Source organism: Jannaschia sp. R86511 (assembly GCF_042466345.1).
GTDB lineage: Bacteria > Actinomycetota > Actinomycetes > Actinomycetales > JBBAYJ01 > Aquipuribacter.
On sequence record NZ_JAXHCD010000001.1, the window covers coordinates 3,948,260 to 4,005,930 of the forward strand.

Sequence of the window (57,671 nt, forward strand, 5' to 3'; positions counted from 1 at the left end):
CCCCTACGAACGTCCGTGACTCGCGCGCCGTCCGTCGGGCCGCCCCCGTCCTCGCCGGGCTGCTGGTCGTCCTGGCCGCAGCCGGGTGCGGGGCCGCGGCCGACGCGTCCCCGGCCTCCACCGGGTCCTCCCCCGGGGCCGCCGCGACGACCAGCGCCCAGGGGCAGGTCCTGCCCGTCGACGTCAACCCGATCGACACCACCACGACCGGTACGGGACTGGTCGTCGACTCCGTCCTCGTGGAGAACAACGTGGACCCGGTGACCGGAGCCGCCGCGGACGACCACCTCCAGGTGTCCCTGAGCAACTCGGGCCAGACCCCCCTTGCCGGTGTCGAGCTGTTCTACACGGTGACCGACACGGTGGACGGCACGGCGGAGAGCTACTACGCCGCCCTGCCGTCCGACCTCACCGTCGACCCGGGCCAGGCCACCGTCGTCGACGTGGACACCACCGGGGCTGCCGGGCACGTCCCGGCCAACGCCTACGGCCTGTACTACACCTCGCCCAACGCGATGGACGTCGAGGTGATGGTGTCGGCGACGGGGGTCGCACCCCAGAGCCTGACGGTGACCAAGGACGCCGGGGGCGCCGAGACGGCCGACTGAGCGGAGCGGTCCGTGCCCGGTCACCCCTACTCGGGCCGGGCACGGCCCGTGCCCGGCGCGCCCTACCCTCGACCATGACGAGTGGCGAGGGTCCCGTGGTCCTCCTGGTCGAGGACGACCCCGGGATCGGGCCGAGCCTGGTGCGGGCCCTGGCCGGGCAGGGGTACCGCCCCCGCCTGTGCACGACCGGCGCCGACGCCCTGGCCCACCCGCTCACCGACGTCGACCTCGTCCTGCTCGACCTGGGCCTGCCCGACATGGACGGCCTGGACGTGTGCGCGGTCATCGGGCGCCGCGCCCCGACGCTGCCCGTGATCGTCCTGACGGCCCGAGGCACCGAGACCGACGTCGTGGTCGGACTCGACGCCGGTGCGGTCGACTACCTGGTGAAGCCCTTCGGCCTCGCGGAGCTCCTGGCCCGCGTCCGGGTCCACACGCGGGCCTCTGCCCACCGCGGCGGGCCCGACGCCGGTGAGACGGACGCCGGTGAGACGGGCGACGCCGACCTCGGGGACGTCAGGGTGGGGGACGTCACCGTCCAGGCCGCTGCGCGGCGCGTGTTCGTGGCCGGCTCGGAGGTGGCGCTCCGCGCCAAGGAGTTCGACCTCCTCCTGCTCCTCATCCGCAACGCCGGTCGGGTGGTGACCCGGCCGGTCGCCATGGCCGAGGTGTGGGACCAGAACTGGGTCGGCTCCACCAAGACCCTCGACGTCCACGTCGCCGCCCTGCGCCAGCGACTGGGCGGTGGTGGCGCGCACGACAGCCCCATCACCACGGTGCGAGGCGTCGGGTACCGCTTCGAGCAGCCGTCACCACCCGGCCCATGAGGCGTCGGCTGCTCGTCACCATGCTGCTGGTCGCCGTCCTCGCCGTGACCGGCTTCGGGGTCCCCCTGGCCGTGGCCACCCAGGCGTTCTACCGCGACGAGGCGCTGCTGGTCCTGTTTGCCGAGGCCTCCCGGGCCGCGGTCGCCGTGCCGGGCACGTTCCAGCGCGACGGGGACCTCCCCGAGCTCCCCCGCGCCGGCGACGGGGTGGAGCTCGGCCTGTACACGCGCGACGGTCGCCTGCTGACGGGAGCCGGGCCGGCCACCGCCGACGCCCCGGTCCTGGCCGTCCTCACGGGCGCCGCGGACCAGCAGGACCGGAACCAGCTGGTCGTCGTGGTCCCCGTGAGCCAGGAGGAGACCGTCGTCGGGGCGGTCCGGGCCGGCCTGCCGCAGAGCCACGTCTCCGCGCGGACCCACCGGGCCTGGGCGGCCATGGCGGCCCTCGCCGGCGTGGTCCTCGCCCTCTGCGGGGTCCTCGCGACGAGGCGCAGCCGTCGCCTCACCGCTCCGCTGTCCTCGCTGCGCGACGACGCCTCGATCATCGGCTCCGGAGGGCAGGTGGCCCCCCGGCCCACCAGCGGCATGCCGGAGATCGACGTCGTCCACGGCGCCCTCGTCGACGCCTCCGCCCGGCTGAACCGCAGCATCGCCCGGGAACGTGGCTTCAGCGCCGACGTCGCGCACCAGCTCCGCACCCCGCTGGCCTCCCTGCGCATCCGGCTGGAGACCGAGCAGCTCGGCCCGGGAGCCCGCCACGAGCCACTGATCGAGGAGTGCCTGCAGGACGTCACCCGTCTGCAGGAGACCATCACGGACCTGGTCGAGCTGGCCCGCGACGAACAGCCCCGTCGCGGACGGCTCCACCTGGCAGAGGTCCTTGCGGACCTGGACCGCCGCTGGCAGCCCCGCGCGGATGTCGTCCACCGCACCCTCCGCACAGCCGTGGCGCCCCTGCCGGACGTCGCCGGGAGCCAGGCCGCCGTGAGACAGATCCTCGACGTCCTCGTCGACAACGCCCTCAAGCACGGCGAGGGGGATGTCGTCGTGTCGGTCGAGGCGGTGGGCCGAGGCGCCGTGGTCACCGTGCAGGACCACGGGACCCTGACCATCGACCCGGAGGTGGCCTTCACGCGGCGACACCCCTCCGCGACAGGCGCCGGGATCGGTCTGGCCCTCGCGCGCCGGCTGGCCGAGGCGGAGGGGATGCACCTGTCCGTCTCCGGGACGGGCCCGTCCCCCTCGTTCCGTCTCAGCATCGGAGGCGACCCGCCCTCCTGACTGCACCGCCGGGCACACGCCCGCACGGTGGACTCCTCCACCACCCGGGGGGCCACTCATCGTCGTCTCATGATCGGTCCCCCACAGTCGTCGATGACCGGGGCACCCGACCCCGCACCCCCGAGGAGTCGACATGACCAACAGCCCATCGAGCGCCCCCGCTCCGGACGACGTCTGGGTGAGCGTCCTGCGCCGCACCGGTGTCGCCGCCGGCGCCGCCCTGGCCCTTGCCATCGCCTGGATCCACGTCATTGACCAGGGCGGCCTGCTGGGCCTGAAGGACCCGGCCTACCTCGGCTGGGGCTTCCGGGCCCTGGAGGTCACCGCGGTCGTCTGCGCCGTGCTCCTGCTCACCGGGCGCCACCGCGTCGGCTGGCTCCTCGCCGCCGGGGTCGCCGCCGGACCGCTGCTCGGCATCATCGTCAGCCGCAGCGTCGGCCTGCCGAACGCGACCGAGGACATCGGCAACTGGGGCGAGACCATCGGGGTCGCGTCGATGGTCGTCGAGGCCGCCCTCCTGATCGTCGCCGCCGCCGCCCTCCTCACGTCCTCGCGGTCGTCGGTGGGCCGCGAGGCTCGCGTGAGCACCCGCTCCTCCTCCGCCCCCGAGGCGGTGTCCGCGTGAGCGCCGTCACCGCACCCCGCAGCGACGTCCTGCGCGTGATGCTGAACAAGGTGCCCGAGGTGACGGTCGCCTTCTGGGTGATCAAGGTCCTCGCGACGACCGTCGGGGAGACCGCCGCGGACTTCCTCGCCGTCACCCTCGGCCTCGGCCTCACCGTAACCACCCTGATCATGAGCGTCCTGACCGTGGGCGTGCTCGTCGCGCAGTTCCGGGCCCGCCGGTACCGCCCTGGCCTGTACTGGGTCGCGGTGGTCCTGATCAGCATCGTCGGGACCCTGATCACCGACGGCCTCGTGGACGGCCTCGGCGTCAGCCTGTGGGTCACCACCGTCGGCTTCGCGCTGGCCCTGGCCGCGACGTTCACCACCTGGTGGGCGGTGGAGCGGACCCTGTCCATCCACACCATCCACACCACCCGCCGTGAGGCCTTCTACTGGGCCGCCATCCTGTTCACCTTCGCCCTCGGCACCGCCGCCGGCGACTTGCTCTCCGAGGGCCTGGCCCTCGGCTACGCCGTCGCCCTGGGCGTGTTCGCCGCGGCCATCGCCGTCATCGCCCTGGCCTACAACCGGAAGCTGCTGGCCGCGATCCCCGCGTTCTGGGCCGCCTACGTCCTGACCCGCCCCCTCGGCGCCTCCATCGGCGACCTGCTGTCCCAGGCTCCCGCCGACGGCGGGCTCGGCCTCGGCACGGTCGCCACCAGCGGGGTGTTCCTGCTCGTCATCCTCGCCCTGGTCACCTACCTCACCCGGCAGCAGTCCCGCCAGGCGGCGGTGAGCGCCCCCTGACCCGACCACCCGACGCGCACCCGGTCGCGGCCCGACGAGGGCCTCGGCCGGGTGCTTGCGCGTCACGTCCTACGGTCGCGACCACCGCCGTCCTCCCGTGGGCCTTCTCAGTTCATGGTTCAGCGGGGCGGCGCGCGGGTGCCCGGGTAGAGGTCTGGGCTTCCCGCGGACGAGGGTTCTCGCGCTGCCCCATCCAGGAAGACCGCAGCCTCACCCGGCTGCAGACACGACACGCTCAGGGCGGTGCGATGGTGTGCTGTGCAGTCGTGGTGGGACTTGACCTGGCCCGTGCTGACGACCGCGCTGGGGGGCCTGCTGCTGCTGTGGCTGGTTCTGCTGGTCGTGCTGTGGAAGGCGACACCGGATCAGACCGGGCTCCGTGATGCTCTGCGGCTGCTGCCGGACGTCATCCGTCTGGTCAGAGGCCTGGCCGGTGACCGGTCGCTTACTCGTGGCGTGCGCGTGAGGCTGCTTCTCCTGCTGGCCTACCTTGCGTCCCCCATCGATCTGGTCCCGGACCTCGTCCCGGTCCTGGGGTACGCCGACGACGCGATCGCGGTCGTGCTGGTACTGCGTTCCGTCGTGCGCTCAGCCGGCCCTGAGGCGCTGGAACGCCACTGGCCGGGGACCCCGGACGGCTTGGCCGCGGTGCGGCATCTGGTGGGGATCTGAGGGAGGGCCGACCGAAGGCTGCCCGCCGGCCGCGAGACGGGCAGTCACGGCACCACACCCTCGGTTGCGAAGAGCCCGTCATGTCCCGGCAGGACGAGGATCGTCCTCATGGTGCGGTGGGCACGCGGAGGCAGCTGGTTCAGCGGGTGCTGACGGTCGGGTCGCGCTGGTAGATCGCGTACCCGTCGACGTCGGCCACCCGTACGTACCTCGCGTCCAGCGCCGCGGTCCCCGCGGTCGCGTCGACGCCCCAGGTCTCGAGGTCCCCGCCCGGGACGACCACCCAGTCCGGGGCCCGGTCGCCGGCCAGGAGCGCGGCGAGAGCGTGCAGGCGGGGGTCGTGGACCCGGACCGGGAGGCTCCAGATGTCGGGGTAGGGGCTGGCCAGCCCGGCGGCCTGGAGGATGTCGGGCTGCCCGTAGGCGATGACGGCGTCGTCACCCGCCTCGGTGTGGGAGCCGAGCCAGGCGACGACCGGGGCCGCCTCCCGCGCGGGGCCGGGGTGCCCGAGGGTCCAGCCCAGGGCGACCACGCAGGCGACGGCGCCCCAGGCCAGGACGGGGACGGCAGTGACTCGTCGGCCGGACCCGGGCGTTCTCCGCCCGACCTCCAGGACCGCGACCGACAGCACGAGCCCGGGGACCAGCACGAGGAGGTAGTGCAGCCAGTAGGAGCCGCCGGCGAGGACGACGAACAGCTCCCACAGCAGCAGGGCCGCCGCCGGCGCCCGCACGTCGATCGCCCCGTCGACCACCGGCCGCCGCAGGTGACGGACGAGCAGGGCGATGACGAGCGGGGCGCCGCTGACGACGAGGGCCAGCAGCAGGAGCCGCAGCCGGTGGGGGACAGCCGGGGACGCCGAGCGGCCGATCACCCGCGAGGCGTCGAGCCGGAAGGTCACCACCGCGTCCCACAGCGCCGCGGGCCCCGTCCCGAGCGTCGCGGCGACGCCGACCACGAGCGCGCCCACCGCGGCCGCGCCCACCAGAGCCACGAGCAGGTCCCTGGCCCGCATCCGGTCGCGGCCCGACCTGCGCCAGGTGCTGACGAGCAGGACCCCGAGGACCACGAAGACGTCCCACTCGTTCTGCTTGACGAGCACGGCCGCCGCCCCGATCCCGCCCGCACCCAGCAGGGCCGTCGTCCGCGCCGGGCCGGGCGCCCGACGCAGGGCGAGCAGCAGCAGCGCGACCCCGGCCAGGACCAGCGGCATCGCCACCACCTCGCCGTCGACCTCGGCACCGCCGAACAGCGGGGTGGACACGAAGACCGCCGCCGTGAGCGCGCACAGGCCCGCGACCCTCGCCCGCGACGCACCGGGGCTCGCGAGGGCCCCGACGGCTGCCGCGCCGAGGACGGCGGCGGCCACCGCCACCAGACCCAACGACCGCAGGGCCACCGCCCCGCCCAGCCGGTCGGCCAGGGCGAAGAACCCGATCAGCAGCGGGGGACGGTCCACCCAGTAGTCGCCGTACAACGAGCGTCCCGGGCCCCACTGCGACCCGAGCAGCAGGAAGCCGCCCTCGTCCGGGCTCAGCGGCGCGCCGAGCAGCGGCAGCCGGAGCACGACCACGAGGCAGGTGAGCCCCACGACCACCAGGACGGCCACGAGCGCGGACCCGGTCGACCGGCGGGCCGCCGTCCCGGGGGTGAGGAGAAGGCTGGCTCGACCCCCTGTCACGGTGTCGGGGACGACCGCACGGGCAGCCGGACCTGCACCCGGCCACCGCCGAGCGGGGAGTCGTTGTCGGCGATCGCCGTCCCCCCGTGGCTCCGGGCCACCGCCTGGACGATGGCCAGCCCCAGCCCGCTGCCGCTGCCCCCGCGTGAGCGGGCGGGCTGGGCGAAGCGCTCGAAGGCGTGGGGCAGGAACTCCGTCGGGAAACCCGGGCCGTCGTCCGCCACCTCCAGGAGCAGACCCTGCTCGCCCACCGCGTTGCCCGCCGCAGCGGCCCCGGCCACGGTGACGCTCACGTCGGCCCGGGTCGCCCCGGCCATGGCCGCGTTTCGCAGCAGGTTGGACACCGCACGAGCGAGCGCGACCGGGTCGGCGAGCACCGTGACCACCCCGCGCGTCACCGGCGGCTCGGTCCTGCTCACCTGTCCCCGGGCTCCGTCATCGCCGTCCGCGACCACCCGGACGGTCAGCCCACCGGTGCCGGCGGCTGCCTCGCGCAGGTGCACGGCGAGGTCGGCCAGGGTGAGCAGCTCCGGTCGGTGGGCGCTGCCGTCGTCGAGACGGGCCAGGACCAGCAGGTCCTCGGCCGTGCGGCTGAGCCGCTCGACCGCGCCCAGCGCGTGGATCATGCCCTGGCGCGCCAGGGCCGGGTCGGGCTCGTCGGCGGCGAGCTCCAGCTCCCCCCGCAGGACGGTCAACGGGGTCCTCAGCTCGTGGGAGGCGTCGTCGACGAAGGCCCGCTCCCGGGCGACGCCGGCCTCCACGCGCGCCAGGAGGTCGTTGAAGGTCTGCGCCAACCGACCGACCTCGTCGACCGTGCCCGGCAACGGGAGGCGGTCGGGCCCGGGACGGGCCCCGATCCGTGCCGCCGCGGCCGTCATCGCCGACACAGGTCGCAGCACCGCCCCCACCAGGTACCACGCACCCACCGAGCTGAGCAGCACCACCACCGCGGACGTCACCGCCAGGACGTCGGCCACCCGCACCGTCAAGGCCTCCAGGACGGCCAGCCTCGACCCCACCACGGCCACCACCGTGCCCTGGCCGTCGGGCCCGTCGACCGTCAGGGGGACAGCCAGCACACGGATCTCCCCACCCAGGGTGGCGAGGTCGACCTCCGTCCGCAGCCCTTCCGGCGGGACCGATGCCACCTGCGCCGCCGTGAGCAGCGGGATCTCCAGCGGCCCCTGGACGACCTGCCCGTCCGCGCCGAGCACCTGGGTCAGCGGGTCGACACCCGCCTCACCGGCGCCTACGTCGGCCACGAAGTCGGCGGAGCGCTGCCGCAGCCCGTCGTCGACCGCGGCGTCCAGCAGCCGAGGGATCACCAGGACGAGACAGGCGTAGGCGAGGGCGGCGAGCAGGAAGACCATCAAGGTCACCAGCAGGGTCATCCGGCCGCGCAGACCTAGGTTCACGGTGCCCCCATGCACTGCGCCACCATGTTCACGGTGCCACCATGACGCCCTCGGCGTCAGCCCGGCCACCGCCGCTCGGAGCACTCGGCTCAGGGGGAGGTCCGGGCGGTGCGTGCTCGCGAGCGCGAAGGCCGGTCCAGCGCCAGCCCGTGAGGACGAGCGACAGCCACATCGCCGCCAGGAGCCACGCCCCCAGGACGTCGGTGAGCCAGTGGACGCCGAGGTAGAGGCGGCTGAAGCCGATGAGCAGCACGAGACCGGCACAGACCGCGACCCAGGTCACGCGCCACCGCCACGTCACGACCGAGCGCGCAAGCAGCACCCCGACGAGCCCGAGCAGGGCGAGGGAGTTCAGGGAGTGGCCCGAGGGGAACGCGTACCCCGCCTGGTCGACGACCGCGAGGTCCAGCGGCGGCCGGCTCCGCCCGACCACGTACTTGCCGGCCGACGTGATGGCGACGGACCCGGCCGCCGTGACCGCCCCGAGGGCGAGCGGCGCCCAGCTCCGTGTCCGGACGGCGAGGGTGCCCACCGCGGCGCCGGCGAGCAGCGGCAGGCCGACGGGCCCGCCCAGCCAGGTGACCGCTTCCATGAACAGGGAGAACTCGTCGTCCCGGCGTGCGGCCAGCCACGCGAGGACCGGTCGGTCCACGGTGGTCACCCCGTCGCCGTCGAGCACGTTGTCCAGCAGGTGCGCGAAGGCCACCGCCAGGGCCGAGACCCCCGCGACGGTCACCATGACCACCGCGGCGAAGGCCGGCACGTCACCGGCTCGCACCGACAGCCTCCATACCCGTGCCCGGAGCGGCCGGACGAGGGCCGCGCCTCCCGTCGCGGAACTGAGGCGACCGGTCAGCTCCGTCCACCACCGGGGGTGCCGGATGACCCATCGGGTGAGCAGCGCACCGGCGACGAGCAGCACCACCAGCAGCAGGGCAGCCCCGCTGGCCCGCCCCAGCAGCGCGAGGACCCGCGGGAACTGGTTGCCGGCCAGGTAGCCGAGCGTGACGATCACCACCGCCCAGACGGCCCCGCCGAGCGCGTTCCACAGCAGGAACCGGCGGTACGGCATGCCCGTCATGCCGGCCACGGCCGGCACGAGCGCGCGTAGCACCCCCACCCACCGGCCCAGCAGGACGGCCATCCCGCCCCGGTCCGTCACGAACCCCTCCGCCCGCTGCCACCGGGCGGTCCCGATCAACCGACCGAGGCGGCTCTGACGCGCGCCCGGGCCCAGACGTCGGCCCACCTCGTAGCCGACCGAGTCGCCCGCGATGGCCGCCACCACGCCGATGACGCCGACCATGACGACGTCGACGTTGCCCCGGGAGGCGATCACCCCGGCGAGCAACAACGCCGTCTCACCCGGCAGCACCAGCCCCAGGAAGGCCGCCGACTCGAAGAAGACCAGCAGGCCCGCCACCACGTAGACCAGGGGCCCGGGCAGGTTCAGGATCGTGTCGATGATTCCGGTCACGGCGTCTCCCCGGGGCCGAGGCCCTTGCGGGCCTGCATCAGCATCCGGAGGAGGTCGAGCGGCACCAGCGGGGTCGTGAGCGCCGGCCTCGTGTCTGCCCCGGGCCGTCCGCGTGAGGGGCACGACAGTTCCTCGCCCCCTGCCGCCACACCCGCCGTCGGACGCGACTGGATCAGCTGCCCATGCACTAGAACACCCCGAGCTCGCGCAGGCGGTGCTCGCTGAGGCCGACCGCGTGCCCGACCTCGTGCAGGAGCACGGTCCGAACCCGACCTGGTACGTCCTCGCGTCGGGCGCAGCCGCTCAGGATGGGCAGGCGGTACAGCGTGATGGTGTCCGGCAGCACCCCCGACGGCCGACCGCCGTACCGGGTGCGGGGGATGCCCCGGTACACCCCGAGCAACCGACGACCAGGGTGGTCGCCGGCATCGTCCTCCTCGTCCTGCACCAGCAGGGCGACCTGCGCGAGCAGGCCGGCGACCTCGTCGGGCAGCGTGTCGACCACCTCGGCCACCACCTTCTCGAACTCGGCCTGGTCGAGGAGGGCGTGCGGCCCCGGCCGAGGCTCCGAAGCCTCGGCAAGGCCGTCAGAAGTCGTCGATGTCGTCATGCGTGCACCCTGCCCCAGGCCAGGTGAGAGGGGCATGAGGACCAGGCGGCGCACTGCCCCGGGCTGGGCCTGTTGACCGGCACGGGCCGGGACCGATCGGTTCTACCGACCGTCATCCCGTTCTGAGGACGACAGGCACGGGCCAGGAGCGGTCGGCGAGCACGGCGTTCAGGGCGGCCGCGGTGACGAACACCCGGGCCAGCAGGTACAGCCAGGCCAGCAGCCCGATGACCGTGGCGAACGTCCCGTACGTCAGCGTCGCCTCCCGCACCACCCGGTCCAGGTAGAGGCCGCCGAGGACGTGCAGCGCGGTGAAGCCCACCCCACCCACCACCGCCCCGGGGAGCGTGGCCCTGACCGTGGCCGTCCGGCTGGTCAGCAGGCGCAGTGCCGCCATCAGCAGCGCGACGGCCAGCAGCAGCGCGACCAGCAGCGAGACGAGCTGCCCGGCCAGCGGGATGCTGACCGTCGCGGCGGCCGCGCCGGTGACGGCGGCCAGGAGCAGGCACACGAGGATCAGCAGCCCCACCACGGCCGCCCGGCCGTGCTGTCCCAACCAGCTGGCACGGTCCTGGCCCGGGACTCCCGCGACCGTGTCCAGGGCCGCGTGGGCGGTGCGCAGGACCCCGCTCGCGCCGTACGCGGCCACGACGAGGCCGATCACGACCGCGCCGGGGCTGCCTCTCAGCGAGGTGACGTCGGTGGCCAGCTGCTGACCGATGACCGGGACTTCCGACACGGCCGTGTCGAGGATGAGTTGCTGCAGCCGGGCGTCGCCCTGCAGCAGGTACCCCAGTGAGGTCACCAGCAGCAGCAGCGCCGGCAGGAGGGACAGGAACGCGTAGTAGGCCAGGAGGCTCGCCCAGTTCCCCGCGTCGGCGTCGCGGTAGCGGACCAGGACCGCGGCCGGCACGGCCGTCCAGCGCGACCGCTGCTGCTGCCGGTCCAACCACCACACCGGCCGCGCCAGCAGGAGCCACAGCCGCCCGGCCGCCGCCCCCAGCCCACGCGCGGGTGTTGTCACCGCCACCGAGACCCCGGCGAAGGCCACAGGCAAGCAGGGAGATGCGGGTGCGGGTGGTGCGGACCGCCGCGGGTCGTCACGGTCACCGACGCCGCGCCGGTCCCACGAGGCGACCCCTCCGGCGAGGACCGACCCTCCGACGTCGAGCGCCCACACTGGTCGCCCTCAGGTCGACGTCGACATGCTCCAGACGCAGGTCGGCGTCCGCGGCCGACGAGGTGATGTCGCTGGGTCCGCCGAGGCCCTCGTACTTGGTCCGGGGCACCTCGTGAGGGACGGAACCGTCGGTGCTGCTCGAGGACATGCTGTTCAGGGACATGGTCGTTCCTCCTCGCGATCGATCCTGTGGTCGCTGGGCTCGATGCATCGTGCGCTCCCGCAGATGAGGACGACGTGAAAACGTCGCCGTGCGACCCGGTAGGTCCCGTCCCCGGCACGACCCGGCGCCTCTCATCGTCCCCTCATCCCGACCGGCGCAGAGTCGGCCCATGATCACAACAGCTGCCCCCCCGACCACCGCAGCGCCCGCGACACGACTGTGGGGTCGAAGGAGTCCGGACGAGCAGCCGCAGATCGAGCCGCTACGGGTCACCGGGCGGGCAGCGGTGGCTACTGTGACGTCCATGCGGCTGCTGGTCGTCGAGGACGATGCCGGGCTGTCCGACCTCCTGCTCCGGGCACTGCAGAAGGAGGGCTACGCGGTCGACCTCGCCGCCGACGGGGAGGAGGCCCTCTGGTCGGCCCGGGAGAACGGCTACGACGCGATCCTGCTGGACGTGATGATCCCCGCCCCCGACGGGTTCGCCGTGGTGAGATCGCTGCGCGCCGAGGAGTGCTGGACACCGGTGCTCATGCTCACCGCCCGCGACGGCGTCGACGACCGCGTCGAGGGCCTCGACGCGGGCGCGGACGACTACCTGAGCAAGCCCTTCTCCATGAGCGAGCTCACGGCCCGCCTGCGGGCACTGACCCGGCGCACACCGGCCGAGCGACCCGTCGTGCTGCAGGTCGGCGACCTGATGCTGGACCCCGCCACGCACCGTGTCACCCGGTCCGGCCAGGTCGTCCCCATGTCTCCCAAGGAGTTCGCCCTGCTGCAGGAGCTGATGCGACGCCCGGGCCAGGCCCTCACCCGCACGCACCTCATCGAGCACGTCTGGGACTTCGCCTTCGACGGCACGTCCAACGTGGTCGACGTCTACGTCGGGTACCTGCGCGACAAGCTCGACCGGCCGTTCTCCCGCCGCTCGCTGGTCACCGTGCGCGGCGTGGGGTACATGGTCGAGGACGACGCCCACCCGGCGAGCACGGAGCGGTGACCCCCTCGGGCCGCCTGCCTGGGGTGGTCGAGGGGGACGAGGACGACAGAGGGCCCGCAGCGGACGACGTCTGCCCGGCACGGGTGACCCTGCTGCTCCTGGGCCACCGGTCGGTCCTGACCTGGCGCCTGCCCCAGGACCTCCCGCACCGCAGGTCCGCCCGTGCGGACCTGCACGCCGACGTCGCCCGCTCCCTCCGATCCGCCGAGGCCCTGCGCGCCGAGATCGAGCAGACCTTCGGTGCCGGGCGCGGTGAGCTGTCCCAGGTGGCCCGACGACGACTGGACATGGCCGGTTGCCACGGCATGGCGATGGACGTCCTGGAGTTCTGCTGCGACGCCTACCAGCAGACCGACGGCCTCTTCGACGCGTTCGACACCATCGACCTCTCCGCCGACGGCGCAGGTCGACGACATCTCGACCCGGGACTCCTGGGGCTCGCGTGGGCTGTCGACCGTGTCGTCGCGAAGGTCCACGACGACACCGGTCTCGGTCTCGTGCTGCGCGCCGGTCCCGTCGTGGGGGTACGGGCGCCGGCGGGCTCGACACCGTTCACGATCGAGCTCCCCGGCACGGGGCGACGACGGCGGACCGCCACGCCCGAGGACCTCGTCCCCGTCCAGGTGGACCTGCTCGACGGAGGAGCGGTGGTCCGTCCTGGCCTGGGAAACGACCAGGGCACGTCGGTGACGGTCGCGGGGCCGGACCTGAGGTGGTCCGCGGTCTACGCCGGCGTCCTGGCGGAGCAGGGCCGCGCGGGCCTGAGAGTCCTCCGACCGGTGCCCGGTCTGCACGCGACGGTGCGCACAGCGAGCGGAGCGTTGCTCACCCTCGACCGCGGAGAGGTCACGACCCAGGACGCACCGCCCGTCCTCACCCTGTGACGGCGCGGGCACCACCGGTTCCACGGCCTCGAGGCCCACCCGGGTCTCCCTGGGGGACATCGTCTCGCGGGGCAGCCACCACGGGAGCAAGCCCCGAGGCCGCCGACGTCTCCGGCGTGCCGACCTGGTGGCGCCGACAGGGCTCTCAGGATCGCCACAGGTGGACGGGAGGAGGATGGGCGCATGACGCCTCGACCACGCACCGTCCTGCTCGGTCTCGCTGCCGCAGCAGCCGTTGCACTCGCGGGTGTCGTCGCGACCGTGGCGCCGGGCTCACCGCTGCCGGCAGCACTGGGGAGGGCCGAGCGGCCCTCGGTCTCCTCGGGAGAGGCCGTGCCGGCAGTCCTCGATGACCCGGTGGTCAGGATCGCTGTCGCCGGTGACACCGGCACCGGCGAGCCGGCCGAGGCGCTCACGGCCGAGAGCATGGCTGCGCAGAGCCAGGCGGACCCCTACGACGCCCTGGTCCTGCTCGGGGACCTCGTCTACCCGGACGGGGACTCCGCCCTCGTGAAGGACGTGGTGCTCGATCCCTTCGCACCGGTCCTGCGGCAGGGCGCCGAGCTGGTGCCGGTGCTAGGCAACCACGACTACCAGAGCGGGGAGCAGGGGCAGATCATGACGGCACTGGGCCGCGACGCGCCCTGGTACGAGGCGCAGGTCGGCCCCGTGAGGATCCTGGTCCTGGACTCCAGCCGGGTGGACGACCCGGACCAGACCCGGTGGCTACGGGATGCGCTGGCCGCGCCGCAGCCATCCGGGACGTGGACGCTCGCCGCGATGCACCACCCCGCCTATTCAGCGGGCCAACACGGCTCGGACATGGCCGTACGGGCGGCGTGGGCGCCGCTGTTCGCCGACCACGACGTGCCGCTGGTGCTCGCCGGCCACGACCACGACTACCAGCGGTCCTTGCCCCAGGACGGGGTGACGTACGTGGTCTCCGGCGCCGGGGCGAAGCTACGTCCCGCCGGCCGTGAGGACTTCACCGCGGTCAGCGCCTCCACGCTGCACTACGTCGACCTCCTCGTGTTCGACGACCGGCTCGAGGGTCGGGCGGTCGACCAGTCCGGACGGCTGGTCGACACCTTCACCATCACCCGGTGAAGGCGTCCACCGTCCACCGGCCGACGTCTGACACCTGCGGGCCAGGAACACCGTCGAGGGGAGGAAGAGGCATGCGCGTGCTGCTGGTCGAGGACGAGGTGAGGTTGGCCGAGACCGGAAGGCGGGGTCTCAGCGCCGAGGGTTTCAACGTCGAGGTCGTCTCCGACGGTGAGGACGGCTTGTGGTCGGCCACGGAGAACGCCTACGACGTGATCGTCCTGGACATCATGCTGCCGAGCCTGAACGGCTACAAGGTCGTGGAGCAGCTACGCGCCCGGGGGGTCTGGACGCCGATCCTGATGCTGACCGCGAAGGACGGTGAGTACGACCAGGCAGACGCGTTCGACCTGGGTGCCGATGACTACCTCACCAAGCCGTTCTCCTTCGTCATCCTGGTGGCCAGGTTGCGCGCCCTGGTCCGACGGGGCGCGCCGGAGCGCCCGGTGGTCCTGGTGGTCGGTGACCTCGAGCTGGACCCCAGCCGCCGGCAGGTGCGTCGGGCCGGCAAGGAGGTGCCCCTGACACCGCGCGAGTACGGGCTGCTGCTGCACCTGGTGCGTCACCACGGCGACGTCGTCAGCAAGACCGAGATCCTCGCGTCGGTGTGGGACGTCAACTACGACGGCGACCCGAACGTGGTGGAGGTCTACATCGGCTACCTGCGGCGCAAGATCGACGCCCCGTTCGGCCGGCAGTCGATCCAGACCGTCCGGGGCATGGGGTATCGCCTCGTCGCCGACGACGGCTGAGCCCCGGCCCTCAGGAGGGTGGCGGGTCCCGAGCGTCGGCTCATCCCCTCCAGCTGGCGGCCGCCGGCAGCGGCAGGGTCAGGACGAACCGTGCCCCTGACCGGACACCGCTCCCGGTGGGTGCAGTCACCTCCACGTCCCCTCCGTGAGCACGGGCGACCTGCCGTGTGATGGCCAGGCCGAGGCCCGTGCCGCCGGTCCCTCGTTCCCGGCTGGTGTCCAGGCGCACGAACCGCTCGAACACCCGCTCCCGCTCGGCCTCGACGATGCCCGGCCCGTCGTCGAGGACCTCCAGCTGTGCCGTGGCGTCCTGGGCGCGAAGCCTGAGCGTGACGGTCGACCTGGAGTACCTGGCGGCGTTGTCGGTGAGGTTGCGGACCGCTCGCACCAGGTGCTGCGCGTCGCCGCGCACCCGGACCGAGCGGACGTCGACCACGACCTCGGCCACCCCGGCCTGCCGCACGCGGGCGGCCTCGGCGACGACGACGTCGTCGAGGTCGACGTCCTCGGCCCGCATCACCAGCCCCTCCTCGTCGGACCGGGCCAGCAGGAGCAGGTCGGACACCAGCCGCTCCAGCCGGTCGGTCTCGGCCAGCACCGTCGACGCGGCCGCCGGCCAGTCCATTGCCTCCGGGTGCGAGCCAGACACCTCCGCGGCCGCACGGATCGTCGCCAGCGGGCTACGCAGCTCGTGGGAGGCGTCCGCGACGAACCGGCTCTGCGCGGCGGCGGAACCCTGCAGCCGACCCAGCATCACGTTCATCGTCTCGGCGAGCCTGGCAATCTCGTCTCCCGTCGCCGGGACCGGGACCCGGGCCGACAGATCCTGCGCGGTGACCTCACCCACCCGACGGCGGATCGCCTCCACAGGGGCCAGGGCACGGCCGGCGAAGACATAGGACGTAACCCCGACCGCCAGCAGCAGCAGCGGGTACCCCACCCCGACGAGGGTGAGCGTCACCGCGGTGCTGCGCTGCACGGACTCCAGGCTCTGCGCGGTGATGACACGGACGACACCGTCAGGCGTCGCGACCCCGGTGACGACGACGACGAACGGGTCGTCCTCCCCGATCGGCAGCTCCGGCACAGACCGGACGTCCACCTGCCCGGCTCCCGTGGTGGCCGACGAGACGGGCTGTTCCCCCTCGACGTCGGAGCTGGCCGCAACGACCAGCCCGTCAGGCGTCACGACCTGAACCAGGGTCTGCTCACGGCTGGCCCCCCCGACGGCGGCGAGGTCGACCGTACCCACGCCGCCGTCGCGGATCTGCTGGGCCACCGCCTCACCCTGCTGCCGGGCGAGCAGGGTGACGGCCTGAACCAGCTGCTGGCGCTGCAGGACCACCAGCGCGGCGGCGGCCAGGAGCAGGGTGACGGCCACGACCACGGTCGCCGAGATCGCGGTACGGGCCCGCACCCCCCGCGCCCAGCGGACCGGGGCGCGGACCGGGCGACGGCTCACGGGAGGCTCGGTGCGGGCGTCTGTCACGGGTACCACCCTGTCCGACACCCGCCCATCGTGCCGCGAGCCCAGGCCTGAACCCCGGCTCCGACCCCGGTCCCGGCCCTGAGCATGGCCCTGGCCCTCGCCCTGGACCGGGCTCACACCCCGGCCACGGCCAGCAGCAGCCCTCTCGCCAGCAGGACCGCGACGAACACCACGGTGAACGCCAGGTCCAGGCTCACCGGACCGACCCGCACCGGCGGGACCACCCGCCGCACCGGCGCCAGGACCGGCTCCGTGAGCGCGACCACAGCTCCACCGGCTCGGGCGCGCAGCGAGCCGTGGACCGCCGGGCCGGCGAGCAGCACCGAGACGTCCACCACCACCCGCGCGATCAGGACGACCTCCACCAGCAGGAGCACGAACCCCAGGACCACCAGGACGGCCATCGCCGCCACCTCCTCTGTCGCGAACACCCGGACGGACCGGGTGCTCGATGAGCGGCTCCCGGGCGGGAACCGCCACCACTGTCTTGGTCGGCCCCTGTGCAGGGGCTGAGAGCCGGCCCCGGCGTGGGGCGAACCTGTGAGGGCCCTCAGGGAGGCTCAGGGTTGTCACAGGCGGGTGGGCGGAGTCTTCGGGAACGGCAGGCCGACCGGCTCGCCGCCCGACAGCAGAGAGGCACGATCATGAACCGGATCCACAAGAGCCGCCTGGCCGCCGCAGGAGCGGTCGCCGCGGTCGTCGTGGCCGGCGGCGCCACCGTCGCGGCTGCGTCCTCCGACAGCGCCACGCCCGACGCGGGCACGGTCACCGTCACGACGAGCAGCGCGGCCGAGGGTGCCGAGGGTGCCGAGGGTGCCGAGGGTGCCGAGGGTGCCGAGGGTGCCGAGGGTGCCGAGGGTGCCGAGGGTGCCGAGACCGAGGAGGCCTCGGTCGTGGGCTCGGTGCAGGCGCCGGGTGGCGCCGAGGACGAGACCGGTGAGTCCGGCGAGGAGGACGACGCGACCGAAGCCGCGGCCGAGGAGGCCGAGGCGGCGGAGCTCGCGAAGCTGGCCACCGTGAGCCAGTCCGAGGCCGAGGCGGCCGCAATCGCCGCGGTCCCGGGCACGGCAGGCACCGCGTCCCTGGAGAACCAGGACGGCTACGTCGTCTACGAGGTCGAGGTCACCCAGGCCGACGGCACGCTCGTCGAGGTCGCCATCGACGCCGGCGACGGCAGCGTCCTGACCCAGGAGACCGAGGACGGCGGGTCCGAGAACGAGACCGACGACACCGAGACCGACGACGACCAGGAGGCGGTGACGCCCGCCCCGTGACCGGGTCGTAGCTGAGCTGGGGCGCCACCGGGCAACCGCCCGGTGGCGCCTCTGTGTGTGTCGACCTGCCGGAGACCTCGAGTCGGCCCGGGCGAGCGGCGAGGTAGGACGACGGCGGGCCCGGCGAGGGCGAGGCACGACGCCACGCCGGCGGTGAGGGGATCAGGCCGTCCTCATCAACCTCTCAGGCTGGTTGCCCGATGGTGTCGGTACGGCGCCGCCTCGTCCGGCGAGCCGCCCTCCTCCTCGAAAGGCACGTCATGGGCCCTTGCCCCTCCTGGCCGTCATCGGGTCTCCCTGCATCCTCAGATGCCACGGTGCCGGTCGGGATGCTGCGATGAGCGCGACCGCCGGGGTCGGCACCAGCACCGCCGCCGGCGACCTCACGGGCATCACCGGGTTCTTCGCGGACCTCATCGCCTCGATGGGGGAGCCGGGTGTCGGTGTGCTCACCTTCGTGGAGACGGTGATCCCCCCGGTGCCCAGCGAGCTCATCCTGCCCCTGGCAGGGTTCCTCGCCCAGCAGGGACGTCTGTCGCTGGTCTGGGTGCTGCTGGCCTCGACGATCGGTTCGGTGCTGGGGGCTCTGACCTTCTACGCCCTGGGCGCCGTCCTCGGCCTCGAGCGCTCCATCTCCCTGCTCTCCCGCCTACCCCTGCTCGATCGTGAGGACCTGGACCGCGCCTCGGCCTGGTTCCACCGCCACGGGAGGGGCTCAGTCTTCTTCGGCAGGCTCGTCCCCGGCGTGCGGAGCCTGGTCTCGCTGCCCGCAGGCGCGCAGCGGATGCCGCTGAGCACGTTCACCCTCTACACGGCTGTGGGCAGCGGGCTGTGGAACTGCGTCCTCGTGGGGGCTGGGTACACCTTCGCCACGCAGTGGGACGTCGTGGGGCGGTGGGCGAGCTCGGTGAGCAACGCCTTGGTCCTCGTCCTCGTCCTCGTCGCCGTTGCCGGGCTCGGTCGGCGCGCCTACCGCCGCCGCCGAGCGGCCGTCTCGCCCTCGTGAGCTGGTTGACGGCGGTCGTCCTCGGCCTGGTCCAAGGTCTCACCGAGTTCCTCCCGGTCTCCTCCAGCGCGCACGTCAGCGTGGTCGGGCAGCTGCTCGGCAATGCTGACCCGGGCGCCGCGTTCACGGCCATCACCCAGCTCGGGACCGAGGCCGCCGTCGTCGTGTACTTCCGCCGGGACATCGTCCGCATCGCGGGTGCGTGGTTGCTCGCGATGCGGGGCAAGGTCCCCCACTCTCATCCCGACGCGCGGATCGGGTGGCTGGTGATCGTCGGCTCGCTGCCGATCGGCCTCCTGGGCTTCGCGCTGCAGGACACCATCGAGGGCCCGGCCGTGCGCAGCCTGTGGGTGACGGCCACCATGCTGTGGGTCTTCGCGGTGGTCCTGCACCTGGCCGACCGTCGGGCCCGCACGGTGCGGTCCCTGGAGGACCTGACCTGGCGTCACGGGATCATCTTCGGCCTCGCGCAGGCCCTGGCGCTGGTCCCCGGGGTGTCCCGGTCCGGCGGCACGATCGCGGCAGGGCTGTTCCTGGGCTACACCCGTGAGTCCGCGGCGAGGTACTCCTTCCTCCTGGCCATCCCCGCAGTGCTGGCCTCCGGCGGTCTGCAGGTCGTCAAGAGCCTGGGCGACGCAGGGTCGGCCGCGGACCCCACGTTCGCGTGGGGACCCACCCTGGTCGCGACCGCCATCGCCGGCGTGGTCGGCTACGCCGTCATCGCCTGGCTGCTGCGCTACCTCAGCACCCACACGTTCACGCCCTTCGTGGCCTACCGCATCGCCGCCGCCGCCGTCATCTACGCGCTGCTCGGCACGGGCGTGCTCATGGCGGGCACGTGACTTTCCGCCGCCCCGTAGCCATCTCCCGAATCGCAAGGCCTCTGCCGGTCCTCGGGGCGTCCGACCTGGGACCAGTCGGACGCCGCGAGCACCTGCCGGCGCACCACCGATGAGGGCCACGTCCTCGTCGGGCACCGTCACCGGTTCGCTCGTGGTGGTGATCGCCGTGACGGGGAGGCGTAGCCGCGGGGCGTCGAGCCCCTCGAGCAGCTCGCTACGTGACGGCGGAGGGCACTCGTCGAGGCCGTCAGCGAGGGGGCAACGAGGGGGCACTGTGACTGAGCACGACGTTCTTGCACGTCAGAGCGCTGTGCCCGACTGACCGGGTACGCTGCCCACAACACAAAACCGCAGGTGAAAGGCACAAGAGGCCGAGGTTCAAGTCCCGTCACTCACCCCCGGAAAGTGCCCCTGACCTGCGGAAACGTCTCTGCAGGCCGGGGGCACACCCCGTGGGTGGCACGGGGGTGGGTGAGAGATGCCTGCATGAGACCCCGTCAGATGCCGTCGCGCGAGGCTCCGCGGAGGCCGCACGGCCCGTCGCGCGACCGGGTCGGCACCGTCCCTCCGCCACGGCCCCGCTCGATGTGCGGTTGTGGTGGCGGAGCGCCCGGCGAGGCGGGCGCAACGACTCCCGGCGTGCGGTTGTTGTGACGGGTCGCCCGGGTCCCGCGCGCCCACCCGACCGCAGCGACCGGCCTCAGCGCAGCTCGCGCCAGCGTCGGCCGGCCTCCTGCGCCTGCTGCCTCGCCCGCTCGAAGGTGATGCCGACGGCCAGGGCGAGCACGCCCGCCGCGGCCAGGTACACCCACTGCGGGACGGACACGACGAACGGCAGCGCCTGCACCACCGCCACCGGGACCACGACCAGGGCACCGACGAGCAGCGGGGCCCGCCAGCGTCGCCACGCCCCGAGCGCCACCAGCAGCGACCCGGCGACCGCGACGACGAGCGGGCGGGGCGCGACCGGGTCGACCACGGCGAGGACGGCGCTGGGCACCGCGGCAAGCGCAAGGCCGGGCCCGAGGAGCCGGACCGTGCCCGGGGCACCGGGACGCGAGGTCGTGGCGCGCAGCGCCGCGAGCCCGAACCCGGCCAGCACCAGACCGACGGGGACCGTGAGTCGGTCCGGCGGCCAGTCCAGGTCGACGGCGGCCAGCAGCCAGCCGACCACCGACGCGGCCGCACCGACGCGCATCGCCCACCAGGCCCGGGCCTCGGGCGGCACCGGCCTGGGCCCGGCGAGCTGACCGGGCGAGAGGACGACCACGGCGAGCGCGGACACCCCGAGCAGCCACCAGGTGAGCCCGGCGACCCACAGCGGTCGCTCCCCCGCGAGGGCCGCCAGCACGCCGAGGGCGCCGAGCCCGGTGGTGGTGAGGACGGCAATGGCGTCGCGCACCGTCGGCCGGCCCCCCGCACCGACGGAACCCCCCGCCCCACCGGGAGCGGCGGCCGCGCGGCCGGGGCCCCCGTCGGCGCGCAGGACGGCGCTGCGCAGGGCTTCGCGGACCAGGTGCACGAGCAGGCCGACGGCAGCGACGAGGAGCGTCTCGACCTCCGCGGGCAGCCCCGTCGTCGGGCGCGCGGAGGACAGCAGGAGCAGCAGGGTCGCGGCGACGGCGAGCGGCCGGGCCACGTCGCGCGCCCAGCGCGCACCGGCGACCAGGGCGGGGTCCGCACGGCGCAGGGCCACCGAGGTGGCCAGCACGACCGAGGCCGGCAGGCCCGCCCACGCGAGCAGGTGCCCGGCCACGACGTCCGGGTCCAGCAGGGGCCGGGCGGCCGCGACCAGTGTCGCGCCGGCCAGGCCTAGCAGGAGCGGGACAAGGAGGTCCCGCCCGAGCGCGCGCACCGGCGGGCGTGGCGCCCACGGGCCGGTCGGGTCGACCCGCACCGCGACGGCGACGTAGCCGGCAAGGACGAGGAGGACCACCGTCGCGGGCAGCGCCTCGACGTCCAGGGGCAGCCGTCGCACCAGCGGCCAGCCCGACCAGAGGGCGGCGACGCCGACGACCAGCAGCGGGCCGGGCAGCAGGAGGTGGCGCAGGGTGGGCGTCCGGACCGGGACGACGCCGTGCCGTGGCGCGGTGACCGCGACCGCCTGCACCGCGACCGCGAGCGCACCGACCAGCCAGACCAGGCCGTCCCGCTGCAGCAGGTCGGCGCTCCCGGGGACCAGCGGGGGCAGCGTGGCGCTCTTGACACCCAGGACGGTGCCGCCCAGCGCCAGGGCCACCGTGGCCGCGCCGAGACCGGCCGCGCCCGTGCGGGCGCCCGGCCACGCAGGCAGGCGCAGCAGCAGCCCCGCCGCGACGGCGGTGACGACCAGCGCCGCGACGACGCCGTCCGCGAGGGGTCCGTGCAGCACCGGTCGCGCGTGGGCGGTCAGGGCGGCCGCGACCGCGAGCAGCGCGACGCCGGTCGTCACGGTGACGTCGCGAGCGACCACGACGACCTCCCGGCCCGGCCGGCGCACCGGCGGACGCAGCGCCCCGCCCCGGGTACCGACGACCGCGACGAGCAGCGTGCCGGTCCCGGCCAGGAGCAGCACGCCCGCGGCGACGAGCCCGTCGCCGCGACCGGCGTCCTCCGCGGCGAGGGTGGCCAGCAGGGAGTGCACCGCCCAGGCGACGACGACGCCGAGCAGCGGGTCGCGCCGCAGCGGGCCGAGCCGCCACCGGTAGGTGCGCAGCCGACCACGGGTCGTCGCAACGGAGACCGCGGTGACGAGCAGGACCGCGAGCACGGCCGCGCCCGCCCACCGAGCGGCGCCGTCGTCGGTGGCGAGCCAGCCCCACCAGGTGACGCTCGCCGCGGCGACCGCCACGACCGCGGCGACCTCCGTCCACCGACCGGCCGGCCGCAGGGGCCGCACGTCGCCCGCGGCTGCGGCTGCGGACCCGCCGGACCGGCGGCGCGCCGCCCGGGTCCCGAGCCCGGCGGCGCCGAGGACCGCGAGCACTACGGTCGCGGCGCCCGTCGCGGCGGTCCGGGACGTCTCGAGCCACTGCTCGAGCGACCAGGCGGCCGTCGCCAAGCCGTCCACGGGAGCGAGCAGCGCGAGCACCAGGGCGCCGAGCAGCAGGAGCGCGCCGACGACGCCGAGCCCCAGCACGACGACCGCCACCCCCCGACGCAGCCACGTCGCGCCCACCCCGGGCACGGCGAGCACGACGACGAGCAGCACCGCCGTGGCCGTCGTCAGGCCGACGTCCCGCGTGAGGCCGGCCAGCGCGGCGACGGCGACGAGCAGCCCGGTCGTCACGGCGGCCGCGGTGGCGCCCGCGGAGGCTCGCCCCCAGGGCCGGCCCAGCACCAGCGGCACCACGGCGAGGACGACGGCGACGACGGTCAGGGCGAGCAACCGGGCCACGACGGCGAGGACGTCTGCGTCACCGGCCCCGGCCGACGGCCACCACCAGGGCAGCACCGCCGCCGTGACGAGCCCCACGAGCGCAAGAGCCGCGAGGAGGGCCAGGCCACCGGTTCGGGCGGTGGCTCGCACCAGCGCGGCCGGCCCCGTCGTTCGCAGGGCGAGGCCGAGCAGGCTCCCGGCGAGCCCCGCCACCAGGAGACCGTCCAGGACGCCGACCAGCAGTGCCGTCCCGCCCGCGAGGCCCTGCACCTGCTCGGCGACGCCGGAGACGACGACGACCAGGGCGACGAGGGCGACCGGGACCGCGGCGACGGCGACGACCGCTGCGGCGAGCAGGGGTGGGCGGCCCGTGCGTGGAGCCACGGGTGGGTCGTCCGGCGGCGGCGGGGTCCAGGTGACGACGCTGACGCAGGTGCCGGCACCCGCGAGGACCACGGCCGTCAGCAGGGTCCACACGTCGGCGGGCACCGCGCCCAGGCCGGCCAGGTCGAACGCCCGCGCCCCGACCAGGTCGAGCAGCAGGAGCCCCGCGGTCACCGCTGCGAACGTCTCGGCGCCCTGGCGCAGCCGGGCCCGTCGCAGCAGCACGCACGCGACGGCGGAGGCGGCGGTGGCGCCCGCCAGGAGGCCCGCCTGCTGGGCGACGCCGAGCCCGCCCCAGCTGAGGGCGACGAAGACCGCGGCGGCGGACAGCAGCAGGACCGCGCCGACCCCCAGGAGGAGGACCGCCGCCGGCACGTGGCGACGGGCCGGCGGACCGGGCGGAGCGCCGCTGATCGGCCTTCCGACGACCGACGCCGCGGCCGCGGCGGGTGTTGCGGCGGAGGCGGGTCCCGCGGCGGGAGAGGCGGCTGCGGGGACCGGGGGGACGCCGACGCCGGCACCCAGTGCCTCGAGGCGGCCGAGCTCGGCGCGGGCGGCGGCGACCCGCTTCCGGGTGAGGTCCCGGTCGGCGATCGCTCGCGCCCGGTGCTCGTCGAGACGGAGCAGGGCACCGTCGATGTCCTGCAGGTGCGCCTCCGCCGCGCGGAGGTCCGCCTGGACCGCGCTAAGGAGCGCCGCGCCGTCGCCGGTGCCCGCGCTCGTCCCCGAACCCGTGGTGCGGTCCATCGTCAGCTGCTCCCCCGTCGCCCCCGGGCCCCGCCCCACCGGCCCGCACCGAGTGTGGGGGGCGCGGCCGACTCAGGAGGCGGACCCGCCGGGTTCCTGACCGGATGGCCCATCGCCGGCCACGACGGGTCGCTCGGACCGGGGGTGCGGGGCCGCCCCGGTCAGACGTGCTCGGCCTGCTTGCGACCCGAACGCAGGTGCATGAGCGTGACGACGACCGCGCCGACCACGAGGCCGATCAGCGCCGAGACCAGGGTGCCGGCCAGCCAGGACAGCGCGCCGCCGACCCCGGGGACCGCGCCGACGAACACCTCGACGTCGTGCACCAGGTCGTAGGGCAGGTGCCAGCCGAGCTCGTCCGCGCCGACCAGCAGGATGTGCCCGCCGACCCACAGCATCGCGACGATGCCGACGCTCGACAGCACCGACAGGACCTTGGGCATGGCCTTGACCAACCCCCGGCCGGTCGTGGCCACCGCCCCGTTGCGGGTCGTCGCCAGGCGCAGCCCGATGTCGTCCATCTTCACGATGAGCGCGACGACGCCGTAGACCAGCACGGTGATGCCGACGGCGACGACCAGCAGGATGACCGCGCGGGACACCAGCGGTTCGTCGGCGACCTCGTTGAGGGCGATCACCATGATCTCCGCCGACAGGATGAAGTCGGTGCGGACGGCGCCGCGCACCATGCTCCGCTCCTGCTCCTCCCCCTGGGCGCCGGCGGGCAGAGCCGTCTCCTTCTTCTTCTTGGCGTGCCCGGTGAGCACCTCGTAGACCTTCTCCGCCCCCTCGAAGGCGAGGTAGGTCCCACCCACCATGAGGATCGGCGTCAGCAACCAGGGCACGAACTGGCTCAGCACCAGGGCCGCCGGGAGGATGAAGAGCAGCTTGTTGCGCAGCGAGCCGACGGCGATCTTCCGCACGATCGGCAGCTCGCGGTTGGGGGTGAAGCCGTGCACGTAGCGCGGTGTCACGGCGGCGTCGTCGATCACCACGCCCGCGGCCTTGGCGCTGGCCCGCCCGGCCGCCGCACCCACGTCGTCGACCGAGGCCGCGGCCAGCTTGGCCAGCACGGCGATGTCGTCGAGCAGGGCCGCGAGACCGCCCGGCATCAGCGTCCCCCGGTCGGTGACGTGCCGTCAGGTGCTGCTGCCGCCCCGCGGGGCCCGCTGTCCACCAGCAGAGAGTACGGCCGCCGGCTCACCGGGGGTCGCGCAGATCGCGGAGAGACCGCCGACCGGCCGGGCTCAGCCTTCAGCCCCGGCCGCGGCCCGGTCCAGGTCGGCGAGCGTCCGTGCGACCACGGCCGGCGGCGCGGACCCGGCGGTGGCAGCGGTGCGGGCGCACCCGAGCAGCTGCGAGCGCGTCAGCCCGAGCCGCTGCAGCGCGAGGAGGTACTCCGCGGTCAGGGTGGTGCCGAACATGGGCGGGTCGTCGCTGTTGACCGTCACGGCCACGCCGGCCTGCAGCAGGCGCAGCAGCGGGTGCTCGTCGTAGGAGCCGACGACGCGGGTGCGCAGGTTCGACGTCGGGCAGACCTCGAGCACGACGCCCCGCTCGGCGACCTCGGCCATGAGCGCCTCGTCCGCGGCGACGGCGATGCCGTGACCGATCCGCTCGGCCCCCAGGTCGTCCAGGGCGGCCCGGACCGAGTCGGGCCCGGTGACCTCGCCGGCGTGGGGCAGCGAGCGCAGCCCGGCCTCCCGCGCCCGCGCGAACGCCCGCGCGTACGGCCGGCGGTCGACCTCGGGCCCGCCGAGCCCGAACCCGACCACCGACGGCGGCGGCGCGCCGTCGCCCAGCCGGAGCACGACGTCGAGCGTCTCCTCCGAGGCCTCGGGGCCCAGGTGCCCGGAAACGTCGGTCACCCAGCGCACGACCGGACCGCCCGCCGCCTCGACCGCGGTCCGGGCCTGCTCCAGGCCGGCGAAGACCTCCTGCGCCGGGACGCCCCGGGCGGTGTGGAGCAGCGGGGAGAACGTGATCTCGGCGTAGCGGACGTCCTGCTCGGCCAGCCGCTCCAGCACGCCCTGGGTGAGCAGCCGGAAGTCCTCGCGGTCGCGCAGCGTGCGGACCACGCGCAGGTAGGTCGCGACGAAGTGGTCGAAGTCCGTGAACTCGTACATCTCGCGGACCCCGTCCAGGGTGCCGGGCAGACCGGTCTCGCCGTGGCGGCGCGCCAGCACCAGCAGCGTCTCCGGGGGCATGGAGCCCTCGAGGTGCACGTGCAGCTCGTGCTTGGGCAGGGCGGCGACGAAGGCCTCGTCGGACGGCAGGACGCTCACGCCGCGACGCTACTGCGGCGGGCACGCGCGACCAGCCGTGCGGCCGGCGCCGATAGCGTGCCCCCGTGCCCACGCCCCGCCCCACCCCCGAGCCCGACCCGCAGCCGGTCGAGCGGCTCGAGGCGGAGGTCGGGGTCCTGCTCCGGCGGGCGCGGACGTTCTCGGCCCAGATCGCCCGCGACGTGCACCCCGACATCGAGCCGGGCGCGTACAGCATCCTCGTGCGCCTGGCCGAGACCGGCGGGGAGCGGCTGACCGACGTGGCCGCCGCCTTCGGGGTGGGCAAGCCCACGGTGTCCCGGCAGGTCGCGGTGCTGGAGCGGCTGCAGCTGCTCAGCCGGTCCCCCGACCCCGTGGACGCGAGGGCCCAGCTGCTGCAGCTGACCGAGGAGGGCGCGGCCCGGTTGCACACCGCACGGTCGGCGCGGCGGCAACGGTTCCGCCGCCTGCTCGGGCGCTGGCCGGAGGACGACGTGACGGCCCTGGCCGACCTGCTGCACCGGTTCAACGGCCTCGGCACCGCCGACCCCGACGCCGCTGCCGACGACGACCCCGCTGCCGACGACGACCCCGCTGCCGACCTCCCCGACGCTGCCGACGACCCCGGGCCCGCCCCTCCGCACTGAGCCGCTCCACCAGCCTGGCCCCGGTCCCGCTGGCCGTCGTGGCCCTGGTCGCCATCGCCCTGCTGCCCGGGAAGCCGCTGGGCACGCGGTCCGGCATCGAGCAGCGCGCGCTCGAGGAGAAGGCGCCGGTGCCCGCCTGAGGGTGACGGGTCGGTCGCACCGCCTTCCCGCGGGACGGCCCGGGCCTACCGTGAGGACGTGAGCCGACGCCGGAGGGTCCTGACGGTCCTGACGGCGGGCCTGCTGCTCCTGACCGCGGCCTGCTCGGGGGCGCCCGACGGGACGGCCGCCTCCGCTGCGCCACCCCCGGAGGCGGCGGCGACGACCGGATCGACGGGCCCGCTCGACACGACGGCTGCGAGCACGCGGATCGCCGTCGCGGGTGACACCGGCACCGGGTCGCCGGACGAGCAGCGCACGGCCGACGCGATAGCGGCTGCCGGGCCCTTCGACGCCCTCGTCCTGCTCGGGGACCTGGTGTACCCCGAGGGCGACCCGGCCTCGGTCGACGACGTGGTGACCACCCCGTTCGCCACGACCCTCGCCGGCGGCGCCGTGCTCGTGCCCGTGCTCGGCAACCACGACCACGCCGGCGGCGAGGCCGAGGACATCATGTCCGCGCTGGGCCGGGACCGCGGCTGGTACGCCGAGCAGGTCGGGACGGTGCGCCTGGTCGTCCTGGACACCGAGCGGGTCGACGACCCGGAGCAGACCCGCTGGCTCGAGGAGACCCTGGCCGCCCCCGCCCCCGCCGGCAGCTGGACGGTCGTGGCCATGCACCGGCCCGCCTACTCCTCCGGCGAGCACGGGTCCGCGACCGACGTCCGCGAGGCCTGGGAGGACCTGTTCGTCACCCACGGCGTCGCGCTCGTGCTGGCGGGGCACGACCACGACTACGAGCGGTCCACCCCGCAGGGTGGCGTGGTGCACGTGGTCTCGGGCGCCGGTGCCAAGCTGCGGCCGGTGGGCGAGCAGGACTTCACCGCCGTGAGCGCGTCGGTGCTGCACCACCTGGAGCTCGACGTGACCACCGCGCGCCTCGACGGGCGCGCCGTCGACGACACGGGTGGCCTCGTGGACGAGTTCGTCCTCACCCGCTGAGCGTGGGCCCCGCGGTGGCCGGTGAGGTGCCGCCGTCGTCGCGGTGCCGCTCCCGTGCGACGTGCTTGCGGGCGTGGGCGACGGCCGCGGGCAGGTCGGCGAACACGTGGCCGCGGGCCAGCACCGGGCCGAGCGTCCCGACCGCCGTGAGCAGCCGGGTGTGCTCGGCGCTGGCGCCCTTGAGCAGAACGGTGACCCCCCGGCCGGCCAGCTGCTCGACGACCTCGCCGAGGGCGCGGGCGCCGGTGGCGTCGAGCACGCCGACCGCGCCGAGACGCAGGATGACCACGCGGACGTCGCTGATGCTCGTCAGCTCGGCCAGGAACCGGGAGGACGCGGCGAAGAACAGCGGCCCGTCCAGCCGGTAGGTGAGCACGTGGTCGGACAGCAACCGGTGCTCCTCCTGCGTGCCGAGCCCGTCGTCGGCCAGCGGCTCGGGCACGGCCCGGGCGCTGCGGGACAGGTGGACCAGGGCCAGCAGGGCCGCCAGACCGAGACCGAGCACCACGGCCAGGACCAGGTCGAGGGCCACGGTCGCCACGGCGGTCACGACGAGCACCGCGGCGTCCCCGCGGGTGGAGCGCAGCACCGACACGGTGCTGCGCCGCTCGACCATCCGGTACGCGGTGACGACCAGCACGCCGGCCAGCGCGACCAGCGGGATCCGTCCGACCAGGCCCGCGCCGGCGTAGACGACCACCGCCAGGACCGCCGCGTGGGTCAGGGCCGCCAGCCGCGTGCTCGCCCCCGCGCGGGCGTTGACCGCCGTCCGCGCGATGGCCCCGGTCGCGGGCAGCCCGCCGGCGAACCCCGAGGCGATGTTGGCCAGCCCCTGGCCGAACAGCTCGCGGTCGGGGTCGTGCGGCGGGCGGTCCGACATGCCGTCGGCGACCTTCGCGGACAGCAGCGACTCCAGCCCGGCCAGGAACGCCACCACCAGCGCGGGCAGGACCAGGTCCGGCAGACCGGTCAGGTCCGGCACCGACGGCAACGGCAGGGACGAGGGCAGCGCGCCGATCCGGGCCACCTGCGGGACGACCAGCTCGGCGAGCAGCGTCACCACGACCACGGCAACCAGGCTCGCGGGCACGGCCCGGTGCAGCCGGGGCAGCAGGGCCGTCAGCAGCAGCGTGACGGCCAGCAGGCCCAGCACCTCCCACTGCGGGTCGGCCGCGGCGGCCCGGAGCGCGAGCGCCGCGCCCCAGGCGGCGTTGTCCGTCCCCGGTGCGGGCACGCCCAGGGCGGCGGGCACCTGCTGCGCAACGATGACGACGGCGATGCCGAGGGTGAACCCTTCGATGAGCGGCCACGGCACGAAGGCCAGCAGCCGGCCCAGCCGCAGCAGCGCCGCGACGACGACGAACAGCCCCGCCATGACCGCCACCGGGTAGACGACGTCGGGGCCGCGGCTGGCGACCAGCGGGACCAGCACGACGGTCATCGCCCCGGTCGGCCCGGAGACCTGCAGGTGCGAACCGCCGAAGACCGCCGCCACGGCCCCGGCGACCACGGCGGTGACCAGACCGGGGGCCGCACCGACGCCCGTCGCCACCCCGAAGGCCAGGGCCAGCGGCAGCGCCACCACCCCGACCGTCAGCCCCGCCGCCAGGTCCCGCGGCCAGGAGCGGCCGACGCCGCGGTAGTCGGCCGGGCCCGGCAGCAGGGCCAGCACCGGGGCGAGGAGCGGGACCAGCACGTCCCGCGGCGGTCTCACCCGGCCACCGCGGGACCGTGGCGGTGGCCGGCGCCCGCCACCTGCTCGTCCCTGTGGTCAGGAACGGGTCAGCACCACCTTGAGCGCGCCGGTGTCCGCGGCCCGCGAGAACACGTCGTACGCCTCCTCGAACTCGCTCATCGCGAACCGGTGCGTGATGAACCGGCGCGCGTCCAGCTGCCGGGTGGCGACCAGCTGCAGCAGGGTCGGGGTCGCGTAGGTGTCGACCAGACCCGTGGTGATGGTGAGGTTGCGGATCCAGATGTCCTCCAGGTGCAGCGTGGCCGGGGCACCGTGCACGCCGATGTTGGCGACCGTCCCGCCCGCGCGGACCAGCGCGACCGCGGACTCGAACGTCCCCGGCAGACCCACGGCCTCCATCGTCACGTCGGCGCCCAGACCGCCGGTCAGGCCGCGGACGACCTCGAGCACGTCCTCGGTCGTCGGGTCCACGGTGACGTCGGCGCCGAACACCTTGGCCGCCTCGCGCCGGCTGGCGGCCGGGTCGACCGCGACGACGTGGGCGGGGCTGTACAGCTTGGCGCCCATGACGGCCGCGAGCCCCACCGGACCGGCGCCGACCACGACGACGACGTCACCGGGGCGCACCCGGCCGTTGAGCACACCGACCTCGTAGCCGGTGGGCAGGATGTCGGCCAGCATCAGCACCTCCTCGTCCGCGACCCCGTCCGGGACGAGGTGGGTGGACGTGTCGGCGAACGGCACGCGGACCAGCTCGGCCTGGGTGCCGTCGATCAGGTGGCCCAGGACCCAGCCGCCACCGCCCAGGCACTGCCCGTAGGCGGCCTCGCGGCAGTACCGGCAGGCGCTGCACGCGCTGATGCACGACACCAGGACGCGGTCGCCGACCTTGCGGTTCTTGACCCCCGCGCCGACCTGCTCGACGGTGCCGACGGCCTCGTGGCCCAGCACCCGGCCGTCGGTGACCGCGGGCACGTCGCCCTTGAGGATGTGCAGGTCGGTGCCGCAGATGGTGACGGCGTCGACGCGGACGACCGCGTCGGTGTCGGCCTGCAGGACGGGGTCGGGCACCTCGTCCCAGGACTTGCGGCCGGGGCCGTGGAAGACGATCGCACGCATGACGCTCTCCGCTCTCCGCTGGTCCGAGGACCTCCCGGGCCGGTTCGAACGTATGCCTGCGGGTGCATCCCGGGGCGGGACCTAGGTCCGGGCCTCGTCCTACGCTGAGCCATGGCCAGGTATGTCGACGTCCACCCGCAGGACCCGCAGCCGCGCAGCGTCGCCCAGGTGGCGGCGATGCTGCGCGACGACGCGCTGATCGCCTACCCCACCGACTCCGGGTACGCCCTCGGCTGCCACCTGGACAGCCGCACCGGCCCGGACCGGATCCGCCGCATCCGCGCCCTGGACGACAAGCACCACTTCACGCTGGTGTGCGCGGACTTCGCCCAGCTGGGCCAGCTGGTGCAGCTGGACAACTCGGCGTTCCGCGCCGTCAAGGCGGTCACGCCGGGGCCGTACACGTTCATCCTCCCGGCCACCAAGGAGGTGCCGCGGCGCCTGGCCCACCCGCGCAAGAAGACGGTCGGCGTCCGCATCCCCGACCACCCGTTCGTCTCCGCACTGCTGCGCGAGCTCGGCGAGCCGCTGCTGTCCAGCACCCTGCTGCTGCCGGGCGAGGAGGTCCTGACGGACGGCTGGAGCATCAAGGAGCGGCTCGACGCCGTCGTCGAGGCCGTGGTGGACGCCGGGGAGTCCGTCACCGAGCCCACGACGGTGGTCGACTTCTCGTCCGGGGCGCCCGAGGTGGTCCGGGTGGGCTCCGGCGACCCGTCGCGCTTCGAGTAGGCGGTTCGCGCAGCGCAGCAGCCCGGCTCGTACCGACCAGCGACGCCCGGCCCGCCCAGGGCACCGGTCCGCCGCCGAGACCGCCTGCCGTGTCGCTCGTCGGTACGGCCCGGACCCGTCGAACGCCCGTCGAAACGCTTACTACCGGCGGTTTGGACAACGTTTTCGATAACGTTCTACACAAACGGCGGTATCGCAGGTAGAAAGGGCTCGGGCGGCCGCGTCGACGCGGCCGGCACCCACCCACATCCATCGCGAAGGGGCGATCAGATGCCACGGAACCACCCACGCCGTGCGCCGTGGGGGGCGGGCCTGCTGGCCCTCCTCCTGGCCGGCGGAGCAGCCTCGGCGCTGCCCGCGGCCGCGGCCGAGGACGACACCAGCACCGCCGACCCGGTGGTGGTGGTGAGCACCGACTTCTCCGACGACAGCTTCGCGCCCTGGACCGCCAGCGGCGGTCCCGGCCTGCAGGTCGTCGAGGTCGACGGCAACAAGGCGCTGCGCGTCAGCAACCGGGCCAACGACTACGACGGCATCCAGACCCCCACGGGGCTGCTGCAGCCCGGGGCCGAGCACACGTTCTCGATGCGGGCCCGGCTGGCCCCCGGCACGACCGGCTCGGCCGGGGTGCGCTTCGTCGTCACACCCACCTACACCTGGGTCGGCAACACGACGATGACCGCCGACGCCTGGACCACCGTCACCGGCACCTTCACCCCGCCCGCGGGCAGCGACCCCGCGACCATGGGCGTCTACCTGGGCACCGGTGCGCTCACCGGCCCCTACGACTACCTGGTGGACGACATCGTGATCACGCGCGCGGGCGAGGGCGACGGCCCCTGGGAGCCCACCCCCGACCCCGACTTCGTGCCCGGCGGCGCGGTCGACCCGGTCCAGGCGCAGGTCAGCACCGCGCGCGGCACCGGTGACGTCGCGGCCCTGACCGTGGACGACGGCCCCAACCCCGGCGAGACCGACGACCTGCTCGACCTGCTGGCCGAGCGCGACGTCACCGCGACCTTCTGCGTCATCGGCCAGAACGTCACCGCCCCCGGTGGCGCCGAGCTGCTGCGCCGGATCGTGGCCGAGGGCCACACCGTGTGCAACCACGGCACCACCTACACCGACATGGGCGCGTTCAGCCAGGCCCAGGTCGAGAGCGACCTCAAGGCCAACCTGGCCATCATCCGCGAGGCGGCCGGCGACCCCGAGCTGCCCGTGCCGTACTTCCGCGCCCCCAACGGCAGCTGGGGCGTGACCGCCGAGGTGGCCGTCGCCCTGGGCATGCAGCCGCTGGGCCTGGGCAACGTCATCTTCGACTGGGACGGCAACGACCTGTCCGAGGCGACCCTGACCGCCAACCTGCGTACCGCGTTCACCCCCGGCGCCGTCGTCCTCGTGCACGACGGCGGCGGCGACCGCAGCAACACCGTCAAGGCCGTCCGGACGGTGCTCGACGAGCGCCTGGCCGCCGGCTGGCAGCTCACCCTCCCCCGCGGTGGCGCCGAGCCGACACCGCCGCCGCCCGCGGGCGGGGTCGTGCTCGAGACCGGCTTCGAGGACGGCCTCGACGGCTGGGGCCCCCGCGCCGACGGTGACGGCCCGCCCACCGTGGCGGTCACCGACGCCGTCGCGCAGTCCGGCACCTACTCCGCGCTGGTGAGCAACCGCACCTCGCAGGGCGACGGCATCGGCCGCGACGTCAGCGACCTGCTGCGCACCGGCACGTCGTACACGATCAGCGCCTGGGTCCGGCTCGGCGCCGGCGCTCCCCCGGCCGACGTCTGGCTGTCCATGCAGCGCACCACCGGCAGCACCCAGTCCTTCGACACCATCGGGCAGTTCACCGGTATCCGCTCCGACGGCTGGACCCAGGTCACCGCGACCTACCAGGCGCCGGCCTCGGACGCGAAGTTCCTCTACTTCGAGACGGCCTACCCCTCGGGCAGCTCCGCCGACCTGCTCGTGGACGACATCGTCATCACGGCCCAGGTCGCCCCCGAGATCCAGGACCTGACGCCGGTCAAGGACACCGTGGACTTCCCGCTCGGGGTCGCGATCGACTCCCGCGAGACCACGGGTGCGGCGTCGGAGCTGCTCCAGCGCCACTTCAACCAGGTCTCGGCCGAGAACGCCATGAAGCCCGAGGGCTGGTACGACGCGGACCGGAACTTCCGGATCAGCGCCGAGGCGACGACGCTCATGGACTACGCCGTCGCCAACGACCTGGACATGTACGGCCACGTCCTGGTGTGGCACAGCCAGACCCCCGCGTGGTTCTTCCAGAACGCCGACGGCACCCCGCTGGGCACCAGCGAGGCCGACAAGCAGGTGCTGCGCGACCGGATGCGCACGCACATCTTCGACGTCGCCGAGGCGCTCAGCACCGGCGGCGGCTACGGCGAGTTCGGCAGCGACACCAACCCGGTGACCGCGTTCGACGTCGTCAACGAGGTCGTCTCCGACGGCCGCGCCGAGGCCGACGGCCTGCGACGCAGCGAGTGGTACCGCGTGCTGGGCGAGGAGTTCATCGACCTGTCGTTCCGCTACGCCGACGAGGCGTTCAACGGTGAGTTCGCCGCCGAGGGCAGCGACCGTCCGGTCACGCTGTTCATCAACGACTACAACACCGAGCAGGCCGGCAAGCAGGGCCGATACCGCGCCCTGGTCGAGCGGCTGCTCGCCCGCGACGTGCCTATCGACGGCGTGGGGCACCAGTTCCACGTCAGCCTGGCCATGCCCGTGGCCAACCTGGAGGCGGCCCTGGCCCGCTTCGCGGACCTGCCGCTGCTGCAGGCGGTCACCGAGCTCGACGTCACCACCGGCACCCCGGTCACGGAGGCGCTGCTCGTCGAGCAGGGCTACTACTACCGCGACGCCTTCCGGGCCTTCCGCGCCTACAGCGAGGACCTGTTCAGCGTCACGGTCTGGGGCCTGACCGACAACCGGAGCTGGCGCGCCGCCAACGGCGACCCGCTGCTGTTCGACTCCGGGCTGCAGGCCAAGCCGGCCTACTTCGGCGCCGTGGACGGCGACCTGCCCGCGCGGCAGCGCTCGGCGTTCGTGTTCCGCGGCGACGTCCCCGTCGCCGCGGGCGCGACCGACGCGCTGGCGTGGTCGCAGCTGCCCCTGAACGACGTCGACGGGGTCGCGGCCTTCCAGCTGCGCTGGGAGAGCGACCACCTGACCGCCTACGTCGAGGTCGAGGACCCCGACGTCGAGGCCGGCGACTCGGTCGAGCTCGTCGTCGGCGAGCAGAGCTGGACCGTCGCTCGCGACGGCTCCGGTGACGCCGACGCCGTGGTGACGCAGACCGACGGGGGCTGGTCGGCCGTCGTGCGGCTGCCGGTCGCCGGGCTGGCCGAGGGCGACCAGGTGCAGTTCGACCTGCGCGCCACCGACGGCGAGGAGACGGTCGGCTGGAACCTGGCCGGTGCGCTCGGCACCCTCACCCTCGTCGAGCCGCTGTCGTACACCGAGGTGCCGGAGACGGCGGTGACCCCGGAGATCGACGGCGAGGTCGACGCCGCCTGGGCGGCCGCGGACGTCATCACGACGGACAAGCAGATCGAGGGCACCGGCGGCGCCACCGCCGAGGTCCGCACGCTGTGGCAGGGCACCACGCTGTACGTGCTCGCGGAGGTCGCCGACCCGGTGCTCGACGCGTCGGGCTCCGACCCGTGGATCCAGGACTCCGTCGAGATCTTCCTGGACGCCGGCAACGTGCGCAGCGGGCCCTACCGCTACGACGACACGCAGATCCGGATCAGCTACGAGAACGCGGTGTCGTTCGGCACCGGGGACGAGGCCTTCCAGGTCAACCGGCTGCGCAGCGAGACCTCGGTCGTCGACGGCGGGTACGTGGTCGAGGCGGCCATCAGCCTGCTCGACTCCTCCGGCGTCGGCACGTTCCACGGCTTCGACGTGCAGGTGAACGACGCCAGCAACGGGGCCCGCACGTCGATCCGCTCGTGGGCGGACCCGACCGGCCAGGGCTACCAGACCACCAGCCGGTGGGGGGTCGCCCAGCTCGTCGGGACGGCCTTCGAGCCCGACCCGGTCGTCACCGCCGCCCGGACCGTCCGGGCGGGCGCGCCGATGGCCGTGGAGCTGACGGGCTACCTGCCCGGCAGCACGGTGACGGTGCAGCTGCAGGGACGCCGTGACGTCGTGGTCGTGACCACCGACGTCACGGTCGGGGCCGACGGGACGGCCTCGGTCGACCTGGCGCTGCCCCGGACCGCCGACCGCGGTCGGCACACGGTGGTCGCGACGGCCGGTGAGGTGACCGCCTCGACCGACGTCGTGGTCGCCGGCCCGACGGTGCCGATCCGGGTGCCCGGGGGTGCTCGGGGCTGACGCACCAGCTCCACGCACCACGCAGCGCCCCCGGTGGTCCGGACCACCGGGGGCGCTGTCGTGCGTGGGACCGGCACGGACCGGCACGGACCGGCACGCCGTCGCCGGACCGGCACGCCGTCGCCGGACCGGCAGGCCGTCGCCGGACCGGCAGGCCGTCGCCGGACCGGCAGGCCGTCGCCGGACCGGCAGGCCGTGGCCGGGCGCCCCGCCCGCCGGGGAAGAGCACAACCGATGGGGGTATGCCGGGTGTACCCCCATCAGCAAGGCATTCGCTTTCAATCGACCGGAGTGCGTCCAGCGGCTCCGTCCCGGTCACGACACGGGACACGGGACACGGGACACGGGACACGGGACACGGGACACGGGACACGGGACACGGGACACGGGACACGGGACACGGGACACGGGACACGGGACGGCGGGCGCACCACCGGCCGCGCCACTCCACCGGCCGCGCCACCCCACCGGCCGCGCCACTCCGCCGGCCGCGTCAACGCGCCGGCCGGGTTGCTCCACCGGCCTCATCGCCCCGCCGTGGCGGCGTCAGGTCGCGTGCATGTGGTGCAGCTGTGGGCCGGGTCCCCTGGTCCGGGCAGGCGATCGGACCGAACCCCGGCCCACAGCTGGTTCAGGTGCGCTCAGGCGCGCGTGACCTCGGTCCGCGACACGCGCGGGCACTCGAGGGTGAGCCGGTGCACGCCACCGACGAGCGTGACCCGGGTCTCGGCGGCCCGGGTCTCGCAGGTGCCGACCCACAGCTCGACGTCGCCCGGCTCCACGACCCGCGTCATCGACCGGTCGCTGAGCCCCAGCCGCGCGGTGGGCACCGTCAGGCGCACCGAGACCTGCTCCCGCGCGGCCAGCTCGACCCGCGCGAAGGCGAGCAGCTGCGCCACGGGACGGGTGACCGAGCCCACGACGTCGTGGCCGTACAGCTGCACGACCTCGACCCCGTCGCGGTCGCCGGTGTTGCGCAGCCGGACGTCGACGACGACCTCGCCGTCGGTGCGCGCGGGCCCGCCGACCAGCTCCAGGGCGTCGTAGACGAACGTCGAGTAGCTCAGGCCGTGACCGAAGGGCAGCGCCGGCGCGGTGGGCAGGTTGCTCACCGACGAGGCCCCGCCGAGGCGGGCGTGCAGGTAGGAGTACGGCTGCGAGCCGCCGGAGCGGGGCAGGCTGACGGGCAGGCGGCCCGAGGGGTTGACCCGCCCGGACAGCACGCCGACGACGGCGGCCGCGCCCTCCTCGCCCGGGAAGAAGGCCTGCACGACGGCGGCGCAGCGCTGCAGCGCCCAGTCGACCGCGTAGGGGCGACCGGTCAGCAGCACCAGCACCACCGGGGTGCCGGTGGCCAGCACCGCCTCGACGAGCTCGCGCTGCACGCCGGGCAGCTCGAGGTCGTCGCGGTCGCAGCCCTCACCCACGGTGCCCCGGCCGAACAGCCCGGCCTGGTCGCCGACGACGACCACGGCCACGTCGGCCCCGGTCGCCGCGGCCACGGCGTCGGCGATGCCGCTGCGGTCGTCGTCGTCGACCGCGCAGCCCCGGGCCGCGCGGACGTCGGCGCCGGGCCACTCGGCGCGCACGGCGTCCAGCACCGTCGGTGCCGACAGCCCCAGCGGCACCGACGGGTGGTGCTCGAGCACGTGGTTGGCGAAGGAGTAGCAGCCGAACAGCGCCTCGGAACGGGCCGAGTTGGGGCCGACGACCGCGACCTTCGACGGCACGGCCAGGGGCAGCGTCCCGTCGTTGGCCAGCAGCACCACGGACTCCTCGGCCAGGCGGGCGGCCAGCGCCCGGTGCGCCGCGGGGTCGAGGTCGACGTCGGCGTCCAGGTCGCCCGCCTCGGTCGGCTCGGCGAAGTCGGCGTCGAGCAGCCCGAGCTCCTCCTTCTGGCGCAGCACCCGCAGGACGGCGGTGTCGACGAGCCCGACGGGGACCTCACCCGCCTCGACGGCGCGCTGCAGCGGCTCCAGGTAGGCGTTGCCGGTCGGCAGCTCGACGTCGACACCGGCGTGCAGGGCCTGCCCGGCGGCCTGGCCGAGGTCCCCGGCCACGCCGTGCAGGCTCTGCAGGAACGCGACGCCGAAGTAGTCGGCGACCAGCGTGCCCTCGAACCCCCACCGCTCACGCAGCAGCTCGGTCAGCAGGCGGCGGTCGGAGACGACCGGCACGCCGTCGACGTCGGTGTAGGAGTGCATCACCGAGCGCGCGCCGCCGTCGAGGACGGCCATCTCGAACGGCAGCAGCAGCACGTCGGCCAGCTCGCGGGGGCCGGCGTGAACGGGGGCCAGGTTGCGGCCCGCCCGGGAGGCGGAGTAGCCGACGAAGTGCTTGAGGGTCGCCACCACGCCCTGGCTCTGCACGCCGCGGACGTAGGCGGTGCCGACCGTCCCGACCAGGTAGGGGTCCTCGCCGATGCACTCCTCGACCCGGCCCCAGCGCGCGTCGCGGACCACGTCGAGCACCGGGGCCAGGCCCTGGTGCACGCCGAGGGCGGTCAGGGACTCCCCGATGGCGGCGCCCATCTCCTCGACGAGCTCCGGGTCGAAGCTGGCCCCCCACGACAGCGGCGCCGGGAACGTGGTCGCGCGCCAGGCAGCGAGGCCCGTCAGGCACTCCTCGTGCGCGATGGCGGGGATCCCGAGCCGGGTCTGGGTGCGCAGGAAGCGCTGCAGCTCACGCAGCCGTCGGCGCCCGGCGGCGGGCTCGATCGGGTTGGTGCCGAACACGCGGGTCAGGTGCCCCAGACCGTTCGCGGCGAACGTCTCGAAGTCGGGGGCCTCGTCCAGCATGGCGTCCTGCAGCGGGGCGACGACCTCGCCCTCGTCCCCGGCACCGACCCACAGCCCGACGATCTGGGCCAGCTTCTCGGGCAGCGTCATCTGCCCCAGCAGGTCCACCACCCGGTCGGAGAAGCCCGTCATGTCGTGACCGGGGTCGAGGGCGGGTCCGCCGTCGCCGACGTGCGCGACCAGTGCGTCGGCGCCGCTCAGGCCCGCGTGCAGGTCCGTCATGGTGGTGCTCCTTCGTTCAGGGACGGCCCGAGGGTGCGGGCCGTCAGGGAAGCAGGGCTCAGCCCTTGACCGCGCCCGCGAGCCCGCCGACGATCCAGCGCTGGGCCAGCAGGAAGAACACGAGCGCCGGGATCATGGCGAGCGAGGCGAAGGCGAGGATCGCCGCGGTGTCCGAGGTGTACTGGGTCGAGAAGTTGGCCGTGCCCAGAGGCAGCGTGTAGTTGTCCGGGCTGCCCAGGATCAGCAGCGGCAGCAGGTAGGCGTTCCACGAGTTGACGAAGGCGAGCACGCCGACGGTCACCAGGCCCGGACCGGACAGCGGCAGCACGATGCGCCGGAAGAAGCCCAGCCGGCTGCAGCCGTCGATCATCGCGGCGTCCTCGAGCTCCTGGGGCAGGGCCCGCAGGAACGGTCGCAGGATGACGACGGTCACGGGCAGCGCGAACGCGGCCTGCTACAGCGCGACCCCCAGCGGGTTGTCGATCAGCTGGAGGCTGCGGACCAGGATGAACAGCGGCAGGATCGCCACCGTCAGCGGGAAGAGCAGGCCGATGGTGAAGAACGTGTAGACGCCCTCACGGCCACGGAACCGGTAGCGGGCCAGGGCGTAGGCGGCCATCACCCCGAAGACGACGACGATGGCGGTCGTCAGGCCGGCGACGAGCGCCGAGTTGAGCACCTGCCGCCAGAACCCGCTGCTGGTCAGCACCAGCTCGTACTTCTCGAAGACCCAGGGGTCGGGCAGCGCCACGGGGGCCGAGGCGATCTGGCCGTTGTCGCGGAAGCCGTTGAGCACCGCGTAGATCACGGGGCCGACCGAAGCCACGGCCACGATGCCGGCGATCACGTAGGTCAGGACGGTGTTGAGGCTCGCCCGGCGACGGCGTCGCGGCGGGGCCTCGGGGGCGGGGACGCCCGTCGGGCGGTCCAGGGTGGTGGTCATCGGACGGCCTTCCGCTTCTTCGGGGCTGAGTCCTCGGTGTTGTCGCGGCTCAGCACGAACCGCTGGTACAGCAGGGCCACGGCGAGGGAGATGACGAACAGGATCACGGCGGCGGCCGTGCCGTAGCCCAGCCGGCCCCGGTCGAAGCCCTGCTGGATCAGGTAGGTCGCCATCGTCTGCGTCGCGTTGCCCGGACCGCCTCCGGTCAGGATCCACACCATGTCGAACAGCTGCAGCGCACCGATCATCGACAGGAACGCCCAGATCCGGATGGTCGGGCCGAGCAGCGGGATCGTGACGTTGCGCTGGATCTGCCACCAGCTCGCGCCGTCGAGCGCCGCCGCCTCGTTGAGCTCCTGGGGCACGCCCTGGAGCCCGGCCAGGAAGAGGATGATCGCGAAGCCGACGTACTTCCAGGTCAGCACCACGAACAGCGTGTACAGCGCGATGTCCTGGTCGCCCAGCCACACCTGACGGGCCCAGTCGAGACCCGCCCCGGCCAGCAGGGAGTCGACGACCCCTCGCGGCTGGAGCATGAGCAGCCAGATCACACCGGCGATGACCTCGGCCAGCACGTACGGGACGAAGATCAGCGTCCGCAGGACCGTGCGACCGCGCAGCGGGCGGTTAAGCAGCAGCGCGATGCCGAGACCGAGCGGCAGCTGCACCGCCAGCGACAGCACGACGATGATGAAGTTGTTGAGGATGGCGCCACGGAAGACGCCGTCGCCCAGGGCCTGCTGGTAGTTGCCGATGCCGATGAAGTCGTCCACCGGACCCAGCCCGTTCCAGTCGAACAGGCTGTAGTAGACGGCCTGTGCCATCGGGACCAGGGCGAACAGGACGAACAGCGCCACCGCGGGCAGCACCAGGACGAGGATCTCCAGGCGCTTGCGCCACTCGTTGCTCAGCGCGGGGCGCCCGTCCCGTCCCGGGCCGGCCGGCCGCGCGGAGGCGCGGCCGGCCGGGTCCCGGGTCAGGACGGAAGAGGATGCAGCAGGCCCCGGGTCGTCGGAGCGTTGCCGCTGCCCGCCCGCTCCGGGGCCTGCTGCGGCGCTCACTGGGTCCCGGCCGCTGTCGTCATCGCGTCGACGATCCCCTGGGCGTCGGACTGCCCGGCGAAGACCAGGGAGACCTCGTCGTTCAGGGCGCCGCCGACGTTGGGGCCGTAGGTGACGTCGAGGTACAGCTGGACGTACCCGGCCTCGTCACGAGCCGCGAGCAGCGTCTGCATGTTGGGGTCCTCGACCGCCGAGGTCGCCGCGGGCAGCGTGGGCAGGCCCGCGCCGGTGGCCCCGAAGGCGCTCTGGTTCTCCTCGTTGACGATGAACGCGAGGAAGTCCGCGCACACGTCGGGCGCGCCGGCGGCGCAGGAGAAGCCGTCACCGCCACCCATCGCGGACTCGTTGCCCTCGCCGCCCTCGACCTGCGGGAACGGGAACCAGCCGAGGTCCTCGCCGAGGCCCTCGCCGTCCGTGGTCAGGTCGGCCATGACGGCCGGGTTCCAGTGGCCCATGAGCTCCATGCCGGCCAGCCCGTTGGCCAGCAGGCCCGCGGAGCTGGTGGCACCCTGCTGCGCCGGCGTGGCGAGGAATCCCTCGTTGAACGGCTCGGCCGCGACCAGCTCCTCGACGAGCTCACCGGCCTCGATGAAGCACGGGTCGGAGAAGTCGAGCTCCAGCTGCGCGGTCTCCAGCGTCTCCGGGGAGCAGGTGCGGGTGGCCGTGTAGTAGTAGTACCAACCGGCCGGCCAGGCGTCGCCCGCGCCCACGGCGATGGGGTCCACGTCGTTGGCCTTGAGGGCGTCGACGGCGGCGAACAGGTCGTCCATCGTCTCGGGGGCCTCGGTGATGCCGGCCTCCTCGAAGAGGGCGGTGTTGTACCAGAAGCCACCCACGCCGAGGCTGTAGGGGATGCCGTACGTGGCGCCCTCGCTCTGCCAGCCGCCGATCGAGCCGCCGAGGGAGTCGATGGCCTCGGGGATGCGGTCGGACAGGTCCATCAGGGCCCCGGCCTCGACCTGGTCGGCCAGCTCGCCGCCACCCCACTGGGGCAGCACGTCGGGCGGGTCGTTGGACTGCAGGGCGACCTGCAGGCGGGTGCGCAGGTCCTCGTTCTGGATGGGCTCGACCTCGATGGTCACGCCCTCGTTCTCGGCCTCGAAGGCGTCGGCGACGCCCTGCCAGTAGCTGAGCAGCGGATCGTTGTTGCCGTTGTGCCACCAGGTGAGGGTGACGTCGCCGCCGGCCTCACAGCCTGCGCTCGCGTCGTCGGTGCCATCGGCCCCGCCGCCGCAAGCCGCCAGGAGGGCCACGCTCGCACCCAGCGCGACGGCTGAGCGAATTCGGTTGATCGACATTGATGTTCCTCGTCTTCGTCGACGGATCGGGACGGCGCGAGCGTCGCACGGCAGAAATCTCGTGTCAATCGTTATCGATAACGTTTTACACACGGTACGTTCGCCCGGTGAACCGGACCCATGGCGCAGCGCCGCGCACGGACCTGCAGCGCGTCACCATCACCGACGTGGCCGAGGCCGCCGGCGTGTCCGTCGCCACGGTGTCCAAGGTGATCAACAGCCGCTACGGGGTGGCGGCCGCGACGTCGCAGCGGGTCCAGCAGGTCATCGACGAGCTGGGCTACGAGTCCAGCCTGGTCGCCCGCAGCCTGCGCAGCCACCGGACCAACGTCATCGGCATCCTGGTGGCGGAGTTCGAGCCGTTCAGCACCGAGATCCTCAAGGGCACCTCGCGAGCCATCGCCGGCACGGGCTACGAGCTGCTGGCCTACTCCGGTGGCGGCCGGGCGGGCGCGCCGGCCGGCTGGGAGCGCCGCTACCTGTCGCGCCTCAGCGGCACCCTGATCGACGGCGCGATCCTGGTCACGCCCACCGTGGTCGACACCGGTGGCCGGGTACCCGTGGTCGCCATCGACCCCCACGCCGGCCCCGCCCACATGCCGACGGTCGACTCCGACAACGAGCACGGCGCGCAGCTGGCGACCGAGCACCTGCTGCGCCTGGGGCACCGGCGGATCGGGTTCCTGGGCGGGCGGGCCGACCTGGAGTCCTCCCGGCTGCGCGAGGCCGGCTACCGGCGCGCACTCGCCGCCGCGGGCCTCGAGGCGGACCCCACGCTGCTGCGGGTGGCCGACTACCAGCAGGAGGGGGCGGCCCGCCCCGCGCGCGAGCTGCTCAGCCTGCCCGACCGCCCGACCGCGATCTTCGCCGCCAACGACCTGTCGGCCATCGGCACGCTCGACGTGGCCCAGGAGCTGGGCCTGTCGGTGCCGGACGACCTGTCGGTGGTCGGCTTCGACAACGTCCCCGAGTCGGCCCTGACCACCCCGTCGCTCACCACCGTGGCCCAGCCCATGCAGCAGCTGGGCTCGGAGGCCGTGACGCTGCTCATCCAGCTGATGTCCGACACCGAGCCCGGCAGCACCCACGTGCGCCTGCCCGTCCGGCTGGTCGAGCGGGGCTCCACCCGCGCCCGCTGACCGACCACCCCGAGAGGACCTCGTGCCCGCCGACACCGCCCGCCCCCACACCCCCGACCGCAGCCACGGCACCGACGCCAGGGCCGTCCCCACCGCCGCCGCGCCGGTCGTCCACGACCCGGCCCTCGCCCACCGCACCGGTGAGGCCGTCGTGCGGCTCCGCGACGCCGAAGGCCGGCCGCTGGCCCGCACCGAGGTCGTCGTCGAGCAGACCCGGCACGCCTTCGCGTTCGGCAACATCGGCTTCGACCTGGTGCCGCTGGCCAACGGCGAGGCCGGCGCCGCGCCGGGCAACGCGTTCGGCGGGGCCAGCGGGTCGCTGGAGCAGCTCGCGGACCTGTGGTTCGAGCTCTACAACACCGCGACCCTGCCGTTCTACTGGGCCGGCTTCGAGCCCACCCGGGGCGCCCCCGACACCGACCGGCTGCTGGCCGCGGCCCGCTGGTTCACCGAGCGCGGGGCGACCGTCAAGGGCCACCCGCTGATGTGGCACACGCTGGCCCCGGACTGGCTGCGCGAGCTGCCGACCGACGAGGTCGAGGCGCTGCAGCGGGAGCGCATCACGCGCGAGGTGAGCGGGTTCGCCGGGGTGATCGACACCTGGGACGCGATCAACGAGGTCGTGATCATGCCGGTCTTCGACAACGAGGAGCAGCAGAACGCCATCACCCGGCTGTGCCTGCAGCGGGGTCGGATCGCCACCATCCGCCTCGCCTTCGAGCAGGCCCGCGCGGCCAACCCCGCGGCGACCCTGCTGCTCAACGACTTCGACCTGTCGACGGCGTACGAGTGCCTCGTCGAGGGCGTCCTCGCGGCCGGCATCCAGGTCGACGCGCTGGGCCTGCAGAGCCACATGCACCAGGGCTACTGGGGTGAGGAGCGCACCCTGGCCACCGTGGACCGGTTCGCGCGGTTCGGGCTGCCCATCCACCTGACGGAGACGACGCTGCTGTCCGGCGACCTGATGCCGCCGGAGATCGACGACCTCAACGACTACCAGCCGGAGCACTGGCCCGGGACCCCCGACGGCGAGCAGCGGCAGGCCGAGGAGATGGTCCGGCACTACCGCGCGCTCGTCGGCCACCCGGCGGTCGAGGCGGTCACGTACTGGGGCCTGACCGACGACGGCGCCTGGCTGGGCGCCCCGGTGGGCCTGGTCCGGCCCGACGGCACGCCCAAGCCGTCGTTCCACGCCCTCAAGGACCTGCTCAAGCGGGAGTGGTGGGTGGCGCCGACGACCCTGCGCAGCGACGACGAGGGCCGGGTCCGCGTCCGGGGGATGCTCGGGGACTACCGGGTGAGCAGCGGCGGCGTGGCCACGGCGTTCTCGCTCGAGAGCCCGGGGGCGGTGACGGTCGAGCTGGACCACCCGTCCGCCGGCCGCCCAAGGTGATACCCCTGGGCCAGGTGCACGCCGCAGCCGCGCAGCGCGGCCAGGTCCTCGGCCGTCTCGACGCCCTCCGCGCAGACCCGGGCGCCCACGGCCGCTGACAGCCCGACCACCAGCTCGACGAGCCGGAGCCGACGGGGGTCGGTGGCGCAGCCGCTGACGACGTCGCGGTCGACCTTGACGATGTCGGGCAGGACGGCCAGCAGCCGCCCCAGGTCACCGGTGCCGGCGCCCAGGTCGTCCACGGCCACCACGGCCCCGCGGGCCCGCAGGCCCCCGGCGGCGTCGGCCACGACCTCGTGGTCCTCGACGCGGCCCGGGTCCCGCTCCTCGACGAGCTCGACGACGACCCCGGTCAGGTCGTGGGGCAGCCGCGCCCAGAACCGCGGCGAGGCCAGGGCGGCGGGGCTGACGTTGACGAACAGCAACGACCCGACCGGCCGGCCGGGCACCGCCGTGGCCAGGGCCACCAGGTGCGCCTCCAGCAGGTCGCCGACGCCGTCCTCGTGGGCCTGGGCGAACACCCGCGGGACGTCGGAGTCGTGGTCGAACCGGGCGAGCGCCTCGTGGCCCATGACGTGGCCGTCGGCGGTGTCGACCACCGGCTGCAGGACGACCCGGGCGGTCAGCGCCCACAGCGGCAGCCCGTCGCGGACCTCGTCGGCGTCGGCCACCACCACCCGGTCGCGACCGCGGCGCTTGGCCTCGTACAGCGCGCCGTCGGCGGCGCCGATGGCCCGGTCCGGGTCGGCCTGCGGGTCCCACACGGCCACACCGGCCGAGAAGGACTGGCCCCCGGGCGTGACCTCCCGCAGCCGACGCAGCACCGGCAGGGCCGAGACGCCGTCCAGGCCGGGCAGCAGCACGGCGAACTCCTCGCCGCCGTAGCGGGCGACCATCGCGCCCGAGCCGTCCAGCACCTCGGTCCACGCGCTGGCCGCCTCGCGCAGGAGCCGGTCACCGGCCTGGTGGCCGTGCCGGTCGTTGTAGCGCTTGAACCGGTCGAGGTCGAGCAGCGCGACCGTCAGGGGGGTGCCGTCCAGGCGGGCGGCGGCGCAGGCGCGGGACAGCTCGTGGTCCCAGGTGCGTCGGTTAGGCACACCGGTCAGCCCGTCCACCCGGGCCAGCGCGGCCAGCTGCACCGCCTGCACCTGGACCTGCTCGAGCAGGCCGGCCATGCGCAGCAGCACGAGCAGCGACATCAGGGCAGAGCCGATCGCCAGGCTCAGCCACGGCACGCGACCACCGGCCCAGCCGTGCACGGCCAGCGTGAGCGCGGGCAGGGTGGAGGCCGCGGCCAGCACCAGCAGGCGCCGCCGGGTGGCCACCACCGGCTCGTGGTGCGGCGGGGCCTCCGACGCCGGGCCCACGGAGCGGGTGAGCACGGCCAGGGCCAGCAGCACGTAGCCCAGCAGCCAGCCGACGTCGAGCCAGCGGCTCTCGACGCCCGCGCCGAGGTTGACCACCGCGACGTTCCAGGCCACGTCGACCACGAGCGTGACCACCAGCGAGGCGACCAGCAGCCGGTACGCGGCGGTCCGGGCCCCGGGGGTGGCGAGCAGGCGGGCCAGCACGGCCAGCAGGAACAGGTCGAGCACCGGGTAGGCCGTGGTGACGAACCGCCCCAGGACGCCGACGTCGCTGGCGGTGGCGGCGGGGGCGATGACGAAGGAGAACGCCGGCACGCCCACGCCGACGGCGACGATGGCGGCGTCCAGCACGGCGGTCCGGTCACGTCCCTGGCGACGGGTGCGGACCATGGCCAGGGTCCCCACCGCCAGCGCGACGTAGCCCACGAGGTAGACGACGTCGGACCACGCCGGCCAGACCTGCAGGCCGAGGACCTCGTTCTCGATCATCCAGACCACGTCACCGGCGACCCAGGCCGAGTAGCCCAGCAGCAGCCACCGCCACCCCCAGGGCCGGACCGGCGCGGCGACCGCGAGCCCTACCCAGGCCACGGCCACGGTGGCGACCGACACGACCGTGTACAGGTCGACCGGGCCGACGGCCACGGCGCCGAGCACGGCGTAGGCCGTCAGCCCGGCCAGCAGCAGGGCGGCGACGGCCGACGCGGGACGAGACACGTCCAAGTCATCGGCGTCGGCGGGGCGCCCGACGAGCGGGCGGCCCGGTGCTCACCCGTTCGGCAGTGCCCCGGGCGGGCCCCCGGGGCCGCCGGCTCCGCCCCCACCGGTGGCCGGCACCGTGGTCGGGTCCACCGGCACGACGAGGGTGACGGCGTAGCCGCCCGCCACGTCACCGGTCACCGTGCCCAGCTGGCTCGCCCCGCCGTCGTCGCCGAACACGTTGTCCGACTCCAGGCTCACCTGGGCCCGGGTGGCCACCGAGGACTCGTAGCCCGGCTCGGCGTACACGGCGTCGCACACGTCGGCGGGCAGGGCCAGCTGGGACGTCGCGACGGCGTCGGCGGAGTCGGCCGTCGACGCCAGGTCGGGGTAGACCTCGAAGTGGACGTGCGGCCAGCGGCCGGTGTAGCAGGCGGGGAAGACGCTGGTGAAGGTGACCGAGCCGTCGACGTCAGCCACCTGCACCCCGCGCAGGTAGTTCTCCGACTCCACGCCCTCGGAGTACATCGAGTAGCGGCCCTCGCGGTCGCAGTGCCACAGGTACACCGCGGCGCCCACGAACGGCGCGTGGCCGTCCGTCATGTCCTGCAGGGCCAAGGTGATGGTCAGGGGCACGCCGTCGGCCACCCCGGTGGGCCCGCCGAAGCTCGCCCGGATGTCGTCGCGGACGATGCCGCTCTCCTCCAGCACGTCGGGGCCGTTGGAGCCGTCGGCCGGGTAGGGGCCGGCGGTCTCGTCGGGGATCTCGGCGAGCCCGGCGGCGGTGGTGGCCCCGGTCGCGGGGGACGTCGACGACGGGGCGCTGGACGCCCCGGCGCTCGACCCGCACCCGGCGAGCGCGAGCGCCCCACCGCTGAGGCCCAGGGCCAGCAGCATCTGCCGCCTGCCCATGAGGGTGGTGACGTCGAAGGGCAGGCCCTGGTCGACGACCTCCTCGTCGGGCTTGGCGAGGGGACGGCCCTCGTAGCTGGGGTGGTCGCGGTCGTGGGGGGCGACGGGCACGGCGGGCTCCTGGGGTCGGCGGACTCTGGTTCGCCGACGCTAGGAACCGACGCTGTGCCGCCGCTGTGCCGCCCCTGTGCCGTGGCGGTGGAGCGGGTGCGTGGGGTGGGTGCGGTCGCCGTGCCTCCGGCTCAGAGCCGGAAGTGCGCCACCGACTGCCGCAGCGCGACCGACACGGCCTCCAGCTCGACGGCCGAGGACCGCGCCGAGTCCGCCGCGGCCCGTGAGGCCGCCGCGGTCTCGGCCGCCTCGCCGATGGCGCGGGCGACCCGGCCGGTGCCCACGGCGACCCCGGCGACGCTCTCGGCCATCTGCGCCGTGGTGGCGCTCTGCTGCTCGACGGCAGCGGCGATCAGGGCCTGGCTGTCGTCGACCTGCCGGACCATGCCGACCAGGGCGGCCACGGCCGCGCCGACCTGCTCGGCGTGGGCCCGCACGGCGCCGACGTGGGTGGTGGCGGACTCGGTCGCCTCGGACGTCTGCCCGGCCAGCTCCTTGACCTCGTTGGCCACCACGGCGAAGCCCCGGCCGGCCTCGGCGGCACGAGCGGCCTCGATGGTGGCGTTCAGGGCCAGCAGGCGGGTCTGGGCCGCGATGGAGGCGATGGCCGTCACCACGCCGTCGATGTCGCCCGCCGTGTCGCCCAGCCGACCGGTGATCTCCTCGGTCCGGCGCACGTCGACCATGCCGGCCGTGGTCACCTCGGCCGCCCGGGCCGTGCCCAGGGCGATCTCGGCCACGGCGGCGCGCATCTCCTCCACGCCGGCCGCCAGCAGCTGCACCTGCGCGTCCACCTCGGCCGCGTCCTCGGCGCTGACGGCGCTGCCGGCGCTGGCCCGGGCCGCCTGCTGCGCCAGCTGCTCGGACACCGCACCCAGGTTCTCGGCCGTGCCGGCCAGGGTCGTCGAGCGGTTGCCCAGGTCCAGCACGGTCTCCCGGAGCGAGGCCACCAGGGTGCGCAGCGCGTCGGCCATGGTGCCCACCTCGTCGCGGGTGCGGGTCAGCGGCGGCCGCGACAGGTCGCCGGCCCCGACGGCGGCGAGGCTGCCCACCATGTCGTCCAGGCCGCGCCGCACCCCGGCGGTGAAGCCGGCCACCAGGTAGGCGGCCAGCGCGAGCGCCAGCACGGCCACCGCGACCACGACCACCAGCTGCGTGCGCAGCGCCTCGACCCGGGTGCCCAGCAGGGCGTCCAGCTCGTCGGTGGCGGTCGCGGCCAGCTCGGCCAGGGCGGGTGCGGCGACCGACACGTCGACCGGGGCCTGCTCCCCCGCCGGGGCCAGGGTGGCCGACACCGTGTCCACCAGCGGGACGAGCGCCGGCTCCAGCCGGTCGGACGCCGTCTGCTCGTAGCTGGTCCCCAGGCCGTCGACCAGCCCGGCCGCCGTACCGGTGACCGTGCCGCGGGCCACCGCGACGTCGACCTGCGCGGCCACCTCGTCCGCGGCCGCGGCCCCGGCCACCGCCTGCTCGGCCACGCCCAGGTCGGCCAGGGACAGCAGCAGCCCGGGGACCTTGATGACGACGGTGTCCATGACGTAGAAGGAGTCCAGGTCGGGGTCGAGGATCAGGTTGGACCCGTTGCCCACGGCGACCACCAGCGCCGACAGCGACTGCAGGGCCGCGGCCCGCTCGGCGTCGGCGGCGTCCGCGGCCAGGGCGGCGGTCACGGCCGTGTCGGCCGCCTCGAACGCCGGCCCCGTCCCGAGCTGCCCGCCCAGCTCGACCTCGGCCTGCGCCACCTCGGCCCAGGCCTGCGTCAGGTCGGCCCGCAGCGGGGAGTCCTCGGCGGGGGCGTCGTCGGCCGCGACCTCGGCGACCCGCAGCTCGGCCAGCACGGCCATGGCCGCCAGCGCGGGGCGGGCGTAGGCGACGCCCACCCGCTCCTTGGCGCTGAAGCCGACCTGGGAGGACTGCTGGTCCACGAAGCCCCAGCCGGCCACCAGCAGCGGCACGAGCATGACGGCCACGAGCACCATCGTCTTGCGGGCGTAGGTGAGCCGTCCCATGAGGTGCTCGGCCGGCCGGGTCAGTACGGACATTTGAGGTCTCCTTCTCTCCGCGAGAAGTGTCACCCCCCGTAGTACAACCGTGAACTACCAGTTGGTCGGGTTCACCCGAGCGGCCCTGGCCCCAGACCGCGGGTCTGACGTCACCGCAGGGGGCAGCGGGTCGGGCCGCCGGGGGCTCAGCCGACTACGCGGCCGCCCTCGAGCCGGACCACGGCGTCGGCGACGTCGAGCACCCGCTCGTCGTGGGTGGCGACGAGCACGCAGGTGCCTGCGGCCGTGGCCGCACGGAGGGCCTGGAGCACCCGGTCCACGTTGGCGTCGTCCTGGTGGCCGGTCGGCTCGTCGAGGACCGCGACGGCGGGGACCACCGCGAGCGCCCGGGCCAGCGCCGTCCGCTGCTGCTCGCCCAGCGAGGTGTCCTTCGCCGCCCGCCCGGCGAGCCCGGCCAGGGCGAGGCCGTCCAGCAGCCCCTCGGGCACCCTGCGCCCGGCCAGCCGGCAGGGCCAGGCGACGTTCTCGGCCACCGACAGCTCGGGCACCAGCGCGAGCCGCTGGGGCAGCAGCGACACGACCGACCAGGCCGGCGCCGGGTGCGCGGGCCGGCCGCGCACCTGCACGCGACCCGACGAGGGGGCACCGACGCCGGCCACCAGGTGGCACAGCGTGGACTTGCCCGACCCCGACCGGCCCGCCACCACGACGAGGGTCCCGGCGGCGGCCGTCATCCAGACCTCGCTCAGCACGGTGACCCCGCCCGCCACGTGGGTGACGTCGCGGACCTCGACGCTCACGGCCGGTCCCCCGGCGGCCGCAGGACGACCTCGTCGTCGCGCACCTCGAGGCGGGCGCGCCCGTCGGGGAACAGGGCCAGGGCCTCCGGCGGAAGCTGCAGCCGGCCGGTGGAGTCGAGCACGGCCTCGGCCCCGTCCCCGGCGCGCGCGTCGGTGGACAGCACGCCGTGACGCAGCAGGAGCACCCGGTCGGAGCGGGTCGTCACGCGGGCGTCGTGGGTCGAGACCACCACGCAGGCACCGGCGGCCGCGCTGCGACGCAGCAGGTCCAGGACCAGGGCGGCGGCCTCGTCGTCCAGCTCGGCCGTGGGCTCGTCGGCCACCAGGACGGGCGGGTCGCCGACCGCGGCCAGCGCCACCGCCAGCCGCTGCTGCTCACCGCCGGACAGCTGCGCCGGGTGCGAGCGGCGACGACGCCGCAGGCCGACCTCGTCGAGGACGGCGCGGACGTCGGCGTCGACCCCGCGCAGGTTGGCCACCTGCACCACGTGCTCGGCGGCGCTCAGGTGGGGCAGCAGCGCGTGGGTCGCCCGCTGCGGCACCCAGGCCACCAGCCGGCGCCGCCACCGCCGCCGGGCGCCGGTGCTGCCGGGCACGGTCGCCTGCCCCGCGAGCCAGACCTGACCGCCGTCGGGCACCTCGCGCAGCGCCAGGACCTGCAGCAGGCTCGACTTGCCGCTGCCCGAGGGACCCACGACGCAGGACACCGTGCCGGCCGCGAACCGGGCGTCCACCCCTCGTAGCGCGTGGGTCTCCCCCGCCGCGGAGCGGTAGAACCGGGTGACCGCCTCGCACCGGACGGCGTCGTCCGGCCCCGCCCCGCCGGGCCGTGCCGCGCTCGCGCCGGCCCGCTCAGTCGAGACCACGCAGCACCTCCTCCTCCGCCCGCTGCCGGGAGCCGGCCCAGGCCACCACGGCCCCCACGCCGAGGGCCAGCGCCACCGCCGCCAGCACGGGGGGCAGCACCTGGTCGGCGACCAGCAGCACCCCGGCGACGTCGACCGGTGGTGCCACGGCCGGCTCGGGCTCCACCAGGCGCGGCAGCAGGGGCAGGGTCGCCGCCCAGCCCAGCAGCCCCAGGCCCAGCCCGGCCCCGACGAGCAGCGCCGCCTCCGCCAGGAGCAGCCGTCGGGGTCCGCGCGCCCCGAGCCCGATCCGGGCCAGGACCACGTCCCCGGCCCGGGAGCGCGCCGCGGCCCGGTCCACCGACAGCGCCAGGGCGAGCACGGCCATCAGGAGCACCAGGACGCTCAGCGCGACCAGGTACGGGGCGACCAGGGCCACGGCCACGAAGGCGGGCCGGACCAGGGCGGCCTCGAGGGTCCGGGTCCGGCGCTCGTCGGTCAGCGTGGCGTCGTCCACCCCACGGCCGCGCAGGTCGGCCTGCACGTCGGCCAGCGACCGGGAGGACCAGAGCTCGACCGACTCCACCTCCAGGTTGGGGATCTCCAGCGCGGTGCCCGCGGCCAGGCGCGGGTCACCGTTGGGCAGGCGGGGCAGGAACGACCCGGTCGCGGCCACCAGCCCGGTGCGCAGGTCCGGGTCCAGCCCGGGGAACGCCGGCACCCGCCCGACGACCTCGACCGCCACCTGGGCGTTGGTGGCCGTCACCGTGGTCGTCTGCCCCACCCGCAGCCCCACGGGGTCCCCGACGAGCAGCACGGGGGCGGGGCCCGGGGCCACGGCGCCGAGCGGGACGCCGGCCGCCGGGTCGGGGGTGGGCGGGCAGGGCGGCGGCTCCGGGGCGCCGGGCTCCGGCTCCTCCGCACCGAACAGGGCCTCGCGCGGGGAGGCCGACGGGCACCGCGGCGCGGCGTGGGCGTCGGCCGCGCCCAGCACCGCGAGCGCCTCGCGGCCCCGTTGCAGCGGGCCACCCTCGCTGCCCCAGGACGCGACGTCGCCGATCGAGGTCGGGTCGACGGCGACCACGTCCACCACCGAACCGCCGGGCAGCCGGCCCGAGCCCCGGTAGACCACGCTGTCGCCGTCGCTGACGTCCGGGTCGGCGGGCCAGCCGGTGAACGGCAGCGACGGGTCCACCTGCCGGGCCAGGTCGAGCTCCACCAGGACCTGCGCCCCGGCCACGACGGCCGCCTTGTCCTGCACGGAGCGCTCGGCGAGGGCACCACCGGCCAGCACGTGCACGGCCAGGCCGAAGGCCGCCGCGAGCGCCGTCACCACGAGCAGCCGCTCCGCCCCGCCCGAGCCGAGCCGCCGTCGCAGCACCAGCCGGCCGACCGCGCCGGGCGCCAGGGGGCCGCCGTCGTCCGCCGGCGCCGAGCGGCGCCCGGCGGCCAGCAGCCGGAGCCCGCTGGCCCCGACCGCACCGACCGCCGCGCACACCAGGACGGGCACGGCCAGGTCCAGCCCCCGCGCCCCGCCCGCCGGGGCCGCGACGAGGCCGACGACGGCCGCCACGGCCGACACCACCAGCACGGGCCGCCAGGGCACGGCCACCGCCCGGCGCTCGTGCCGGGCGCCGGAGCGGGCCGCGGCCGCCGCGGCCAGCAGCGTCACCAGCCCGTGCACCGCGACGCCGACCAGCAGGAGCACGGCGGCCTGCTCCGCGGCCCGACGCACGGCCCACCCCTCGACGGGCACCCCGGTCAGCAGGCCGGCTCCCGCGACCGAGACCGGCAGCGCGAGGGCGAGGCCGAGGGCGGCGGCGGGCAGGACCTCCACGACGCCGAGGGCCGCGACCGCCGGGGGCCGCACCCCGAGGCCGGCCAGCAGCCCCAGCTCACGCGAGCGGCGGGCCGCGGTCAGCACGGACACCGCGGCCAGCACGGCCAGCGACAGCCCGATCGAGCCCAGCACGGGGGCGCGGGCCTCGGCGGCCGTGCGCCGGGCGATGTCGTCGGCCTGCTCGGCCAGCCCGCCGACCCCGCTGACCACGGTCGTGACGACCTCGTCCCCGAAGCCCCGCAGCCCCGCCCTGGCCACGCCCTGCTGCAGCCGGGCCACCCCGGCCGCGGTCGCGCCCAGCTGGTCGCGGGTCGGTCGGGCCGGTCGCAGCCCGGCGTCGACGTTCCACAGCAGCACGTCGCCCGAGGCCCGGGCCACCTGCAGCACCTCGGCCGGCGGACCCACGAGGAGGGCGACCGAGCTGCCGCCCCCGACGTCACCGGGCAGCCGACCCGAGCGGTCGGCCCAGAACGAGGCGCCCGGGACGTCGTCGGGGGTCGTGCCGTCGACGGACACCCGGTAGGTCCCGGCCACCTCCGCCTGCGTCACCTGCTCCGGCTCCGAGCCCGTGCTGGGGGCCAGTCCGACGTCCACGGTGTCGCCGGGTCCCAGGCCCAGCCCGGCCGCCACCTGCTCGGGCAGCCACAGCCCGGCCGAGGGGGCCGCGGCGCCGTCCTGGCCCCTGGCACCGCCGGTCAGCACGGCTGCGGGGTCGTCGACGGCCACCAGCCGGGCCGGCACCCGGGTCGACGCCCCGGCCGCGAAGGACTCGTACCGCACCTCCGTCCCGCCGTCGAGCTCGTCGCGGAAGGACACCCCCAGCAGCTCGGGGGCGCCCAGGCCCGGGACGTCGTCGACCTGCTGCAGCAACCGGTCGAGCTCCGGGCCGGGCGCGGGCGCGGCCCCGACCCGCAGGTCCGGCGCCAGCCGCACGACGGCACCCTCCGGGACCGCGTCCAGCACCCGGTCCGTCGCCGCGGTCCGCCAGCCCGCCACCGACAGGACGTCGGCCGCCCCGGCGAGCGCCGCCAGCAGGAAGGCCCCCACGAGCACCACCGACCACGCCCCCTGGGTCAGCCCCCGGAGCGGGGCTCGGCGCCACAGCGGCCCGGGTCCGGTGCTCACCGGCGGCACTCTGCCATGCCCCCGACCTGCGTGGAATCGTTCCCACCCCGTGGTCCCCCGCAGGAGCAGGCCCGGGCCTCAGCGCGGCTCGAGCAGCCGGTCCACCGCGTCCAGCAGCATGTCCCGCTGCCCCTGCACCGTGAACCCGTCGCCGCCCGCGAGCCGACCGACGAAGCCGTCCAGGACCAGCGCCAGCCAGGACGCGAGCTCGGCCGCCGACCGGTCGCGCCGCACCTGCCCGGCCGAGCGCGCCCGGTCGACCCAGGGCACCAGGCCCTCCTGCTGCGCCTGCTCGTCCCGGGCCAGCGCCGCGGCCACGGCGGGCTGGGTCATGACCGCCCCGACGGCGCGGACGAAGCCGGGCAGGCGCGGGTCCGCGAGCTCGTCGGCCGACCACCGCACCCAGTCGCGCAGGACGGCCAGCGGGTCGTCCCGACCGGCCTGGGCGGCGAACCAGTCCCTGGTCTCCTGGGTGCCCAGGGCCAGGATCCCCAGCAGCACGTCGGCCTTGGTGGGGAAGTAGTGGAAGAACGTGCCCGAGCCGATCCCCGCGGTGCGGCAGATCGCGGCCGTGGTGGCCCCGTCGTACCCGTCGGCCGCGAAGCAGGTGAGGGCGGCGTCGACGATCTGCAGCCGTCGCGCCGCGTGCCGCTCCGGGTCGACCGTGCGTGCCACGGGGCCTCCTGCGTCTATTAATGGAGTGTGTGCTCTGGTATTTTGCCACACATGGCCGAGGTGGAGCGGTGGTCGCTGGAGCACCACGGCCGCAGCCACGTCGTGCTGGTCGAGGCGTCCGGGTGGGGGCGACGACTGCAGTGGCGGGTCGACGGCGGGCTCGTGGCCGAGAGGCGGACCTCCGACGAGAAGGTCCACCTGGCCCCGGGCGGGGACGCCCCGGCCGACGCCGGCGCCCTCGTGCTGAGGTTCGGCTGGGTCGGACCAGCCCGCCGGGTGACCCTGTTCGGGCCCTCGGACGACCTGGACGCGTCGGCGCGGGCGCTGGTCGGGGTGGGCGGGGTCGACCTGCGACCCGACCCGGGCTCCCCTGCCGCGCGGCGGCAGGCCTGGATCGCGACCCACCCGCGCCTGCACACCGCCCGGCAGACGGCGGTGGCCGTGGCCGCCGTCGTCGTCCCGCTCCTGCTGACCTGGTTGCTGGCCCGCTTCGCCTTCAGCCTGCCCTGGCCGGACTGGGACCTGCCGCGCATCCCGTGGCCGGACATCCCCTGGCCCCAGATCCCCTGGCCCCGGATCCCCTGGCCCGACATCACCTGGCCCCGCGTCCCGTGGCCCGACGTGTCCCTGCCCTGGTGGGTCGAGGAGGCGCTGTCGTACGCCCGCTACGTCGTACCCGTCGCCATCGCCTTCGCGCTGGCCCGGCGCGAGGTGCGCCGGCACCGGGCGGCGCAGGACCAGCAGGCGGGGCCCCGCCCCACCGGGCCCCGCACCGGCACGACCCGCACCGGCACGACCCGCACCGAGCCGACCGAGCCGACCGAGCCGAAGGAGCCGACCGGCCCGACCACCGACGGGACCCCTGACGGGACCCGGCCGGGCTGACCGGGTCAGCGACCGGGCGGGCCGGCTCGTCGACGGGGCGTCGCCTGCCTGAGGGGACCGGCCGGTCAGACCCCGCGTCGCCGCGCCGTCAGGTCCCCCGGGTTGTCACCGGTGTTGACCGTCCGGCTCGGCTCCAGCAGCAGCACCTCGGCCCCCTCGGCCGACACCGGCTGGTGGTGGACCCCGCGGGGGACGACGTAGAGCTGGCCCGGACCCAGCACCACGTCGCCGTCGTCCAGCCGGATGGTCAGGGACCCGCGGAGCACGAGGAACAGCTCGTCGGTGTCCGGGTGGCTGTGACGCGTGAACTCCCCGTGGGTCCGGACGGCCCGGACGTCGTAGTCGTTCATCACGGCGACGGTCCGGGGCGCCCACGGCTCGGCGAAGGTGGCGAAGGCGGCGGCCAGGTCCACGACGTCGGTCATGACCGCCATCCTCCGTCGCCCCGGGACCGCGCGCCAGGCCCGCTCGGCCCCTCAGGCGGGTGCCGCCACCATCGGGCGGCCCGTCTCCAGCAGCGTCTTCAGGCCCGACAGGATCGTGACCCAGCCGTGCTCGAGCTGCGCCGCCGCCGGGGTGTCCGGCAGCCCCTCGTGCTCGCAGGTCAGCACGGTCACCCCGGGCATCGGCATGCTCGGGGCGGCGAGGGTGAAGGTGACCCGGGACTCCGGCAGCACGGCCACGTCCGGGGACCAGGTCCCGTTGAACGTCACCTGCAGGCGACGCGAGGGCTCGGCCCGCAGCACGCGCCCGGTGATGACGTCGCCGCCCCCTGCGGTGTAGCGGTAGCCGCCGCCCTCGGACAGGTCGCCGTAGTCCGCCGCGAACCCGTAGTAGTAGGCCGGCGTCGTCGCGCCGTCGGTCAGCGCGTGCCACACCTGCTCGGGCTCGGCCAGCACCGCGAGCTGGATGCGCTGGGTGGTTCCGGCGTCGGCGCCGCGGCCCAAGGGGGTGGTGGTGGTCTGGCTCATGTCGGTCTCCTCTGCTGGTCCCGGGCGACGGTCGCCGCGGTCACACCCCGCAGACGGCGTGGCCCCCACCGGATCGACACCGGACCGGCGCGCCGTCCGTTGTCGATTTCCGGGCCCCGTTCGCGTCTACTTCTCGAGCACGTCCCGTGCGGCGCCCCAGCCGCCGACCCGACCCGGAGGTCCCACGCATGAGGTACCTGGTGCTGGCCGTCGAGGCCCCGTCCGCGTTCGAGGACCGCGAGGACGACGAGCGCTCCGACGGCTACTGGCAGACCTGGCGCGGCTACCTCGAGGCGCTGACCGCCGCCGGGGTGCTCGTCGACGCGGGCGGGCTCCAGCCGCCCACCACCGCGACCACGGTCCGCCTGGTCGACGGCCGGCAGCAGGTGCAGGACGGCCCGTTCGCCGACACCAAGGAGCAGCTCGGCGGGTACTTCGTCCTCGAGGTCGCCGACCTGGACGACGCGCTGGGGTGGGCGTCCCGCTGCCCGTCGGTCCACGCG

Annotated in this window: 47 protein-coding genes (2 of these 47 running past the window's edge); 21 read left to right on the plus strand and 26 right to left on the minus strand. The window is 74.9% G+C overall.

Annotation, left to right across the window (positions count from 1 at the left end):
- From SJY06_RS18425 to SJY06_RS18450, 6 genes are all read left to right on the plus strand, one after another.
- Window positions 1–608 carry the 3' portion of a hypothetical protein gene (locus SJY06_RS18425; protein ID WP_380168988.1) on the plus strand. Its footprint begins 28 nt before the window's first position, so the window shows 608 of its 636 coding nt (coding positions 29–636); its start codon lies beyond the left edge, outside the window; its stop codon occupies window positions 606–608.
- A 74-nt stretch (window positions 609–682) separates the two neighbouring features.
- On the plus strand, window positions 683–1,435 hold the full coding sequence (locus SJY06_RS18430) for a response regulator transcription factor (RefSeq protein ID WP_380168989.1): 753 nt from the start codon (window positions 683–685) through the stop codon (window positions 1,433–1,435).
- Window positions 1,432–2,715: a sensor histidine kinase gene (locus SJY06_RS18435; RefSeq protein ID WP_380168990.1), complete on the plus strand. Its 1,284-nt coding sequence runs from the start codon at window positions 1,432–1,434 to the stop codon at window positions 2,713–2,715. The genes SJY06_RS18430 and SJY06_RS18435 overlap by 4 nt, the downstream gene beginning before the upstream one ends.
- Before the next feature lie 133 nt (window positions 2,716–2,848).
- Window positions 2,849–3,340 carry a hypothetical protein gene (locus SJY06_RS18440; protein WP_380168991.1) on the plus strand — a complete coding sequence of 164 codons (492 nt, stop codon included), beginning with the start codon at window positions 2,849–2,851 and terminating at the stop codon, window positions 3,338–3,340.
- Window positions 3,337–4,128: a hypothetical protein gene (locus SJY06_RS18445; protein ID WP_380168992.1), complete on the plus strand. Its 792-nt coding sequence runs from the start codon at window positions 3,337–3,339 to the stop codon at window positions 4,126–4,128. Before SJY06_RS18440 ends, SJY06_RS18445 begins: the two co-directional genes overlap by 4 nt.
- 288 nt (window positions 4,129–4,416) lie before the next feature.
- The gene (locus SJY06_RS18450; protein WP_380168993.1) at window positions 4,417–4,800 is read left to right on the plus strand and encodes a YkvA family protein; all 384 of its coding nucleotides are present in this window, start codon (window positions 4,417–4,419) and stop codon (window positions 4,798–4,800) included.
- 139 nt (window positions 4,801–4,939) lie between these two features.
- Here SJY06_RS18450 and SJY06_RS18455 read toward each other — a convergent pair whose 3' ends face one another.
- The 5 genes from SJY06_RS18455 to SJY06_RS18475 form a co-directional block, all read right to left on the minus strand.
- The gene (locus tag SJY06_RS18455) at window positions 4,940–6,481 is read right to left on the minus strand and encodes a hypothetical protein (protein ID WP_380168994.1); all 1,542 of its coding nucleotides are present in this window, start codon (window positions 6,479–6,481) and stop codon (window positions 4,940–4,942) included.
- Window positions 6,478–7,896 (minus strand): ATP-binding protein, encoded by a 1,419-nt coding sequence (locus tag SJY06_RS18460; protein WP_380168995.1) that lies wholly within the window; start codon window positions 7,894–7,896, stop codon window positions 6,478–6,480. The genes SJY06_RS18455 and SJY06_RS18460 overlap by 4 nt, the downstream gene beginning before the upstream one ends.
- 28 nt (window positions 7,897–7,924) lie before the next feature.
- On the minus strand, window positions 7,925–9,373 hold the full coding sequence (locus tag SJY06_RS18465) for a bifunctional DedA family/phosphatase PAP2 family protein (RefSeq protein ID WP_380168996.1): 1,449 nt from the start codon (window positions 9,371–9,373) through the stop codon (window positions 7,925–7,927).
- A gap of 187 nt (window positions 9,374–9,560) precedes the next feature.
- Window positions 9,561–9,983, minus strand: a complete 423-nt coding sequence (locus SJY06_RS18470; protein ID WP_380168997.1) for a metallopeptidase family protein — start codon at window positions 9,981–9,983, stop codon at window positions 9,561–9,563.
- 112 nt (window positions 9,984–10,095) lie between these two features.
- Window positions 10,096–11,007 carry a YihY/virulence factor BrkB family protein gene (locus SJY06_RS18475; protein WP_380168998.1) on the minus strand — a complete coding sequence of 304 codons (912 nt, stop codon included), beginning with the start codon at window positions 11,005–11,007 and terminating at the stop codon, window positions 10,096–10,098.
- Window positions 11,008–11,630: 623 nt separating this feature from the next.
- Here SJY06_RS18475 and SJY06_RS18480 point away from each other — a divergent pair.
- From SJY06_RS18480 to SJY06_RS18495, 4 genes are all read left to right on the plus strand, one after another.
- Window positions 11,631–12,326, plus strand: a complete 696-nt coding sequence (locus SJY06_RS18480) for a response regulator transcription factor (RefSeq protein WP_380168999.1) — start codon at window positions 11,631–11,633, stop codon at window positions 12,324–12,326.
- Complete coding sequence (locus tag SJY06_RS18485) at window positions 12,323–13,210, plus strand: hypothetical protein (protein ID WP_380169000.1); 888 nt, start codon at window positions 12,323–12,325, stop codon at window positions 13,208–13,210. The genes SJY06_RS18480 and SJY06_RS18485 overlap by 4 nt, the downstream gene beginning before the upstream one ends.
- Window positions 13,211–13,393: 183 nt before the next feature.
- A complete protein-coding gene (locus SJY06_RS18490) occupies window positions 13,394–14,317 on the plus strand; it encodes a metallophosphoesterase family protein (protein ID WP_380169001.1) in 924 nt (307 codons plus the stop codon).
- A gap of 71 nt (window positions 14,318–14,388) precedes the next feature.
- The gene (locus tag SJY06_RS18495; RefSeq protein ID WP_380169002.1) at window positions 14,389–15,066 is read left to right on the plus strand and encodes a response regulator transcription factor; all 678 of its coding nucleotides are present in this window, start codon (window positions 14,389–14,391) and stop codon (window positions 15,064–15,066) included.
- A gap of 40 nt (window positions 15,067–15,106) precedes the next feature.
- Here the strand turns inward: SJY06_RS18495 and SJY06_RS18500 are convergent, their stop codons facing one another.
- Both SJY06_RS18500 and SJY06_RS18505 read right to left on the minus strand, forming a co-directional pair.
- A complete protein-coding gene (locus tag SJY06_RS18500; protein WP_380169003.1) occupies window positions 15,107–16,528 on the minus strand; it encodes an ATP-binding protein in 1,422 nt (473 codons plus the stop codon).
- Between the two features lie 140 nt (window positions 16,529–16,668).
- Entirely contained in the window at window positions 16,669–16,959 is a 291-nt protein-coding gene (locus SJY06_RS18505) for a YggT family protein (protein WP_380169004.1), read from the minus strand.
- A 240-nt stretch (window positions 16,960–17,199) separates the two neighbouring features.
- Here SJY06_RS18505 and SJY06_RS18510 point away from each other — a divergent pair, with 240 nt between their 5' ends.
- The 3 genes from SJY06_RS18510 to SJY06_RS18520 all read left to right on the plus strand — a co-directional run bounded on the left by SJY06_RS18510 (window position 17,200) and on the right by SJY06_RS18520 (window position 19,677).
- Complete coding sequence (locus SJY06_RS18510; protein ID WP_380169005.1) at window positions 17,200–17,829, plus strand: PepSY domain-containing protein; 630 nt, start codon at window positions 17,200–17,202, stop codon at window positions 17,827–17,829.
- 337 nt (window positions 17,830–18,166) lie between these two features.
- On the plus strand, window positions 18,167–18,835 hold the full coding sequence (locus SJY06_RS18515; RefSeq protein WP_380169006.1) for a DedA family protein: 669 nt from the start codon (window positions 18,167–18,169) through the stop codon (window positions 18,833–18,835).
- Window positions 18,832–19,677 carry an undecaprenyl-diphosphate phosphatase gene (locus SJY06_RS18520; protein WP_380169007.1) on the plus strand — a complete coding sequence of 282 codons (846 nt, stop codon included), beginning with the start codon at window positions 18,832–18,834 and terminating at the stop codon, window positions 19,675–19,677. The genes SJY06_RS18515 and SJY06_RS18520 overlap by 4 nt, the downstream gene beginning before the upstream one ends.
- Before the next feature lie 700 nt (window positions 19,678–20,377).
- On the opposite strand, the gene SJY06_RS18525 is transcribed toward SJY06_RS18520, so the two are convergent.
- The 3 genes from SJY06_RS18525 to add all read right to left on the minus strand — a co-directional run bounded on the left by SJY06_RS18525 (window position 20,378) and on the right by add (window position 26,451).
- Window positions 20,378–24,166, minus strand: coding sequence for a hypothetical protein (locus SJY06_RS18525; RefSeq protein WP_380169008.1), 3,789 nt, complete (start codon window positions 24,164–24,166; stop codon window positions 20,378–20,380).
- A gap of 161 nt (window positions 24,167–24,327) precedes the next feature.
- Entirely contained in the window at window positions 24,328–25,278 is a 951-nt protein-coding gene (locus SJY06_RS18530) for a DUF808 domain-containing protein (RefSeq protein WP_380169009.1), read from the minus strand.
- A 135-nt stretch (window positions 25,279–25,413) separates the two neighbouring features.
- Complete coding sequence (gene add / locus SJY06_RS18535) at window positions 25,414–26,451, minus strand: adenosine deaminase (protein WP_380169010.1); 1,038 nt, start codon at window positions 26,449–26,451, stop codon at window positions 25,414–25,416.
- Window positions 26,452–26,516: 65 nt separating this feature from the next.
- Between add and SJY06_RS18540 the strand changes: the two genes are divergently transcribed.
- Both SJY06_RS18540 and SJY06_RS18545 read left to right on the plus strand, forming a co-directional pair.
- The gene (locus SJY06_RS18540; protein WP_380169011.1) at window positions 26,517–27,077 is read left to right on the plus strand and encodes a MarR family winged helix-turn-helix transcriptional regulator; all 561 of its coding nucleotides are present in this window, start codon (window positions 26,517–26,519) and stop codon (window positions 27,075–27,077) included.
- A gap of 198 nt (window positions 27,078–27,275) precedes the next feature.
- The gene (locus SJY06_RS18545) at window positions 27,276–28,178 is read left to right on the plus strand and encodes a metallophosphoesterase family protein (RefSeq protein WP_380169012.1); all 903 of its coding nucleotides are present in this window, start codon (window positions 27,276–27,278) and stop codon (window positions 28,176–28,178) included.
- On the opposite strand, the gene SJY06_RS18550 is transcribed toward SJY06_RS18545, so the two are convergent.
- Together SJY06_RS18550 and SJY06_RS18555 are read right to left on the minus strand one after the other, a co-directional pair.
- A complete protein-coding gene (locus tag SJY06_RS18550) occupies window positions 28,168–29,892 on the minus strand; it encodes a SulP family inorganic anion transporter (RefSeq protein ID WP_380169013.1) in 1,725 nt (574 codons plus the stop codon). The two genes, SJY06_RS18545 and SJY06_RS18550, sit on opposite strands and share 11 nt — an antisense overlap.
- Window positions 29,893–29,949: 57 nt before the next feature.
- On the minus strand, window positions 29,950–30,993 hold the full coding sequence (locus tag SJY06_RS18555) for a zinc-binding dehydrogenase (RefSeq protein WP_380169014.1): 1,044 nt from the start codon (window positions 30,991–30,993) through the stop codon (window positions 29,950–29,952).
- A gap of 111 nt (window positions 30,994–31,104) precedes the next feature.
- Between SJY06_RS18555 and SJY06_RS18560 the strand changes: the two genes are divergently transcribed.
- Together SJY06_RS18560 and SJY06_RS18565 are read left to right on the plus strand one after the other, a co-directional pair.
- Window positions 31,105–31,722 carry an L-threonylcarbamoyladenylate synthase gene (locus SJY06_RS18560; protein ID WP_380169015.1) on the plus strand — a complete coding sequence of 206 codons (618 nt, stop codon included), beginning with the start codon at window positions 31,105–31,107 and terminating at the stop codon, window positions 31,720–31,722.
- A gap of 270 nt (window positions 31,723–31,992) precedes the next feature.
- Window positions 31,993–36,081 carry an endo-1,4-beta-xylanase gene (locus tag SJY06_RS18565; RefSeq protein WP_380169016.1) on the plus strand — a complete coding sequence of 1,363 codons (4,089 nt, stop codon included), beginning with the start codon at window positions 31,993–31,995 and terminating at the stop codon, window positions 36,079–36,081.
- 641 nt (window positions 36,082–36,722) lie between these two features.
- Here the strand turns inward: SJY06_RS18565 and SJY06_RS18570 are convergent.
- Genes SJY06_RS18570 through SJY06_RS18590 form a run of 5 tightly spaced genes read right to left on the minus strand, consistent with a single transcriptional unit; the run spans window position 36,723 to window position 42,358 of the window.
- Complete coding sequence (locus SJY06_RS18570) at window positions 36,723–39,101, minus strand: glycoside hydrolase family 3 N-terminal domain-containing protein (RefSeq protein WP_380169017.1); 2,379 nt, start codon at window positions 39,099–39,101, stop codon at window positions 36,723–36,725.
- 58 nt (window positions 39,102–39,159) lie between these two features.
- Entirely contained in the window at window positions 39,160–39,534 is a 375-nt protein-coding gene (locus tag SJY06_RS18575) for a carbohydrate ABC transporter permease (protein WP_380169018.1), read from the minus strand.
- Between the two features lie 21 nt (window positions 39,535–39,555).
- Entirely contained in the window at window positions 39,556–40,044 is a 489-nt protein-coding gene (locus SJY06_RS18580; RefSeq protein ID WP_380169019.1) for a carbohydrate ABC transporter permease, read from the minus strand.
- A complete protein-coding gene (locus SJY06_RS18585; RefSeq protein WP_380169020.1) occupies window positions 40,041–41,105 on the minus strand; it encodes a carbohydrate ABC transporter permease in 1,065 nt (354 codons plus the stop codon). Before SJY06_RS18585 ends, SJY06_RS18580 begins: the two co-directional genes overlap by 4 nt.
- The gene (locus SJY06_RS18590) at window positions 41,102–42,358 is read right to left on the minus strand and encodes an ABC transporter substrate-binding protein (protein WP_380169021.1); all 1,257 of its coding nucleotides are present in this window, start codon (window positions 42,356–42,358) and stop codon (window positions 41,102–41,104) included. Before SJY06_RS18590 ends, SJY06_RS18585 begins: the two co-directional genes overlap by 4 nt.
- A 152-nt stretch (window positions 42,359–42,510) precedes the next feature.
- On the opposite strand from SJY06_RS18590, the gene SJY06_RS18595 reads away from it, so the two are divergent.
- On the plus strand, window positions 42,511–43,542 hold the full coding sequence (locus tag SJY06_RS18595) for a LacI family DNA-binding transcriptional regulator (RefSeq protein ID WP_380169022.1): 1,032 nt from the start codon (window positions 42,511–42,513) through the stop codon (window positions 43,540–43,542).
- A 22-nt stretch (window positions 43,543–43,564) separates the two neighbouring features.
- Window positions 43,565–44,935 (plus strand): endo-1,4-beta-xylanase, encoded by a 1,371-nt coding sequence (locus tag SJY06_RS18600; protein ID WP_380169023.1) that lies wholly within the window; start codon window positions 43,565–43,567, stop codon window positions 44,933–44,935.
- Here SJY06_RS18600 and SJY06_RS18605 read toward each other — a convergent pair.
- From SJY06_RS18605 to SJY06_RS18635, 7 genes are all read right to left on the minus strand, one after another.
- Window positions 44,833–47,019, minus strand: a complete 2,187-nt coding sequence (locus tag SJY06_RS18605) for an EAL domain-containing protein (RefSeq protein ID WP_380169024.1) — start codon at window positions 47,017–47,019, stop codon at window positions 44,833–44,835. The two genes, SJY06_RS18600 and SJY06_RS18605, sit on opposite strands and share 103 nt — an antisense overlap.
- A gap of 51 nt (window positions 47,020–47,070) precedes the next feature.
- A complete protein-coding gene (locus tag SJY06_RS18610) occupies window positions 47,071–48,024 on the minus strand; it encodes an intradiol ring-cleavage dioxygenase (protein WP_380169025.1) in 954 nt (317 codons plus the stop codon).
- A gap of 131 nt (window positions 48,025–48,155) precedes the next feature.
- Window positions 48,156–50,066 carry a methyl-accepting chemotaxis protein gene (locus SJY06_RS18615; RefSeq protein ID WP_380169026.1) on the minus strand — a complete coding sequence of 637 codons (1,911 nt, stop codon included), beginning with the start codon at window positions 50,064–50,066 and terminating at the stop codon, window positions 48,156–48,158.
- 146 nt (window positions 50,067–50,212) lie between these two features.
- The gene (locus SJY06_RS18620) at window positions 50,213–50,827 is read right to left on the minus strand and encodes an ATP-binding cassette domain-containing protein (RefSeq protein ID WP_380169027.1); all 615 of its coding nucleotides are present in this window, start codon (window positions 50,825–50,827) and stop codon (window positions 50,213–50,215) included.
- Window positions 50,824–51,693: an ABC transporter ATP-binding protein gene (locus SJY06_RS18625; RefSeq protein ID WP_380169028.1), complete on the minus strand. Its 870-nt coding sequence runs from the start codon at window positions 51,691–51,693 to the stop codon at window positions 50,824–50,826. The genes SJY06_RS18620 and SJY06_RS18625 overlap by 4 nt, the downstream gene beginning before the upstream one ends.
- Complete coding sequence (locus SJY06_RS18630) at window positions 51,680–54,637, minus strand: hypothetical protein (protein WP_380169029.1); 2,958 nt, start codon at window positions 54,635–54,637, stop codon at window positions 51,680–51,682. Before SJY06_RS18630 ends, SJY06_RS18625 begins: the two co-directional genes overlap by 14 nt.
- 78 nt (window positions 54,638–54,715) lie before the next feature.
- Window positions 54,716–55,312, minus strand: coding sequence for a TetR/AcrR family transcriptional regulator (locus SJY06_RS18635; RefSeq protein ID WP_380169030.1), 597 nt, complete (start codon window positions 55,310–55,312; stop codon window positions 54,716–54,718).
- A gap of 51 nt (window positions 55,313–55,363) precedes the next feature.
- Between SJY06_RS18635 and SJY06_RS18640 the strand changes: the two genes are divergently transcribed.
- Entirely contained in the window at window positions 55,364–56,197 is an 834-nt protein-coding gene (locus SJY06_RS18640; protein ID WP_380169031.1) for a hypothetical protein, read from the plus strand.
- Window positions 56,198–56,262: 65 nt separating this feature from the next.
- Here SJY06_RS18640 and SJY06_RS18645 read toward each other — a convergent pair whose 3' ends face one another.
- Window positions 56,263–56,622 (minus strand): cupin domain-containing protein, encoded by a 360-nt coding sequence (locus tag SJY06_RS18645; protein ID WP_380169032.1) that lies wholly within the window; start codon window positions 56,620–56,622, stop codon window positions 56,263–56,265.
- Window positions 56,623–56,673: 51 nt separating this feature from the next.
- Complete coding sequence (locus SJY06_RS18650; protein WP_380169033.1) at window positions 56,674–57,168, minus strand: SRPBCC domain-containing protein; 495 nt, start codon at window positions 57,166–57,168, stop codon at window positions 56,674–56,676.
- A gap of 188 nt (window positions 57,169–57,356) precedes the next feature.
- Here SJY06_RS18650 and SJY06_RS18655 point away from each other — a divergent pair, with 188 nt between their 5' ends.
- A protein-coding gene (locus tag SJY06_RS18655; RefSeq protein WP_380169034.1) for a YciI family protein crosses the window boundary here: on the plus strand, window positions 57,357–57,671 show its 5' portion. It continues 45 nt past the right edge of the window; 315 of the gene's 360 nt are visible here — the first part of the coding sequence; the start codon lies at window positions 57,357–57,359; its stop codon lies beyond the right edge, outside the window.

What these genes read in the sequence shown, in the direction of transcription:
- SJY06_RS18515 (WP_380169006.1), top strand. Translation starts at nt 18,167, where the DNA reads ATGAGCGCGACCGCCGGGGTCGGCACCAGCACCGCCGCCGGCGACCTC.
- SJY06_RS18480 (WP_380168999.1), top strand. Translation starts at nt 11,631, where the DNA reads ATGCGGCTGCTGGTCGTCGAGGACGATGCCGGGCTGTCCGACCTCCTG.
- SJY06_RS18640 (WP_380169031.1), top strand. Translation starts at nt 55,364, where the DNA reads ATGGCCGAGGTGGAGCGGTGGTCGCTGGAGCACCACGGCCGCAGCCAC.
- SJY06_RS18580 (WP_380169019.1), bottom strand. Translation starts at nt 40,044, where the DNA reads ATGACCACCACCCTGGACCGCCCGACGGGCGTCCCCGCCCCCGAGGCC.
- SJY06_RS18505 (WP_380169004.1), bottom strand. Translation starts at nt 16,959, where the DNA reads ATGGCCGTCCTGGTGGTCCTGGGGTTCGTGCTCCTGCTGGTGGAGGTC.
- SJY06_RS18645 (WP_380169032.1), bottom strand. Translation starts at nt 56,622, where the DNA reads ATGACCGACGTCGTGGACCTGGCCGCCGCCTTCGCCACCTTCGCCGAG.
- SJY06_RS18525 (WP_380169008.1), bottom strand. Translation starts at nt 24,166, where the DNA reads ATGGACCGCACCACGGGTTCGGGGACGAGCGCGGGCACCGGCGACGGC.
- SJY06_RS18440 (WP_380168991.1), top strand. Translation starts at nt 2,849, where the DNA reads ATGACCAACAGCCCATCGAGCGCCCCCGCTCCGGACGACGTCTGGGTG.
- SJY06_RS18435 (WP_380168990.1), top strand. Translation starts at nt 1,432, where the DNA reads ATGAGGCGTCGGCTGCTCGTCACCATGCTGCTGGTCGCCGTCCTCGCC.
- SJY06_RS18470 (WP_380168997.1), bottom strand. Translation starts at nt 9,983, where the DNA reads ATGACGACATCGACGACTTCTGACGGCCTTGCCGAGGCTTCGGAGCCT.
- SJY06_RS18530 (WP_380169009.1), bottom strand. Translation starts at nt 25,278, where the DNA reads ATGCCGGGCGGTCTCGCGGCCCTGCTCGACGACATCGCCGTGCTGGCC.
- SJY06_RS18560 (WP_380169015.1), top strand. Translation starts at nt 31,105, where the DNA reads ATGGCCAGGTATGTCGACGTCCACCCGCAGGACCCGCAGCCGCGCAGC.
- SJY06_RS18430 (WP_380168989.1), top strand. Translation starts at nt 683, where the DNA reads ATGACGAGTGGCGAGGGTCCCGTGGTCCTCCTGGTCGAGGACGACCCC.
- SJY06_RS18495 (WP_380169002.1), top strand. Translation starts at nt 14,389, where the DNA reads ATGCGCGTGCTGCTGGTCGAGGACGAGGTGAGGTTGGCCGAGACCGGA.
- SJY06_RS18490 (WP_380169001.1), top strand. Translation starts at nt 13,394, where the DNA reads ATGACGCCTCGACCACGCACCGTCCTGCTCGGTCTCGCTGCCGCAGCA.
- SJY06_RS18555 (WP_380169014.1), bottom strand. Translation starts at nt 30,993, where the DNA reads ATGCGTGCGATCGTCTTCCACGGCCCCGGCCGCAAGTCCTGGGACGAG.
- SJY06_RS18570 (WP_380169017.1), bottom strand. Translation starts at nt 39,101, where the DNA reads ATGACGGACCTGCACGCGGGCCTGAGCGGCGCCGACGCACTGGTCGCG.
- SJY06_RS18510 (WP_380169005.1), top strand. Translation starts at nt 17,200, where the DNA reads ATGAACCGGATCCACAAGAGCCGCCTGGCCGCCGCAGGAGCGGTCGCC.
- SJY06_RS18565 (WP_380169016.1), top strand. Translation starts at nt 31,993, where the DNA reads ATGCCACGGAACCACCCACGCCGTGCGCCGTGGGGGGCGGGCCTGCTG.
- SJY06_RS18650 (WP_380169033.1), bottom strand. Translation starts at nt 57,168, where the DNA reads ATGAGCCAGACCACCACCACCCCCTTGGGCCGCGGCGCCGACGCCGGA.
- SJY06_RS18615 (WP_380169026.1), bottom strand. Translation starts at nt 50,066, where the DNA reads ATGTCCGTACTGACCCGGCCGGCCGAGCACCTCATGGGACGGCTCACC.